Source organism: Brachybacterium equifaecis (assembly GCF_023509525.1).
Classification (GTDB): domain Bacteria; phylum Actinomycetota; class Actinomycetes; order Actinomycetales; family Dermabacteraceae; genus Brachybacterium; species Brachybacterium equifaecis.
Genome location: NZ_JAKNCJ010000002.1, coordinates 227780 through 282818, shown reverse-complemented (window position 1 = coordinate 282818; position 55039 = coordinate 227780). Strand labels below are relative to the sequence as shown.

The window sequence follows — 55039 nt, the reverse complement described above, 5'->3', positions numbered from 1 at the left end:
TACATCACGCGCGCGCAGATGCGCGCGACCTGGGGCGCCCCGCAGTTCTTCCCGGGCTCGCGCTTCCTCGATGAGATCCCCGACGCTGTGCTCGACGTCGCGCGCGCCGGCAGCTCCCTCTCGGGCGCCGGATACGGCGGCTCGAGCTATGGCGGATCCAGCTACGGCGGCTCGGGGTTCGGCGGCTCCGGCGGCGGGCGGGGCCCGTCCTTCAGCGGAGGCCGCGGAGGCGGACGGGCCGACGTCAACCGGCCGAGCTTCGGCTCCGGCAAGCCCGCGCGCGCGCTCGCGGACCTGCCCTCGCTCGCCGTCGGCGACCGCGTCACCCACGACTCCTTCGGCATGGGCACGGTCACCGAAGTCGCCGGCCAGGGCGAGAAGACGCAGGTCGAGGTGCAGTTCAAGGAGCCGCACGGGAAGAAGCGCCTGCTGCTGCGCTACGCACCGATCACGAAGCTGTAGCGACCACCTCGACCTCGATCCCCTCGGGGCTCTCCGCGTACCAGCCCACGTGGTCCTCGCCGCCGGCGTGGGGATAGCGTGCGGCGAACAGCTCGCTCCAGCCGTGCTCCGGTGCGGCAGAGCGCAGGGCGTCGAGCGCGCCGCGGTCCGAGATCGTGAGCGCCACATGGTTCATGCCGGGCGTGAGGCGATCGGCGCGCGCGCCGCGGACGTCGTCGGACTGCTCGAGCACGATGTACGAGCCGTCGGCGTGCCTCCAGATCCGGCCGAGCTCCCAGCCCTCCACGCGCTCGGCCCCCCAGCCGAGCGATCCCAGCAGCCAGCCCCAGGCCGGCTCGGACGTGGCGAGGTCAGCGGTCCAGAGCTCCAGATGGTGCAGGGCAGAGGCGCGAAGCGCGGGCGCCGCCGAGCGCAGCGACCGTTCCCAGATGGCCGTCGTGCTGTGCACGAGGCCGTCCTCGAACGGGGCGACCTGCCCAGTGGGGGCGTATCCGAGCGAGGCCCAGAACGGCTCCGCCCCCGCGGCATTCGCGCCGACGATTCCTGCGCGCAGGCGCTCGAGGGTGGGATCGGCGGCGAGCTGGGGGAGGAAGGAGTCGTGGAGGAGCCGCCCGAGCCCCTGCCTCGCACGGTCCTCCCGCACGAGCAGCAGCCCGATGTGCGCGGTGCCGGGGCGAGGCCAGTGGTGCAGCACGTCCAGGATCGCGAGCAGCGTTCCCTGAGCGTCCAGCAGACCGAGCACGGTCTTCGCTGATGGATCCAGATCGGGCGGGATGTCCGTGAGGACGCGCGCGCCGGCGTCGGGCGCGCTGTCGCGGCCGCTGACGCGTCGGGCATACCCGGGCGATGCCTCGAGCAGAGCCTGCACCGCAGGCGCATCGTCGGGGAAGCGCAGAGGACGGATCGTGAAGGCCATGCAGGAAGGCTACGGGCGCGCTCGGCATCTGTGCACGGCGGGAGCGGAGCTGCCGGGCGCGTCGGCGCTCAGTTCTCGCTGCGCGGCCCGCGCACCCCGTGCACGGCGAGCGTCCCGCCGACGACCACGAGCGCCGCGCCCAGCAGGAAGCCGCCGACGGTGATGAGCGCGCTCATGGCGTTCGGCTCGGTGGCGACGGGCGTCGAGGAGGAGAGGAAGAACCCGGCGGGCATGAGGACGGCGGAGGCGGGGATCGCCCAGCGGCCCATCTGCGCGGGGAGGCCTTTCAGTCCGGCGGCGTCGGTCAGCACGATCGAGGCGATGCCGAGCGTGGCGAGAGCGCCGGCGTGGCCGTGGCCGCTGCGGGCGTAGAGCAGCTGGAAGTCGGTGCGGGGGATCTCGCCGAGGCTGATGTCGAGCACGTACTTCCCGCCGAGCTCGATCCCGATGGTGGCGAGCAGCGTGAGCCCGGCGGCGAGGCGGCCGGGGCGGCTGAGGAGTGCGGGGCGGCTGGGAGCAGACATGGGGGTCCTGTTCGTGAGGGGAGGGGCGATCAGAGGGAGGCGGTGCCGAGCGCGACGCACACGAATCCCAGCAGCTGGAGCGTGCCGCGGATCGCCTGGAAGAGGTCCCAGCGTCGGCGCTTGCGCGCGAAGCCCTCGGGGACCTCGCCGGTGCGCACGCGGCCCTGCCAGATATTGATCGGCACGTTCCCGACGATCGTCACGATCAGCGCGATCGTGAGCACGATCGCCGCGAGCGTGAACCAGACGGGCTCGAAGCGTGCGGCTCCGAATCCGCCGAGGATCGCAGCGGCCGTCATGCCGATCGGCATCACGCGGCCGAAGGTCTTCAGCAGCCCGGACTCCATCACCGCCTGCGCCTCGAGCGGGAGGCGGCGGATCACGGGGTGCACGAGCGCGACCGAGGCGAACTCCGCGCAGCCGACGAATCCCGTCACCAGGAGGAGAGCGAGCAGGAGAACATCCATCGAGGGGCTCCGATCCACGGGGCGGCAGATGTGAACGGCGTTCACTTCCAGCAGGCTAGAGTGCCCATGTGAACGATGTCAACACCCCGGCCGACCGCGCCGCCCGCCCGTACCATCACGGCCACCTCCGCGAGGAGATGCTGCGCATCGCCGTCGAGCTCGCCGCCGAGGGCGGGCCGAGCGCGATCGCGCTGCGGGAGGTCGCCCGCCGTGCGGGCGTGACCCCGTCGGCCGCCTATCGGCACTTCTCCGGGCAGGAGGACCTCGTCGCCGCCGTGCGCGCAGAGACCCTCCGACAGCTCTCCGCGTCGATGGCCGCCGCGGTCGCCGCGGCGCAGGCGCTCCCCGGGCAGAGCGCGCTCGAGAGCAGGATCCTGGCCGCAGGGCGCGGCTACTTCGCCTTCGCGACCACGTCGCAGATGCTGTTCCGCTCGCTGAGCAGCGGATTCGCCCTCCCGGTGGAGGAGGTGGGGGAGAGCAGCGACGGTCCGTTCGACCTGCTCCTGGAGCTCGTCCAGCGCTGGCTCGCAGTCGAAAGCCCCGTTGATCCCGCGGGCGAGCCCGGCGCGGGCTATGGGGAGGCTGCGTTCGCGGACGCGGTCGCCCTGTGGTCTTCCGTCCACGGGCTCTCGGTCCTGTGCACCTCGGGAGCTCTCCTGGATCTGCCGCGGGCGCGCCAGCAGGAGCTCCTGGAGACGACCCTCGCGATCTCCGTGCGCGGTCTCAGCCGGTCACCGAGATGAGGGCCCGCGCGCCGCGCTCCATGTCCGCGAAGGCGTGGTTCACGGCCGTGTAGGTCCCGGGCTCGTCGAACACCGTCTCCACGAAACCGCCCTGCGCAGGGCCGAGGTGCAGCACCTGCGAGCCACCGCCGGTCGCGCTGTCGGGCCGCAGCAGGTACTCGCCCTCGCGGAAGACCGTGTCGAACACGGCCCCGACCACGTGGAAGGAGATCCCGCGGCTCGGCCCCGCGGCGAGCACCCAGATGCGCACGCGCTCGCCAACGCGCGCCTGCAGCGGGGCGTGGACGTACTGGTTCGCGTGACCGTTGAACACGGTGAAATCCGGTCGCTCCGCCGCGATCTTCGCAGGGGAGACGGGGTGCGCCGGTGCGGCGCCAGGCTCCATCGCCTCGTGGCCCTCGTGCCCGGTCATCGCCGTATCGAAGTCCTCGGCGCCGATGGGCACGAGGTAGTGATCGGACTGCACGAGCACGAACTCCCGATCCGCGACCGCGATCCCCTGCGGCGGCACGATCACCGCGCCGAGCATGCCGGAGGCGAGGTGGACGGTCATCGGCATCGTGGAGCAGTGGTAGAGCCACACGCCTGCGTACTCCGTGGTGATCGCGTACTCGAGACTCTCCCCGGGAGCGATCGTGCGCATCGGGCCGTCGGGTGCGATGCGGCCGGCGTGCAGATCCAGCGAATGTCCCATCGAGCCGCTGTTGATGAGATCGACCGTGAGGCGCTGCCCGATCTCGGAGCGGATCACCGGTCCGACGACGCGTCCGTTGTACGTCATCGCGTGCATCCGCACGCCGGGCGCGATCTCTGCGACGGCCTCTGTCACCTCGAGCCGGAGGCGCTGGCCCTCGGCCGATGCGACGGTCGACGCCGGCAGCGAGGCATCGCGCGGAGGAGCATCGGCGGCGGGGGCCTGCTGGAGGTCCGCGAGCACCCGTGCGAGGGGGTCGGCTGCGACGGCCGCAGCGGGGGCTGCGGGAGCGGCTGCACCGCCGATCGCGATAACCTGCAGCCTCATCCCCATCGCGCGATGGCCGACGATCGAGCACCAGCCCGCGACGTCATGCCCGATCACCCCGGCATCGACGCGCTCGGATGAGCCCGGCTGCAGACGACCGGACGCCGGGCCCGTCGCGAGGACGAGGTCGTGGACGTCGTGGGGATCCTCGTTCTTGAGCTCGATCACCAGCGCATCTCCCGCCGGCACCTCGATCACATCGGGGGTGAACCGCATCTCGGCCATCGAGACCGCGACCGTGGTGGTGCGTCCGGTCGCAGCGACGCGCGAACCAGGGCCGGTCGTGCTGGTCGCGGGATCGCCGAACGAGCCGTAGCTGCGATCCAGAGAGCCGCCGAGCGCGGTCACCCCGAGAACGGAACCGATGCCGACCAGCGCGCTCGTGAGACCCCGTCGGCCGACCGCGCCGCTTCTCGGACCGACCTCCTCGACTGGCCGCACGGGCATTCCGAGGTCCGTCGGCGCCGGGGGAGCCGGAGGGTGTTCGGGAGCCTCTGGGCCCCCGACTGGCGTCGATGCCGACGCACCGCTGGCCGCCATCGCCGCGCGTCGCTCGCGGACGCTCGCACGGACCGCCCGCAGCAGGAGGACGACGAACGCCAGCAGCACAGCGAAGCCGAAGCTGGAGAGCAGCACGCGCGTGAGCGAACCGGCGGATGCCGCATCTGCGGTGCCGAGGGAGAGCGCGGAGAAGAGGGCCGGGGCGATGGCGCCGCCGAGATCCATCAGCACGAACAGCGCGAGCGCGAGATTCAGGGCGACCACGCGCAGCACAGCGAGGCGCGACATCTCCCGCAGACCAGCGGCGGTGGCGCGCGGGCCCCCGCCCATCGTCACCGGGAGCAGGTGGCTCATCGCGCCCAGCAGCACCTGCAGCGCGAACCCGACGACGAGCGGCAGCGTGAGCGCCTGGAGATCGGCGGCCAGCAGGGTCGCCGACAGGTGCGCATCGGAGGAGCGCCGCCACATCACCGCGAGCGCTCCGAGGGTCACCGCGAACCAGCACGCGCCCGCGCCGATCGAGAGGACCGGGAACAGGGGCAGGGGCGTGCGGTGAGAGCCGCGCGCCGAGCGCACGGCCGCGGAGACCAGTCCCCCTGCGATGACGAGGAAGCAGGCGAGATAGCACAGCAGGAACGCGATCCCGCCGACGGTGAAGCCGGTGAGGGCGAACGCGGCCGCCCCGACGGCGCCGATGCCCATCCCGAGAAGCGCGCCGGGCGCGCGCCGGGCGACGCCCGCGTCCGCGCGGGTGCGCAGGACCGTCGGCCACAGCGTCAGGAGCGTGGCGGTGATCGTCAGCCCCACGAAGCCGAGCACGTTGATGAGCTGGTGGGCGAGCAGCAGGCGTCCGAGCCAGGGCTCCGGGGGGCTGAACGCGAGGACCGTGCCGATGAGGGCGCCGACAGGCAGCAGGCAGGCCGCGCCCTGGTAGGCGCGCACCACGAAAGCGAAGCGCGGGGCCAGGGCGACGCGGATCTGCGCACCGAGAGCGAGCGCGTACCAGAGCATCGCGGCGCTCACGAGCAGCGCTCCCGCGCTGGCGATCCACGGCCATGAGCCCACCATCCCCGTGCACGTCACGACGATGCCCGCGGTCAGGAGCTGGATGCGGCGCACCTGCCGGGCGCGCGTCTCCTCGCCGAGGCGGGTCTTCAGCAGCGCCTCTGCGAAGTGCTGGCCCCAGACCATGATCGAGGTGGTCACGAGGCCCAGGGTCACCATGTGCACGAGCAGCCAGCGTGACTGGGGGATCAGCGGGTGGATCAGCACCACCACGATCAGCGCCATCATCCACAGCGTCACCGGCCGGGAGGCGCGGCGGTGCCAGCTGCGCCGCGATGGCCGGACGGGCGGGGGAGCGGCTGCGCTCGCCTCGGCAGAGCCTGCGGCAGCGGGGGTCGGGCGAGCGTCGGGGCGTGGCATGGGTTCCTCGGTTCAGGCCGAGCGGCAGGGGCTCCGCCCGGTCCTCGTCCACGCTAGGCCCGGACTCTGCTCCGGGGGCGGGCCGTTCGGCCCGGTCGGATGCCGCCTCAGCGGTCCCGAGCGGTGCGCGTGCGGCGCACGGGCTCCTCGGCCCGAGCGTCGAAAGAGCGCTCGCCCGTGCCCTCCCGGAACTGCTCCTCGTCCGCCAGCTCCTCATCCTCGCCGCCGAGCCCTGCCCACAGCGCCCAGCCGAAGCGGAGCACCATCAGCAGCAGGATCACGACGAGGACCTCGCTGAACGGGATGGCGATGCCCGTGCGGGTGACCACGAACCAGATCACCGAGATCGACAGGCCCATCAGCACGGCATCGCGGAACGCGGCGAGCAGCCGCTCGCCGACGCGCGCCCGCTTGAGCGTGCGCCCGGTGACGGTCGCGTAGGCGGCCGCGCTGCGGCGCGCGGAATCGCGGGAGTCGCGCGTGCCCTCGTCGGCTGCGCGCACCGCGGCGCGCGTGTACTGACCGGCCCGGCGCGTGCTGCGCCGCGCGGACTCCTGCGCCTGGCGGGCGAGCTCGGGCGCCTGCTTGCGCGCCGTGCTGCGCGCGGCCTTCGCGTATGTTCTCCAGTCGGCCACCGCGCTCACCGATCCCGATCGTCGCGCCAGCGGATGTCGCCGTCGGGCCGACGGACGGGCCGGTCCGATTCCCGAGCGCGCCGCGCGCTGCTCTGCGACCAGTAGCTGAGTCCCACGTTGAGGGCGACCGTGATGAGGATCGAGAGCAGGAGGCCGGGCATGGTCGCCCGGAAGCCGAGCAGCCTCAGCAGGAGGAAGAGGGCGAGCACGGCCACCACGCTGAAGACCAGCTGGTCCTTGATGCGCGAGCCGAGGGAGCGGGAGCGGAGAGCCACGCCGCCACAGTAGACCCCGTGCCTGGGGGACAGCGCCGTCCGGTGGCTCGTGCGCAGGCCGCTTCCGCTGGGTCGCATGTCAGTGGAGGTCGCTACAGTGGGGCGCGTTCCAGAGGGGCGGTGAGAGGGCCGATGACGGCCCGCCGCCCGCTGCCGATCACACGGAAGGACATGAACTCGTGGACCTGTTCGAATACCAGGCCCGCGATCTCTTCGAGAAGCACGGCGTGCCCGTGCTCGCAGGGATCGTGGCGGAGGAGCCCGCTGAGGCCAAGGCTGCTGCCGAGAAGATCGGCACCCCGGTCGTCGTCGTCAAGGCGCAGGTGAAGGTCGGAGGCCGCGGCAAGGCCGGCGGCGTCAAGATCGCGAAGTCGCCCGAGGAGGCCGAGCAGCGCGCCTCGGAGATCCTGGGCATGGACATCAAGGGCCACACCGTGCACCGCGTGATGATCGCGGCCGGTGCGGACATCGCCGAGGAGTACTACTTCTCGCTGCTGCTGGACCGTGCGAACCGCAACTACCTGGCCATGTGCTCGGTCGAGGGCGGCATGGAGATCGAGCAGCTCGCGGTGGAGCGCCCCGAGGCGCTCGCCCGCGTGGCCGTGGATCCCAACGTCGGCATCGATGAGGCCAAGGCGAAGGAGATCGTCGAGGCCGCGAAGTTCGACGCCGAGACCGGCGCGAAGGTCGCCCCCGTGCTGCAGAAGCTGTGGGACGTCTACCGCGAGGAGGACGCCACCCTCGTCGAGGTGAACCCGCTCGTGAAGACCGGTGCGGGCGAGATCGTGGCGCTGGACGGCAAGGTCACCATCGACGAGAACGCCGAGTTCCGCCACGAGGACCACTCCGCGCTTGTCGACACCAAGGCCGAGGATCCGCTGGAGGCCAAGGCCAAGGCGCTCGACCTCAACTACGTGAAGCTCGACGGCGAGGTCGGGATCATCGGCAACGGCGCCGGACTGGTCATGTCGACCCTCGACGTCGTCGCGTACGCAGGCGAGAGCCACGGCGTGAAGCCGGCGAACTTCCTCGACATCGGCGGCGGCGCCTCGGCCGAGGTCATGGCAAACGGCCTCGACGTCATCCTCGGCGACGAGCAGGTGCGCGCCGTGTTCGTGAACGTCTTCGGCGGCATCACCGCGTGCGACGCCGTCGCCAACGGCATCGTCGGCGCCCTCGAGAAGCTCGGCGATGCGGCCACGAAGCCGCTGGTCGTGCGACTGGACGGCAACAACGTGGAGGAGGGTCGGAAGATCCTCGCCGATGCCAACCATCCCCTGGTCACCCTGGCCGACACCATGGACGGCGGCGCGGCGAAGGTCGCCGAGCTGGCCGCAAGCGGAAAGTGAGCTCCGAGCACCATGTCGATCTTCCTCAACTCTGACAGCAAGGTCATCGTCCAGGGCATGACCGGCTCGGAGGGCATGAAGCACTCCCAGCGCATGCTCGACTCCGGCACCGCCGTCGTCGGCGGCGTGAACCCCCGCAAGGCCGGCCAGAGCGTCGACTTCGAGGGCGGCGCCTCCGTGCCCGTCTTCGGCACCGTGGCCGACGCCATGAAGGAGACCGGGGCGAACGTCTCCGTCGCCTTCGTGCCGCCGAAGTTCGCCAAGGACGCCGCGATCGAGGCCATCGACGCGGGCATCGAGCTGCTCATCGTCATCACCGAGGGCATCCCCGTCAAGGACGCCGCGGAGTTCTTCAACTACGCGCAGTCCAAGGGCGGGAAGACCCGCATCATCGGGCCGAACTGCCCCGGCATCATCAGCCCCGGGCAGTCCAACGCCGGCATCATCCCCGCGAACATCACCGGCAAGGGCAAGCTGGGCCTGGTCTCCAAGTCCGGCACGCTCACCTACCAGATGATGTACGAGCTCTCCGACATCGGCTTCACCACGTGCATCGGCATCGGCGGCGACCCGGTCATCGGCACCACCCACATCGACGCCCTCAAGGCGTTCGAGGAGGATCCGGAGACCGAGGCCGTCGTGATGATCGGCGAGATCGGCGGCGACGCCGAGGAGCGCGCTGCGAAGTTCATCGCCGAGAACATGACCAAGCCGGTCGTCGGCTACGTCGCGGGCTTCACCGCTCCCGAGGGCAAGACGATGGGCCACGCCGGCGCGATCGTCTCCGGCTCCGCGGGCACGGCGCAGGCCAAGAAAGAGGCCCTCGAGGCCGCCGGCGTCAAGGTGGGCAAGACCCCCACCGAGACCGCCGACCTCATGCGCGAGATCATCGCCGCCAAGGCCTGATCCCGCACAGCACCACCTCGACGATGCCCCGGTGAGCGATCACCGGGGCATCGTCATCCCCGTCCCGGGCGGACGGGGTACTTTAGGGAGCCCGCAGGGCCGAGCCGCGCCGTCGCGCGCTCTGCCGCGACCCGCGGCTGACGCCCCGAGGCCCCGATGACAGCGAAGGACGGAGCAGCCAGGTGAGCAGCGACCTGATCGACACCACCGAGATGTACCTCAAGACCGTCTTCGAGCTCCACGAGGCCGGGGTGCCGCCGATGCGCGCCCGCATCGCGGAGCGTCTCGGGCATTCGGGGCCGACCGTCTCCCAGACCGTCGCGCGCATGGAGCGCGACGACCTGCTCCACCTGGATGAGGAGCGGCGCATCCACCTGACCGCCACGGGCCAGGCGATCGCCACCGATGTCATGCGCAAGCATCGCCTCGCCGAGCGCCACCTCATCGAGGCTCTCGGGCTGCCCTTCGAGCTCGTCCACGAGGAGGCGTGCCGCTGGGAGCACGTCATGAGCAAAGAGGTCGAGACGCGCATAGCCGCGCAGATCGCCCCGCCCTACGTGGACCCCTACGGCAACCCGATCCCGGGGCTCGCAGAGCTCGGTATCGAGGAGGCGGCGGTCACGGCCGAGGGTCAAGAGACGGCAACGTGGCTCGTGCCACTGGAGACGGCCGTGAACGCCGAAGGCCCCGTGCGCATGCTGCTGCGCCGCATCGGGGAGCCGGTGCAGACGGACGTCGACCTCCTGCGCGAACTCGCAGGCCAGGGCGTGCTTCCGGGTGCCATCATCACCGCGCAGCGTCGCGAGGGCGGGTATCTCCTGCGCGCCGGCGAGGGCGGGGGAGTAGCGATCGACTCCCTCACGGCCTCGCAGCTCTCCGTGGCCCCGGCTCCGAGCGAGTAAAGAGCGCGTCAAGGGCTCATCCAGACCTTGCTGGCAGGGGTGCCAGGCGGCCGAGCCCGCCATAGAGTCGAGAGTGCGCCGGGCGGGATGGCCGGGCGCGCTCCCCGCGGAGGGCACTCGCGCCGCGATCGGAGCCACAGTCTTTCTGCGCGAGGCTCCGCACTGCGGAGGGCCCACAGGAGCTCACGTGTCGAAGACCGCGAACAACACCCACCGCCGCCCGATGCGCGCCGTGACCCCGGCCGTGCGCGCAGGCCGCACCGCCGCCGGCGCTGCGATCGCCGCGACGATGCTGCTCGGCGGCGCTGCTGCGGCGACCGCTGACGGCCAGACCGACGCCGCCGGCGCCGGCGCTGCTCCTGCCGCGGCCCCCGCGGTCCTCCCGGCACCGGCAGCCCCGTCGGTCGAGATCCCCGTGACCGCCGCTCCCGAGACCGCCGAGCTCTCCGCAGACCTCGCGGTGACCGCCCCCGCGACGGCGATCTCCATCAAGGCCGCCCCGAAGCCCGAGCCCGTCGCGGCCGCACCCGCCGCAGCCGACTCGAACGACTCGAGCTCCAGCAGCTCCACCGGCCGCGCCGCAGCCACCTCCTCCTCCTCGAGCACCTCCTCCTCGCGCTCGAACACCGAGCAGTCGGAGACGTCCTCCTCCTCCTCGAGCGACTCCTCCTCGTCCTCCGCTTCGAGCGATTCCTCCACTTCCGAGGAGTCCTCCTCCTCGAAGTCCTCCAGCGCCTCGCAGGCCGTCGCCGGAAGCTCGATCGTCGACACCGCACGCAACGGCATCGGAACCCCCTACGTGTGGGGCGGCTCCAGCACGAGCGGCTGGGACTGCTCGGGCTTCATCGCGTGGGTCTACGCCCAGCACGGCATCAGCCTCCCGCACTCCGACTCCGGCCAGAAGTCCATGGGCCGCGTCATCTCCAAGTCCGAGGCTCGTCCCGGCGATCTGATCTGGAAGCCCGGCCACATCGGCATCTACGCGGGCGGCGACATGATGATCGACGCCGGCAACAAGCGCGTCGGCACCTCCGAGCGCCACATCTACTCCGGCAACTGGCAGTACATCCGGATCACCGGCTGATCGCGCCAGTCCAGCCCAGCGGCCCCGCACCCATCCCGGTGCGGGGCCGCTGGCATTCCCGGGAGCGGCGATCCGGCGGTACGGTGAGGCGATGCGAACCCTGCGCGATCTGCTCGCCGTCGTCCTGGTCCTCGTCGCGACCGCGCTCGCGGCCGTCTGGCTGCCGGGGGTGTGGCTGCAGCGCCACCTCGTGGAGCAGTCCGGCTTCCTCGCCATCGCGCAGCCGCTGAGCAGCGATGCCGCGACCCAGCAGACCCTCGTGGATTCCGCGGTGGACGAGATCCTCGCGAACGATGCGATCCCCGGCCGCATCGCGACCATGATCGGCCCGTTCGCGAAGGAGCAGGGAGCGAAGCTCACCGAGCTGCCCGCCTACGCGCAGATCTGGGACGAGACGATGGTCCAGGTCCACGAGGATCTCTTCGCACCGGGCGCTTCGGATCTCACGGTGGATCTGAGCCCGGCCGTCGACGCGCTGGTGGATCCGATCCAGGAGCGACTCCCGTTCGGCCTGGAGATCCCCGTCCCAGAGAATCCCACGGTGACGCTCGCTCAGATCCCTGATATCCCCGTGCTGCAGCAGGCGCAGGAGGTGCTCCCGCACGCCCGCTGGACCGGGCCCGCGGCGCTCGCCCTCGCGCTGCTGGCCGTCCTGATCGCAGGGAGGCGGCGCTTCGCACTCCTGCTCGCAGGGATCGGCACTGCGGCCGCCGGCGCGAGCACCTGGGTGCTGACCTCTCAGGTCGAGCAGATCGTCCCCGACACTCTCGACCAGGCCGACTTCATCGCCCCGCTCTTCCAGGCATTCGAGCGCCAGTTCGCGGCCGACCTCTCCGCGCCGTCCTTCATCCTGCTGGGCGCGGGCGCGGCGGTCATCGTTCTCGCGGCGCTCGCGATGCTGGTGCCGACGTCGCGAGAGCGCTGAGAGCGAGGCGATCTCCGCGCGCAGGGTTGGTCTTCTCCCGCGGTGCTCCATTGACCGTGAGAGCGCTCTCACGTAGTGTGAGCGGCACCGCACGCGACAAAGGAGTCCTCATGCGCCAGCCGTTGACGCCCCACCATGACCGTTTCCCCGCCATTGGACGCCGCACGCTCCTCCTCGGGGCGTTCTCGGCGACCACGCTCGCGTGCGCCGTCCCCGCGCAGGCGCTCCCGGGATCCCCGCAGCCCTCGCGCCGAGGGCGCCCCGGCCTGGCCAGCGCCCTCGACTTCCTGGAGACGATGACCACCGCAGGCAGGTCTGCGGAGGGCCCGACCCTGCCGCAGAGCTATGCAGATCAGCTCGGCCTGTTCTCGACCGCCTTCGTCTATGACGCGGCACTGGCACTCCTCGCCGCGCTGGCGTCGGGAGAGGAGCACCTCGCGCGCCGGATCGCCGATGGGCTGGTGTTCGCGCAGACGCACGACCCCGTCCATCGCGACGGGCGCCTCCGCCAGGGCTACAACGTCGCCCCGTTCACCTTCTACGACGGTGTGCGGAATGAGCATGGTCTCGAGCTGCCCGACGGCACCGCGAACATCGGCTGGCAGTTCGGCTTCCTCGGCACGGCCGTGGGAGACATGGCCTGGCCGGGGATCGCGCTCGTCCAGGCGTATCGGGCGACCGGCGACGCCGGCTACCGTGCGGCCGCGCAGCGCATCGGCGAGTGGATCCTGGCGCGCGCAGTCAATTCCGGGGCTCTGGGCGGATTCTCCTTCGGCGTCTCGGCCTCCGATCAGCCGATCCCCAACGTCTCGACCGAGCACAACATCGACTGCGTCTCGCTGTTCACGCTTCTCTCTGCGGTCGACCCCAGCCCCCGCTGGGACGCTGCCGCAGAACATGCGCGGACGTTCGTGGAGCGGATGTGGGAACCGGCAGGAGGATTCTTCTACACCGGATCGAACGACGGCATCGTCATCAACCGCGCGCCGTTGCCGCTGGATCCGCAGACGTGGAGCTGGCTTGCTCTGCAGGATCCGCGATATGCCGGCGCACTGGACTGGGCCGCGACGGCTCTTGCCGTGACGGACACCCCGCAGTCCCCGAACAGCCAGCTCCCCGCCGGCACCGCGTTCTCGGGAGTCACCTTCAGCTCCGCGAGCCTGACGTCCACCGCGGTGTACAACGGGCTGGCCGTGGATCCCAACGGCGTCTGGTTCGAAGGCAGCGCGCAGCTCGCGCTCGCCCTCGCAGACCGCGCGATGCCGCGCGATCGCGCTCGGGCCAATGCCCTTCTCCGGGAGATGCGCAGGGCGCAGACTGCGCTCGGGGCCGGTCAGACCGTCAGCGGGGTCGAGCTCGAGGCCGGCGGACTGGTCGCGGCCTCGAGCCCGATCGACAGCGGATTCGGCTTCGGGTACTTCCAGGTTCAGCACGTCGGAGCGACGGCGTGGTACGTGATGGCCGAGCGTGGAGCGAATCCCATGGTGCCGGGCGGTCTCGACTGAACAGCGCAGCGCCGGGGTCGAGGCGAAACGTGGAACAGTGCCCTCGGGCAGATTCGAACTGCCGACACCCGCTTTAGGAGAGCGGTGCTCTATCCCCTGAGCTACGAAGGCGGGGCCCGACCATCCTAGAGCACCCGCGCGGGGACGCTCCCGCCCCGGTGCGCTCGCATGGCAGGATCACAGCGTGACGATCTCCGAGTCCACCGCGCCCCGCTCCGCGGACCCCGGCGCTGCCGCCGACGCTGGTCACGGTGCCCCCGCTGACGCTCCATCCGGGCGCACTCTGACCCTCGCACTCGCGCAGATCCCCGTCAGCGAGGATGCGGAGGCGGTGCTCGCCGCGGTCGCCGCGGCCGCACAGGACGCCGCCGCCGCGGGCGCCCAGCTGCTCGTCCTCCCGGAGGCGACCCTCACCCCCTTCGGCACCGATCTGCGCGCGGCCGCGGTCGCCCATGCCGCGCAGTTCGAGGCGCACCTCGAGCGCCTCGGCGAGGAGCACGGGATCGTGCTGATCGCTGGGTCCTTCGCCCCGGCCGAGGGCGCTCGCGTGGTGAACCGGCTCCTCGTCCGGGGCCGCGCGGCCGACGGCGCCGCTGTGCGAGCGCACTACGACAAGATCCATCTCTTCGACGCCTTCGGCCAGGCCGAGTCCGAGACGGTCGCCCCCGGCTCCGCCCTCGTGACCTTCGACCTTCCGCTCGGCGACGGCAGCAGCGTGCGCCTCGGCCTCGCGACCTGCTACGACATCCGCTTCCCCGAGCAGTTCGTCGCTCTCGCGGGGCGGGGTGCCGAGGTCCTCGTGATCCCGACGTCCTGGGCCAGCGGCCCCGGCAAGGCCGAGCAGCTGCGCCTGCTTCAGCGCGCTCGCGCGCTCGATACGACCTGCGTGCTCGTGTGCTGCGACCAGGTGCCGGCGGCAGGGTACGAGGGCGGCGCCGCGCGCGGGGTCGGCGGCAGCGCCGTCGTCTCCCCGCTCGGCGAGGTGCTCGCGGCGGCGGGGGAGGGGCCCCAGCTGCTGCTCGCCCCCGTGGATCTGGACACCGTCGCCCGCGCCCGGGCCTCCCTGCCCGTGCTGGCAGGCCGCGGCCTCCCTACAGTGGAGGCATGACCTCACGCATCTCCCGGCTCTTCGCCGTCCTCGCCTCCGCTCTCGTCGGCGCCGCCCTGGTCCTGCTCGCGCCGACGGCCGCGCTCGCTCATGACACGCTGGTCTCCTCGGACCCGGCCGACGGCGCTGCGCTCGAGAGCTCGCCCGCCCAGCTCACTCTCGACTTCTCCGCCGACATCCTCGACGTCACCCCCGTGGTGAGGATCGTCGGGGCCGACGGACAGGCCGTCCAAGAGGTGACCCCGGCGGTGTCGGGCCGCTCGGCCGTCGCGACCCTCTCGGAGCCCCTCCCGGCGGGCGAGTACACCGTGCAGTGGCGCGTGGTCTCCTCCGACGGCCACCCGATCGAGGGGGACTTCGGCATCACCGTGCAGAACGATCCTGCGCCCACAGCGGATCCCGCCGCCGAGGCCACCCCGTCTGCCGAGGCCACCCCGTCTGCCGATGCATCGGCCGGCGCCGCCGCCCAGACTCCCGCGCCGAGCAGCGCCCCGGCCGGCGCCGAGCCCAGCGCGACCCCGTCGGCCGAGCCTGCCGTCGAGAACTCGCAGAGCTCCGCGATGATGCCGCTGCTGCTGGGCGTGGCAGCGGTCGCGCTGATCGCCGCGATCGCCGCAGTCCTCGTCTCCCGGCGCCGCGCCGCCGGCCGCATCGATCGCGAGACCAGTCGCGAGGATCCCCGCGTCGGCCGCTGACCGGAGCGGGGCATCGCGCCGCACTCCGGCGTCGCACCGCACCGCGCGCGAGCACCGGCACGCACCGCGGCTGCGCACACAGAGAGGGCCCCGACCTGACGGTCGGAGCCCTCTCCTGCTTCCGGGATCGACTGCGTCCCGGGCGCTCAGCGAGCGGAGGTCACTTCTCGGTGGTCTCCGCCGCATCGGCGTTGCCGCCGAGTGCGCCCTGGGCCTTGCCGGCAGCGCCGTCGATCGAGCTGTCGAACTGATCGGGGGCGGCATCCTGCGCCTTGGCGTTCGCACCGTCGATGGCCTGGTTGACCTGATCGGGGTGCTCGCCTGCGAGGTCCTTCGCCTTGTTCAGAGCATCATTGAGACCCATTGCAGAACTCCTCTCGTTCGGAAGAGCGCCCTGCTCCGCACGTCGCGGAGGGGGCTCCGCGAGCGACGGGGCGGAACCGGAGTCCCGCCGAGCGCCTGACCCGGATCACGCTAGGAGCGATTCCTGGGAGCTGCAAGAGAATTTCCCCGGCGTGCGCAGAGCAGGCGCGACTGCGCATGAGCGCGCACCTCGCGCGCAGAAGCGGGCATGATGGCTGGATGGAATCGATCAGCCCTGCCGCCCCAGACGCCCCGAAGGACAAGAGCGGGCGCTGGGACCGCGTCCTCGCGGCGCTCGCCCGTCACAAGAGCATCAGCGTCGGCGAGGTCGCCCGGCAGCTCGGGATCAGCGAGTCCACGGTGCGCCGCGACTTCGCCGAGATGGAGCGCGCGCAGCTCGCCCGGCGCACGCACGGGGGGATCGTCGCGATCGACGTCGCCTACTCCCTCGCCACCACTCCGCGCGACCGCGACGAGACCGGCGCCGCCCGCGAGCGGGTCGCGGCGGCGGGTGCGGCGCTCGTCGGCCCCCGGCAGATCGTGGGGTTCAACGGCGGGCGCACCACCACCTCCACCGCCCGCCGCACCGTCTCGCGCACGGATCTCGACGCGCACGACGGCAAGCCGGCGCTGACCGTGGTGTGCGCCGCGCTGAACATCGCGACGGAAGCGGTGCTGCGCCCTTCGGTGCGCACGGTCGTGCTCGGCGGGGTCGCGGAGCCCTACTCCTTCGAGCTCACGGGCCCGCTCGCCACCGCCACCATGCGGGATCTGTGGCTGGACACGATGTTCGTGGGGATGATCGGGCTGGACATCCAGGCCGGGCTCACCTGCAGCTCCGATGCGGAGGCGAGCGTGACCCGCACGATGATCGGGCACTCGCGCCGGGTCGTCGGCCTCGCGACGGCCGACAAGGTCGGCGTGCGCGCGCTCGCCGCCATCTGCCCCCTCGCCACGCTCACGGATCTGGTGATCGCGGGGGAGGTGCCGGACAGCCTGCGCGCACATCTGCAAGAGGAGCAGGTGCGTCTGCACGAGGTCTGACGCGGAGCCTGTGAACCTCGACCGGGTTGTGCGCGCCGGGCGCGGCGGAGATGGCCTCCTCTCACCCTCCCCGGGTAGCGTGGAGCCCCATGTGGAGACTTCGGCGAGGCACCAGGACCGACCGCGCGGCAGCGGACGGCAGCGCCCGAGCGGATCGTCCCGATGCGTCCGCGCCCGCCGAGGCGAGCGCGACAGCCCAGAGTCCCGACGTCGAAGGCCCCGCGCCCGACTCCGGTGCCGATCCTGCGGAAGGTCCTGCGGCAGGCGCCCCGTCATCCCCTGACGCAGACGCCCCGGCCGCGACGGCGCCCGCCCCTGGAGAGCCCGCCGCGCACTCCGGTGCGATCGACTTCTCGGTCGCCGCGACCGACGGCGGGGCCGCGCCCGACGAGGCGCCCCTGCAGGACGAGTCCCGCCTCCCGCGCCGCAAGCTGGACGATCGGCCCCTCGGCCGCGCCGATCGCGTCGGCGCGGCGCTGGACCGCTGGACCCAGCAGATCGCCGGCACCGCCGAGCGCCCCAGCTTCCTCACCCGCATGCGCTCCGACGCGGAGCACCTCGACCTCACGCACTCCCACCCCTCGGGGCTCGCGCAGCTGCTCGCCGGTCGCGGGCCGACCCGGCTGTCCTCGCTGGTGCGCGAAGTCGGAGCGCTCGCCGAGGCGCGCGCGCAGGCCCGCACGATCCGCGAGGTCGCCGAGCGCCAGGCCGACGAGGTCGGGCTCACCACCTGCCACCTCGCGATCGGTGAGGCGAGCTGGATCCCCGAGGGCGGCGGCGAGCCCTACCAGGCGCCGGTGCTGATCCGCCCCATCACCCTGCGCCTGCGGGGCAATGCGCGCGAGGACGTCGACCTCGACCTCGACGCGAGCGTCGACGTGAACCCGGTGCTGCTGCGCGCTCTGCGCGACGCCGGGATCGCGGTGGACGCACGCGCTCTGCTCGCCACCACGCAGGGCCCCTACGGCTTCGACCCGACCCCGGTCCTCGACGCGTTCAAGGCGCTAGGCCAGCCCCTCCCGGGGTTCCGGATCAGCCAGGCGCTGGTCGTCGGCAACCTGATGGACGCCGCCGGTCACCTGGTGGAGGACCTGCGGGCCGACCGCGAGGAGTGGGCGAGCAGCGAGCTGGTCGCCGCGCTCGCAGGCGACCCCGAGGCGCGCGCGGCAGTGCGGCCGTCGGCCCCCGTGGAGGAGGCGCCGCTGCCCCCGGAGACCGGCATGGTCACGGCCCTCTCGCCCGATCGGGCCGAGGCGCTCGCCGCGATCCTGCGCGGCGACCACCTCGCCCTCACGACTCCTCCCGGCACCGACCCGATCGATCTGGTGGTCGATCTCGCCCAGGAGCTGATCGGCCGCGGCCGCACGGTGCTCGTCCTCTCCCAGCGCTCCGGCCATCTCGCCGAGCTCGCCGAACGGGCAGGGGAGCGGGGGCTCGAGGATCTGCTGTTCGACCTCTCGCCAGATCCCGCGCTGCAGCGCAACGCCTCCGCCGCCCTCCTGCACAGCATGCGCCGCGCCGGATCGTTCAGCTCCCCGGTCACCACCGAGGAGCCGGTCGAGCTCGCCCGCACCCGCGACATCCTCGCCGGGCACGTCGAGGCCATGCACAGCGTGCAGCTGCCGTGGGAGGCGTCGGCCCACGACGCGATCTCCGCGCTCGCCGCACTCACCCGGATGCGGCCCTCCCCGCGCACCGAGGTGCGCCTGCGGCCCCAGGTCGCGGCCTCCATGATCGGGCCCGCGCGCGTGCGCTACGCCGAATCGCTGCGCGAGGCCGCACGCATCGGCGCCCTCCGCGTCGGCCCGGAGGAGACGGCCTGGTTCGGCGCCGCCATCAGCAGCGACACGCAGGCCTCGCGCGCGCTCGAGCTCGTCGGCCAGCTGCGCGAGACCCTGCTGCCCGCGCTCTCCCGCGCGATGGAGCGCACCGGCGGCGACATCGGCCTGAAGCCTGCGCAAACCCTCGCGCAGTTCGGAGCCCGCCTGGCGCTGCTCGATGACGTCGCCGCGATCCTCACCCAGATGCAGCCCGCGGTGCTCACCACGGAGCTGGACGACATGATCCGCGCGAACGGCGCGACGGCCGCGAGCATGAAGTGGAGCGAGCGCCGCACCCTGCGCAAGCAGGCCCAGGATCTCGTGCGACCGGGGCTGACCGGCGTGGATGTCCATGACGCCCTGCGCCGCGCGCATGCGATCGCCGAGCGCTGGTCGGCGCAGGCCGCCGCGACCCGTCGGGCGCCGAGCGTGCCCCCCACCCTCGAATCCCACCGTGCGCTCGCCGCGCGCCTGCAGGGCGCGTGCGATGAGCTCGCGGTGCTGCTGGATGGCACGCCTGCGGGCGGCGACCTCTCGTCCGCTCCGATCGACGAGCTCACCGCGCGCGTCGACGCCCTGCACCGGGACCGGGGCGACCTCGCCGAGGTGCCGCGCCGCACGGTGCTGCTGCGCTCACTCGCCTTCGACGGCCTCGGCGACTTGGTCGAGGACCTCCGCTCGCGCCGGGTGGAGGAGAAGGACGTCGCCGCTGAGCTCGACCTCGCCTGGTGGCAGACCGTCCTGGAGCTCATCGCCCGCGCCGAGCCGACGATCTCGCAGTACGACGGCACGAGCCTGTCCCAGGTCGCCGAGCGCTTCCGCCGCCTCGACGGGGAGCACCTCGAGCGCGCCTCCTTCCGCGTGCGCGGCGCGTGCGACGACCGCCTGGTGGAGCGGATGAAGGCCTTCCCCGACACCTCCCGCGCGGCGATCACCGAGCTCGCGCGCTCCTCGACCATCTCCGTGCGCGATCTGGCCGCGAAATACGAGGACATCCTGTTCGCGGTGCGCCCGGCGTGGCTCGCCTCCCCGTACCTCGTGCCGCAGGTGGTGCCGCGCGGGAAGCATTTCGACGTCGTGATCATCGCCGACGGCGGGCGCCTGCCGACGGCCGCCGCCCTGCCCGCGCTCGCCCGCGCCCGCCAGGCTGTCGTGATCGGCGACCCGCTCGCCTACGCCGACCTGCCGGGGGCGAGCGTCCTCGACGACATGCTCGCGATCGCAGGGCACGTGCCGCTGCGCCGGGACCCGCGGCCGACCGGATCGATCGTGCGCGCCTTCGCTCAGCGCCGCTCTCTCGCAGGCCCCGTGCTCGGCGTGCCGAACCCGGCTCCGCCGGAGAGCGACCGCCTGATCGTGGTGGAGAACGCGTTCGGCCCGGTCACCCCGGGGCTCGATTTCGTGGAGAGCACGGAGCTGGAGCTGCGGCGCGTCACCGATCTCGTGATCGAGCACGCCCGCACCCGCCCGGAGCGCTCGCTCGCGGTGCTCACCCTCACCCCGGCGCACGCGCGCAAGGTGCTCGAGCGCATCATGCACACCATCGCCGTGGTGCCGAGCCTGCGCGAGTTCTTCGATGCCCAGGCCGAGGAGTATTTCACCGTGGTCCCCGCCGCGCACGCGGCGAGCGTGGTGCGCGATGACGTGATCGTCTCCCTCGGCTTCGGCCGCACTCCGCACGGCCGGATGCTGCACCGCTTCGGCCCGCTCTCGGCCGACGGGGGCCGCAAGGCGCTCGCCACGGTGCTCACCCGCGCCCGCGGCCGCACCACCGTGGTCGCCGCGTTCGACGTCGAGGATCTGGACCCCTCGCGACTGCGCACCGAGGGCGCCCGCGACCTGCGCGCCCTGCTCGTCGTGCTGCGCGGCGGGGCCGACGACGACGTCGTGGTGCGGGAACCCGCATCAGCGCTCGCACAGGAGCTGGCCGACGTGGGGGCCGCACCCGCGGATGCCGATGCCGATGCCGAGGCGGAGGGCGACGCGAGGGGCGCGGAGACGGCGAGTCCTGAGGACGCGCCGGATGCTCACATGCAGACGGCTGCGCTCCCCGCAGAGGGGGCGGAGACGATCTCGATCGATGCCGCCATCGAGGCCGCGCTGGCGGCGGACGCCGAGGACGACGGCGAGGCCTCCGATGACGCGAGCGATGCGGATGATGCGGACGAGGTGGAGCCTGCCGAGGAGGGCGTCGAGGTCGACTCCGGTGCTGAGGACACCGAGAGCTCCGAGAGCGTCGAGGCGGATGCCGCGGAACCGTCGGCCGAGGCAGTCGAGACCGCCCCGGAGTCGGAGCCGTCAGCGCTCGCCGCGGACGGGCCCGACGAGGATGCTGAGCCGTCGGAGCCTGCGGAGGAGGACACGCCGTCGGAGGGCGAGGATTCCGCGGAGTCCTCGGCTCCCGAGGAGGGCGCTGCCGATTCCGAGGAGGAGCCTGCGAGCGGGACGACCGGCGAGTGGCGCCTGGAGACGAACGCGCTGGTCCACGACCTGGCGGATCGGCTCTGGCGTCGCGGTCTCGTGGTCGAGACGGACTTCGGCGACGGCGCGGAGCGCATCGAGCTGGCGCTCGGCCACCCGGAGCTGCCGGGTCGTGCTCTGCTGGCGGTGGACACCGACGGCGAGCGCTATGTCGCGACCGACAGCCAGCGCGAGCGCGACCGCCTGCGCGCGGAGCGGCTGGAGTCGTTCGGCTGGGCCACGGAGCGCGTGTGGTCGTGGGCGCTGTTCATCGACCCCGAGGGCGAGGCGGAGCGGATCCAGCGCGCCGTGGACCGGGCGCTGATGCTCTACCGCAGCGAGCTCGAGGAGGATGCGCTCGACGGCGCCACCGGCACGCGGCACCGGCTGCCGCGCCCGCAGATCCCCGCCGGCCACCAGCTGTCGTTCTACTCGAGCGAGGACTTCGACGCGGTCGTGGAGTACCTCGTCTCCGACGGTCGCGCGCGTATGGAGGATCAGCTGGCCACCGAGGTGCGCAGCTTCCTGGGGTTCACGCAGCGCTCGGTGCTGCTGGACGTCTCGGTCTCCAGCGCCATCCGCCGGTACCAGGAGCGCCAGTGAGCGAGCGGCCTGCGGCACCGGGCGAGCCTGCGCGCGGCTCCGCGGGCCAGCGGCGGAGCACACCAGGGCCGGGATCGAGCGCGCCGGTCGCCCCGGCCGCGTCGGGCCGGGTGGTGATCTCCTCGGTCACGGGCAAGCCGATCCCGTGGGAGGCCGAGGAGGCTGCGCCGCGGGGCACGAGCGCCCACGATGCCGAGCTCCTGCGCAACCTCCCGCCCCACTGGGGCCGCTGAGCGCGCCTGCGCCAGCGCGGTGCACGCCGCCACGAGCGGCCTGCACGGCCGCCCAGACTTCCGGCCCGCTGGCGTACCTTTCCGGCGCGCGAAAGGTACCTGAGTGGGTCGGAACTATGGAGTGCCAGTTCCACGGCGCGGCTCGGCCCGGTCGCCCAGACTTCCGGCCCGCTGACGTACCTTTGCGGCGCGCGAAAGGTACCGGAGCGGGCATTCGCGAGGCCGACCCGTCAGGCCCCCGGCGACTGCTCCCCGGACTCCTTCTCCAGCACCCTGCGCAGCACGCTGGCCTGGGTGCGGTGCAGGCGCTCCAGCGCGTCGTCGATGTTCAGCAGCGCGGCGTCCTGGATCTCGCGGGAGTCCAGTGCGTCCTTGTGCGGGGCCTCGTCGATGTCGACCTCGCCCACGAGCCACAGCTCGACGCGGTTCTCGGTCCCGGCCTCCACGTGCACCACGCGCAGGTTCTCCACCTCGAGCCCGCACTCCTCGCGCAGTTCCCGAGCCGCGGTCCGCTCCGGGGTCTCCGAGGGCTCCATGTGCCCCGAGGGCACGCCCCATTTCTGGCCCTCCCAGAAGCGGTGCTCGAGCAGCAGGATGCGGCCGTCGGGGGAGCGCAGCACCGAGCACACGCCCACCAGGAAGCGCGGCTGGGTGAGCCGCACGAACCACCACACGGCCTTGCGGCGCACGATCGCGGGCAGCAGCCGCACCGCGAGGCGTCCGGCGCGATCCAGCGCGCCGCCGAACCCGTCGCTGCGCACCCGGCGGCGGAGTGAGCGGCGGGCACGGGCGAGGCGGTCAGCGAGCATGGGCGGAAGTCTAGGCAGGCCGCCTGATGCAGGGTGCCCGCAGCGGCGCCGCTTCTGCCGGGCCGAAGGCCCCGTTGCCGCGCCCAGTCCCGACGACCCCACCGCTGCGCCCGGCCCCGTCGCCCCTCCGCCGCCGGTGCCGGTGTCGGTGCCGTCGGGCAGTCAGCGCTCTACCCTGGACCCATGAACGCTTCAGCGACCAGCGCCTCCTCGCCGTCCACTCCCGCCGACGCCTCCCAAGACGCCGACGCCCCCGATCTCTCGAGCCTGCGCGTCGCGGTGATCGGCGCCGGGAACATGGGCGGCCCCGTCGCGACCTGCATGATCCGGGCCGGAGTGCCGGGCGAGCAGGTGCTGATCGTGAACAGCACGCCCGAGTCCTCCCAGCGCGCCGCCGACGATCTCGGCGCCCGCGCCGCCGACTCGCGTGAGGAGGCGCTCGCGGGCGCCGACGTGATCGTGCTCGGCGTGAAGCCGTACCAGATCATCGATCTGCTCGGAGAGGTCGGCGACGCCGTCGGGCAGGACGCCGTGGTGCTCTCTCTCGCCGCGGGCGTGACCCTGGAGGCGATGGAGAACGCCCTGCCGAACGGCACGGCGGTCGTGCGCGCGATGCCGAACACCCCGATCGGGATCGGCGAGGGCGTCGTCGCGCTGATGAGCGGCAGCAGCGTCAGCGCTGAGCAGGAGACCCTGGTCCGCGCGCTGTTCGCCGAGGCGGGCGCGGTCGAGGAGATCACCGAGGCCCAGGTGCATGCGGTGATCGGCGCCGCCGGTTCGGCCCCCGCATTCGCCTACTACGCGATGGAGGCCATGATCGAGGAGGCCGTGCGTCAGGGCCTGAAGCGGCCCGTCGCGACGCGACTGGTCGCCCAGACGCTCCGCGGGGCGGCGACGATGGTGCTCGAGACCGGAGAGCATCCCGCCGTGCTGCGCTCGAACGTCTCGAGCCCCGGGGGCACGACGGTCCAGGGCATCGCGGCGCTGGACCGCGAGGGCGTGCGCACGGGCCTCGCCGCGGCGATGGAGGCAGCGGCCCGCTCCTCGAAGGAGCTCAGCGGGGAGTGATCGCAACTCGCTGTCGGCCTGGTATCACTAGTGATACCATTTCTCATGGCGCGGATAGAAAAACTCGTGACAGAGATGCGCAGATCGCCGGGCGGCGTTCGCTTTGTCGACCTCGTGCGGGTGTGCGACTACTACTTCGGTGAGTCGCGCCAGCGCGGGACTTCTCATCGCGTCTACCGCATGCCGTGGGTGGGCGACCCTCGGGTGAACATCCAAGACGATCACGGAATGGCGAAGGCCTACCAGGTCAAGCAGGTCCTCGCCGCACTGGCGAAGCTGGAAGGAGAGATCTCGTGAGCATGGTGAACGCAGAGCATTACACCTTCCGCGTGCGCTGGTCCGCGGAAGATGATGCCTACGTCGGCACGGTCGCCGAGATGCCCTCGCTGTCGTGGCTGGCTGGCACACAGCTCGACGCCTTCTCCGGAATCCGCGCGCTTGTGAACGATATCCTCGAGGACATGGCAGTCGGCGGCGAGACCCCTCCGCAGCCGATCGGAGATCGCGCGTACTCCGGAAACTTCATGGTCCGGCTCACCCCGGAGACCCATCGCAGGCTCGCCATCGAGGCGGCTGAGCAGCAGGTGTCTCTGAACCGACTCGTAGCGAGCCGGCTCGCCGGCGTCTGACGGGCTCCAAGACTCCGTCAGCCTGACGCCTCCAGCAGCCGCCCGAGCGTTATGCGGCCGAGCTCCGCCATCGGGGGATTCGTGCTCTCGTAGTACCAGACGAGCCCGATGGCCTGCGCGAACGCCCACGCCGCCCCGCGCTCCCACTCCAGCTCCGAGCAGTCCAGGCGCTCTCGCACGAGCGCCCGCCGGGGAGCATCGAGGAGATGCCAGGCGCCGACGAGGTCGAGCGCGGGATCCGCGGCCCGGAACCCGCCGGCGTCCAGCACTCCCGCGAGCCGCCCGCCTGTCGTGAGCAGATTCGCCGGGATCAGATCGCCGTGGGTCATCGCGTCGGCCTGCTCTCGCGGCAGCTGCCGCCACCGCGACCACAGGATGCGCAGGCGCGCTACCGGCAGCAGGTCCTCGCTGCGCTCCAGGCACTCGGCGATCCACGCGTCATGCGCGGAGAGCCTCCCGCCGCGGCCGCTCCCGGAGAACGTGCGTCCGCGCGTCGGCGCTTCCCGCAGCGAGGCGATCTGCGCCGCGAGATCCTCCGCGAAAGGGGCCGACGATTCGACGCCGCGCGGGGTCGCGATCTCGCCCTCCACCCAGGTCTGCAGCGTCCAGGGGAGCGGATGCTCGGCGGAGGCGGGAATGACCCCGCGTGGAGCCGGGCAGGGGAACGCGCTCGCCGACGCATGCTCCGCCATGGCCGCCTGCTCGGCCCGCAGCTGCTCCGCGAGGGCATAGGGCGAGGTCCCCTGCATCGGGAAGCGGGCCGCGAGCTCCTCGCCGATGCGGAAGATGTGGCTGGTGGTGGCGCTGGAGCGGATGCGGTGGATGGGGAGCTGCGCGGCCTCGGGGAGCGTGCGGCGGATGAGCAGAGCGGCCGTCGCATCCGCGATGTCGACCTGGTCGGAGTGCATGCGCATGGGGCCAGGGTACGGAGCCGCCAGCGCGGACCCATGCCCGAGAGCGTCGTTCAGTTAAGGTTTTATTCATAGCCTTAACTGAAGTGGAGAATGCGATGACCCTCGCGGGCAGCTGGCAGCGCGGAGTGCAGGAGCCGAACCTGCGCGGAGTGACCGCGTCCGAACGGCGCGGCGGAACCTTCTCGTACTTCCTCCCTGCGCGCATCGCGGGCCAGGATCCCGGTGGTCTGCTCGACCGTGATCTCCGCGAGGAGGCGCTCGAGATCTCCGCGCAGATCACGGCCTCCACGGCCGCCGTGGACGAGGCCACGCGCCGCGGGATCTTCCCGCTCCTGCTGCGATCGGAGTCCATCGCGTCTTCCCGGATCGAACGGATCGCAGCGAGCCCCCGCGACGTCGCCTACGCCCAGCTGGGGCCGGGCGATGCGCACCTGCGCAACCACGACGCCGGAATGGTGGCCCGCAACGTGGAGGCCACGCGGCTCGCCATCGCGCAGCTCTCCGGGAAGGCGGCCTGGTCGCTGGCGGACATCGAGGACGTCCACCGCGCCCTCGACGTCGTCGGCGTGAGGGCCGGGCTGCGCGAGGTCGACGTGTGGATCGGCGGCCGCGACCGGTTGCGAGCGCAGTATGTCGCTCCCCCCGCCGATGTGCTTCCGGACTTGATCACGGATCTGCTCGCGTACATCAATACCTCGGGGGAGCACCCTTTCCTGCTCGCGGCAATCTGCCACCTGCAGTTCGGGGCCATCCATCCGTTCGAGGACGGCAATGGGCGCGTCGGTCGCGCACTGATCCATGCCGTGCTGGAAAGAGGAGGCGTGGTCCGCTCGGGCCTGTTGCCGATCTCCACGGTCATCCGGCGCCGCGAGCGCGAGTACGTGGCGGCGCTCAGCGCATTCCGCACCGACGATGCGAGCGAGGCAACAGCTGCCCTGGAGGGTTGGGTCCGCTTCTTCATCTCGGCCGCTCAGGACGCAACGGACGAGATCCTTCGCGTCCAGTCCGAGGTGGGGGAGCTGGACCGCGTCCTGGAGGCCAAGGCATCGGGGCTCCGCGCAGATTCCTCGGCCCGGCGGATCCTGCCGCTCCTGCGCGAGCAGCCGGTCATCACGGCATCGTTCATCGCCGATTCGCTCGACGTCTCGGCTGTCGCGGCGCACAGCGCGGTGAAAACCTTGGTCGAGCGAGGGATCCTCACTCCCGGCACAGGTCGGTACCGCCGATCGGCGGTGTTCCAGGCGCCGGACGTGCTGGGGGTGCTGGACGGCAGCTGACGCGCGAGGCTTTCCTTTCGACGTGCAGTGCGAGAGTGGACCCATGGAATCCGCGCCCATGCAGCCCCGCATCAGCCTCATCACCCTCGGCGTCGACGACCTCGCCCGCGCCCGCGACTTCTACGCCGCGCTCGGCTGGAAGGGCCATGAGGTCGAGGAGACCGTGTTCATCCAGGCCGGAGCGCTCGTGCTGAGCCTGTGGAGCCGGGAGAAGCTCGCCGCCGATTCGGGCGTCCCCCTGGGATCGGCCGACGGCGCCTTCGGCGGGATCGCGCTGGCCCACAACGTGCGCGCGGAGGCGGAGGTCGACGCGATCCTCGCCGTCGCGGAGCAGGCGGGCGCCGCGATCACGCGCCCCGCCGCGCCGACGTTCTACGGCGGCTACGCGGGCTGCTTCACCGACCCCGACGGGCACGTCTGGGAGATCGCGCACAACCCCGGCTTCCCGCTCGACGAGGACGGGGCGATCCGCCTGCCGTTCTAGCGCCCGCCGGACTCGGGCTCAGTGCCCGCGGGCCTCAGCTTCAGCGCCCGGCAGCCTCAGCCACCCTCAGAGCCCGTCGGCCCCAGCGCCCGGCAGCAGCTGCGCGACCCATGGCGCCTCCTCCGGGATGAGCGCACGCGGGAAGGGGATCGGCGCGGGCCCCTTGCTGACGGGGATCGCGGTGATCGCCATCCAGTCCTCTGCGCTGCCGACGAGTCCCGGGATCTCGCGCATCATCTCGGCCTCGTGCTGCTCGGTGAGGTGGGAGTCGACCAGCAGCGATTCCCCGTCGGCACCGGAGCCGATGAGAGCCGCGAGGCAGGCCTCCTTGTCCGCGCGGCTGTGCGGCCCCACGTACGGGCGGGAGAGGAGGGTGACCTCGCGCCCGGTGAACTCCTCGTCGAAGGGCCACAGCAGCGCCGCAGCGCAGATCTCGCCCTCGCGCGCGAGCACGACGCTGCGCTGCGGATCGTAAGTCTCTTCGCTCGCAGGATCGTGGCTTTCTGCGAACAGCTCGCGCATGGCGCCGACGGGAGCAGACGGGCTCCAGGCGGCGTGCTGCGCGACGTAGTGCTCGGCCTCGAGGTCACGCACGCTCTCGCGGTCGTCTTCGCCGATCGCCCGCACCTCCGCAGGCGGCTCGGCCTGGTGGGCATCGGCCCACTCGCGCAGCTCCGGGCCGATGTCGTACCTCCACGGCGGGGTCACCTGCACAGCGATGCCGCCGTGGCGGATCGCGAGCTCCCGCTCCCGGTGCATGCCCGCATAGATCTTCATGCGCAGGGGCCGGCCAGAAGCCGCGATCTGAGCTCGGAGCAGGGCGTCTTCGACGTCAGCGAGGTCCACACCAGGCGGGAGGGCATCGACCGGCAGGATCTGGAGCTCCAGCAGACGGGAGCCCGGGTGATAGGCATTGTCATGGCCGCGGCAGTGGCCGAGAATCGTCCGCTTCCCGGGCTCGGGGCCAGTGTCCGCCCCGGCCCCGTCGGCCGTCACCGCGACGAACGCGCGCCGGTTCCCGCCCTCCCGCCAGCGGTCCGGCAGGAGATCGGGGAAGCGTGCTGCCGCCTGCTCCGCGTCGGCCGTCGTCGCGGGGCGGACGCACACGCCCGCCCTCGCGCTCCCGCTCGTCTCCGCATTCCCTCTCATACCCGCACCCCCGCTCACGGCCGGTTCGCGAAGCGCTCGATCAGCTCGGTGTGGCCGGAGACGATCAGCAGGTCGTGCTGGGAGACCTTCGTCGTCGGCCCCGCGTAGGTGAAGTCGCGACCGGGGGACTTCACGCCGACCACGGTCACGCCGTACTTCGCGCGGATGTCGGACTCGGTGAGGGTGAAGCCGACGATCTCGCGCGGCGGGTGCATCTTGACGATCGCGAAGCCGTCGTCGAACTCGATGAAGTCGATCAGTCGGCCGTTGACGAGGTGGGCGACGCGCTGGCCGGCGTCCTTCTCGGGGAAGACGACGTGGTGCGCGCCGATGCGCTCGAGGATCTTGCCGTGCGCGGTGCTGATGGCCTTCGCCCAGATCACGGGCTTGCCGAGGTCCACGAGGTTCGCGGTGATCAGCACGCTCGCCTCGAGGGACGTGCCGACGCCCACCACCGCGACGCCGAAGTCCGCGGCGCCCACCTGCGCGAGGGCGTCCATCTGGGTGCCGTCGGCCTGGACGACGTGGGTCAGTCGGCCGGAGAACTCCTGCACCAGGTCCGGGTTCGTATCCATGGCCAGCACGTTCGTGCCGAGATCCTCGAGGGTGAGGGCGAGCGCGGCGCCGAAGCGCCCGAGCCCCACCACGAGAGCGCCGCCGTTGCCGCGGGGTCGTGCCACGAGTCCTCCTGGGGTTCTGCGTCGAGGCCCGACCGGCCGGGCGGGGCCAGTCTAGGGGGCCGCGTCAGCCGACGATCGGGCGTTCCTGCGGCAGGCGGACGAATCGCGTGCCCGAACGCAGGGCGAGGGCCGCGCCGAGGGACATCGGCCCGATGCGGCCGAGGTACATGCACAGGGCGATCACGTAGGTGCCGGCGTCCCCGAGATGCGGGGTGATGCCCGTGGACAGCCCCACCGTGCCGAACGCAGACAGCACCTCGAACAGCACCTCGTCCAGGGTGAACGGGGTGAGGCTGAGCATCACGAACGTCGCGAGGAACACGACGGACGCGCTCATCACGAGCACGCCGATGGCCTGACGGATCGTCTCGTGGGGGATGCGCCGGCCGAACGTCTCCACGTCCCGGTCGCCGCGCGCCTCCGCGATGATCGAGAGCACGAGGAGGGCGAACGTGGTGACCTTGATGCCGCCGCCGGTGGAGCCCGAACCGCCGCCGATGAACATCAGCAGATCCGTGAACAGCCGCGTCTCGGGGTTCAGCGCCGCGATGTCGAGGGTCGCGAAGCCGCCGGAGCGCGGCATCACCGAGGCGAACCCCGAGGCCAGCACCTTGGTGACGAGGCTCTGCCCGCCGAGGGTGGAGGGATTGCTCCACTCCATCAGCAGGTATCCGAGGAACCCGGCGACGAACAGGATCGCGGAGGTCGACAGGGTCAGCTTCGCGTGCAGCGACCAGCGGCGGGGGGTGCGCCACTTCTTCACCAGCACGAGGACCACCGGGAAGCCCAGCGCGCCGATGAACACCGCGGTCGCGATCGGGACGGTGAAGAACGGATCGCCCAGGTACTGCGTGATCCCGCCGGGCTCGGGCACGAAGCCCGCGTTGTTGAAAGCGCTGACCGCGTAGAACGCCCCGAAGAACAGCGACTCGGCGATCCCGTGGTTCGTGATGAACATGTACGGCACGAGCGCGAGGAACGTGAGGACCTCGAGCGCCGTGGACGTGATGACCAGGACCCGCAGCACGCTGCCGACCTCGGCGAGCCGCTCGGCGCGGGTCTCGGAGGCGGTGATGATCCGCTGCGCGAGCCCCATCGACCGCATCACCGACAGGCCGAGGAGCGAGGCGAGGGTCAGCACCCCGAGCCCGCCGATCTTCATCGCGAGCATGATGATGATCAGTCCGGCGGTGGACCAGTGCGTCGCGGTGTCCACGGTCGTCAGCCCGGTCACGCAGATCGCGGAGACGGCCGTGAACAGGGCGTCGCGCAGCGAGGTGTGCTGGCCGTCGGCCGCGGAGAACGGCATCATCAGCAGGATCGTGACCAGGCCGATCATCGCCGTGAACACCGTCAGCGCGAGGCGCGCGGGGGAGGAGCGGGCAGCCTTGTCGAGCATCTTGCGGTACAGCGCGCGCAGATGCTGACCGGCGGTGCGGCGCCGCCGGCTCGCTGCGGACTCGCTCTCCTCGAGCTCGCGGCGCTCGGCGGCGCTCTCGCCCGCAGTGCTCATCTGGCCCCTCCACTGGTCCCTGCCGTGCCGCGGGTGCGCGGCGCCATGATCGGCCGCCGGCCGGTGCTCCGGCGCGAGTCTACGCCCGCGCGGGCCGACGGTCGGTGCGCGCTCGTCTCCGCGCGCGGCTACTCTCGCTCCATGACTCCGCGGTCCGAACTCGCAGCCCCGCACGCAGGCCCTGAGCCCGTGCCAGGAGGCTGCGCAGTGGTCTGGGAGGAGGCGCTGCTCAAGTACGACTTCGGCCCGTACCACCCGATGTCCCCCGTGCGTCTCGAGCTCACGCACCTGCTCGCGGACTCCTTCGGCCTGCTCGAGCGGCCTGGGGTGCGCGTGATCGGCGCTCCCGTCGCGAGCGATGCCGAGCTCGGCGCCGTCCACTCGAAGGAGTTCATCGCCGCCGTGCGCGCCGCCTCCGCCGCGCCGGATGCCCCGGGCGACCCCTATCTCCCCTTCGGCATCGGCCAGGACGACGTCCCCGCATTCCCCGCGATGCACGAGGCGAGCGCGAGGATCGCGGGCGGGAGCATCGCCGCGATGGAGGAGATCCTCTCGGGCAGATCCCGCCGCGCGGTGAGCTTCGCCGGCGGCATGCACCACGCCCGCGAGGCGCAGGCCGCAGGATTCTGCGTCTACAACGACGCCGCGATCGCGATCCGCCGCGCCCTCGCCGAGGGGGAGGAGCGCGTCCTCTACGTCGACCTCGACGTCCACCACGGCGACGGCGTCGAGCGGGCGCTGTGGAACGAGCCGCGGGCCGTCACCCTCTCGCTCCACGAGACGGGGGAGCGCCTGTTCCCCGGCACCGGCTTCGTGCAGGACACTGGCGGCGAGGGCGCCCGCGGCTGCGCGATCAACGTCCCCCTGCCGCCGCGCACCGGGACGGGCGGCTGGCTGCGCGCGATCACCGCGACGGTGCCCGCGCTCGCCCGCGCGATCCGGCCGACGCTCCTGGTCACCCAGCACGGCGCCGACACCCACCGCTCGGATCCCCTCGCCGACCTCTCGATCACCCTCGAGGGCCAGCGGGAGGCGATGCTGCTGATGCGGGCGCTGGCCGACGAGATCTGCGGGGGCCGCTGGCTGGCTCTCGGCGGGGGCGGTTACGCCGTGGCCGACGTCGTCCCGCGCTCCTGGACGCACCTGATCGCGATCGCCACCGGCGAGCCGATCCCTGCCGGCGCCCCCGTTCCCGATGCCTACCGCGCGCAGTCGATCCAGGCGCTCGGACGGCGCGGACTGCTCGAGGAGTCCCCCCGCTTCCCCGGCATGGGCGACGGCGAGGCGCCGGAGGTGCGCGACTGGGCGGAGGGCTTCGATCCCGACGACGCGCTGGACCGGGCGATCCAGTCGGCCCGGCGCGCGGCGTTCCCCGAGTGGGGGCTGGACCCGTACTTCGACTGAGCCGCGCTCAGCGTCCGGAGAGCACACGGCGCGCCCCTGCGACAATGTGCCCATGCCCGAACCTCTCGCCGGCTCATCCGCCGCAGACACCCCCGCCCAGCGCGTGCCCCAGACCGCTGCGCCCCAGACCGCTGTGCCCCAGACCTCCGCGGCTCAGACGCCGCTGCCGCCGATCGCCTCGGGCGCGCTCGCCGATCTCGCCGAGCATCTGCGCGGAGTCTCCCTGCCGCTGCCCGCGCCCGGCGCCGCCCGCGCCCGCGACGGCGTGGTCGCAGCGCGCGACCAGCTCGCCGACCACCTGATCCCGCGTCTCGAAGCGGTGGACGCGCCCCTCCTGGTCGTCGTCGGCGGCTCCACGGGCGCCGGGAAGTCCACGATCGTGAACGCCTTCGTCGGCCATCCCGTCACGCGCGCCGGGGCGATCCGGCCCACCACCCGCCGCCCGGTGCTGCTGCACAACCCGGCCGACGCCGCCTGGTTCGAGGGCTCGCGGATCCTGCCCGGCCTCTCCCGCGTCCGCGGCGGCGGCCTCGAGGCGAGCGCCCACGCGCCGATCCCCGCGCAGTCGGGCCCGTCGGCCCCAGGCGCCCCCGCCGCCGAGGCGGCGTCGACGAGCGTCGAGCTGCTGGGGCCGGAGGCGATCCCGCAGGGCCTCGCGCTGCTGGATGCCCCCGATATCGACTCGGTCTCGCAGGGCAACCGCGAGCTCGCCCGCCAGCTGCTGCGCGCCGCCGACCTCTGGCTCTTCGTCACCACCGCGAACCGCTACGCCGACGCAGTCCCGTGGGAGGTGCTGCGCAGCGCCGCCGAGCGCGACGTCACGGTCGCGGTCGTCATGAACCGCATCCCCCCGCGCGAGGGCATCAAGGACGAGCTCGCCGGGGACCTCCGCGCGATGCTCGAGCGCAACGCGCTGGACCCTGCGCACCTGTTCCTCATCGAGGAGTCGCCGCTCAGCGAGGACGGCATGCTGCCCGACGGCGCCGTTGCGCTGATCCGCGACTACTTCCAGTCCCTCGCGGCCGACGCCGCCGCGCGCGGCGCGATCGCCCGCCGCACCCTCGCCGGCGCCATCGAGGGACTCGGCGGCAGCGTCGAGACCATCGCCGCGAGCGTCGAGGAGCAGGAGGAGATCCGCGAGCGCCTCGAGGGCGAGATCGCCGAGGCCTTCTCCGAGGTCGAGGCGCGCATCGAGCAGGCCCTCGGCGACGGCTCGCTGCTGCGCGGAGAGGTGCTCGCGCGCTGGCAGGACGTCGTCGGCACCGGCGAGTTCTTCCGCAGCGTCGAGACGTTCGTGGGCCGCGTGCGCGACCGCATCGGGCGTGCCCTCAGCGGGCAGGCGGCCCCGGCCGTCGCCGCGCAGGACGCCCTCGAGACGGGCCTCGTGCACGTGGTGGTCGACGAGACCGCTTCCGGCGCCGAGCGCGTCGAGCAGGCCTGGCGCGCCGACCCCGCAGGCCGCGTGCTCGTCGAGGGCCAGGACCTCGCCCGCATGCCCGACGGCTACGCCCAGGAGGTCGCCTCCGCGGTGCGCGCTTGGCAGGGCGACGTGCTCGAGCTCGTGCGCGTCGAGGGCGCCGACCGCCGCACGAAGGCGCGCGTGCTCTCCCTCGGCGTGAACGCCGTGGGCGTCGCGCTGATGATCGCGGTCTTCGCCTCCACCGCCTTCATCCCCACCGGCCTCGAGGTCGGCACCGGCGCGGCTGCGGCGGTCGTCGGCCAGAAGCTGCTGGAGACCGTCTTCGGCGAGGAGGCCGTGCGCCGCCTCACCCGGATCGCCCGCGAGCAGCTCGCCCAGCGCCTCACCGCGCTCGTCGACAGCCGCACCGCTCCCTTCCGCGAGCGCCTGGACGCCCTGCCTGCAGGGACCGACGCCGAGGTGCTGCGCGAGGACGCCGATGCGCTCCTCGCGCTCGCCGCCGACATCCGCGCGCAGGCGCAGGGTGCGGCCCGAGCGGTGGCCTCGGATGACACGGTCGAAGGGGAGCGCGCGTGAGCCCGCGCCGCAGCGCCGTCGTCCCCCTCGCCGAGCGCATCGAGGCCCTGGACGCGGCCCGGGACGCGCTCGCCGAGGTCGCCCCCGCCGAGCAGCTCGAGCAGGCCGACGCCGTCCTCGAGCGGATCGACGCCCGCCAGGCGCTCTCCGCCGAGCACACCGTCGTCGGATTCTTCGGCGCGACCGGATCGGGGAAGTCCTCGCTGGTCAACGCGCTCGTCGGCCAGGCTGTGACGCGAGCGGCCGTGCAGCGCCCGACGACCTCCCAGCCCGTCGCCGCGATCGCCGGGCCGCTCGGGGCCGACGCCCTGCTGGACTGGCTCGAGGTCGCTGAGCGCCATGAGCTCGATGCGGACGGCCCGCTCCAGCAGGCCGCCGCTCCCGCTCCGCGCCGGGGGGTCCTCGGCCGACGCGCCCGCGAGAGCGACGCCGAGGCGGGCGCCATGCCGGGCCTCGTGATCCTCGACCTCCCCGACCTCGACTCGATCGAGCTGTCGAACCGCCGCGTCGCCGAGCGCCTCACCGCGCTCGTGGACGTGATCGTGTGGGTCACCGACCCGCAGAAGTACGCCGATGACGTGCTCCACCACGACTTCGTGGTGCCGTTCGCCTCGCACGACGCGGTCACCCTCGCGGTCCTCAACCAGATCGACCTGATCCGCCCCCACGAGCGTCAGGGGGTGCTCGACTCCCTCCAGGGCCTCCTGCGCCGCGACGGGCTGGAGAGCGCTCCGGTGTTCGGAGTCTCCGCGATGACGGGGGAGGGGCTCGACGTGCTCCGCACCCGCCTGGTGGAGATCGCGCGCGGCCACGAGGCCGTCGCCGAGCGCCACCGGGCCGACGTCCGCGTCGCCGCGGGCGCGCTGCGTGAGGCCGCCGATCCCGCCGGCCTTCCCCGCAGCATCAGCCCGGAGGCGCAGCGGAGGCTCGAGGACTCGCTCGCGGCCGCCGCGCGCATCGAGCCGGTGGCCGACGCCGTCGGCCGCGCCTACCGCCACCGCGCGGGCGGCGAGGTTGGCTGGCCGCTGCTGCGCTGGATCGGCCGTATGCGTCCCGATCCCCTCGCACGCCTGCACCTGGGCGGGCCTGTCGGCGGTCGGAAGGGACGGGAGGACGAGGCGGCGCTCCCGGGCGCCCGCACCTCGCTCCCCGAGGCCGACGCCGCGACCGCCGCCCGCAGCTCGCAGGGGCTGCGCGGATTCGCCGACGCGGTCTCCGCGGGCGGCTCCGACCCCTGGCGCGCCGAGGTGCGCCGCGCGGCCCGCTCCCGCGACGCCGACCTGCCCGACGCCCTCGACCAGGTCGTCGCACGGGCAGGGCTGTCCGAGCGCACCCGCTCGTGGTGGTGGCCCGTGCTGAACGTCCTCCAGTGGCTCGCGCTCGCCACCTGGGTGGTCGGGCTCGGCTGGCTCGCGCTGAACGCGATCCTCGCCTACTTCCAGCTCCCGCCCACCCCGATGCCGATCATCCGCGACCTCTGGATCCCCGTGCCCCTGCCGACAGCCCTGGTCGCGATCGGCATCGGTGCCGGGGTCCTGCTCGCGGTCCTCGGCGGGGTGATCAGCGCGTTCGCCTCCCGCTGGCATCGCCGCCGGGCGCTGCGCCTGCTGCGGAGCAGAGTGGCCGTGGTCGCGCGCACGCACGTGCTCGAGCCCGTGCAGGAGACCCTCGATCGGGCCGACCGTGCTGCGACGGATCTCGCAACCGCCGCCGGGGCCGCGCCCAGCAGGCGCGTGTAGACTCGCATGTCGACTGTGGCACGGGCCTGGACTCGTGGTGCTGCACCAGCGCGTGCGAGCATCGGGAGCCCTGCGCTCCACTCCGTGACGGAGGGCTTCCCGCTTGGGAGCACCGCCGGTGGACCGGGCCGCGTGCAGGAAACCGTCCGCGAATACGCAGACCTCGCGTCTGCAGAACAGGGGTCCCCATGGGTTCCGTGATCAAGAAGCGCCGCAAGCGCATGTCGAAGAAGAAGCACCGCAAGCAGCTTCGCAAGACGCGCCACCAGCGCCGCAACAAGAAGTGAGCCGCGCGGGCACCAGCCCGCACCCGGCTCCACCAGCACGGCCCCCGTCGGATTCCGACGGGGGCCGTGCTGCGTGCGGGGGTGCGTGCAGCATCCTTGCCGGCTGTCCCGTGCCCCGCGGTGGCGGATCGAGGTGTACCTGACCGTCGGAATGGTGCCGGTGCCGGGATCGAGGTGTACCTGACCGTCGGAATCGCGGGCGCGGGTTCCAGGGGTCGTTGCAACACCTGAGCTGAGGAGAGTGTTGTGGAACGTGTTGGAAGCTCCGCATTCCGTGACCGGCCGCGTGCAGAGATCGAAGCCTTCTGGGATGCTCGCGCCATGGGAGCATCGGCCAGTCAACTCGGGGTCCAGTTCGATACCAACCACGCCACAATCGGGCGGTTTCTCGCGCGTTCAGGCGGGATCAGACCCGAAAAGTGGAAAATCTCGACCGACTTCTTACATTGGAAGAGCGGTTCCAAATCAAGGAAATGCTAATCGAGGGTGCTTCGATCCGAAGTATCGCTGCAACAATCGGTCGCGCGCCCTCGACGATATCTCGTGAGATCAAGCGAGGCTCACCTCTTGGGCATCGCGCCGGTTATCAGGCTCTGAAGAGTCATCGGATTGCGGTTGCGAACCGTGAGCGCCCCAAACCTTTGAAGATCACTTCGGACCCCGCCCTTCTCGCCGCCGTGCAGAAAGGTCTCAATGAGAAGCTCTCTCCCGAGCAGATTGTGGGACGCTTGCGGTATGAGCATCCTGATGATCCGGCCTGGCGCGTGAGCCACGAGACTATCTACAAGACCATCTATCTGCAGGCCCGAGGCGGTCTCAAGCGTGAGCTGCAGGCACTGACACGCACGGGCCGCACGATCCGCCATACGAAGCGGCGCCGCGGGTTCTAGGGGTCGGTGCAACACCTGAGCTGAGGAGGGTGTTGTGGGAAGTGTTCGTGGAGTGGGTCTTCGTGATCGGTCGAGGACGCAGATCGAGGCGTTCTGGGATGCTCGGGGGATGGGAGCGACGAGCAGGCAACTGGCGGAGCAGTTCGGAACGAGTCACGTCTCGGTCGGAAGGTTCCTTGAACACACCGGAGGCATGAAGCCTCGGAAGTGGAAGGACCCTGATCGTCTCCTCACACTGGAGGAGCGATTCAAGATCAAGGAGATGCTGATCGAGGGCGCTTCTATGCGTTCGATAGCCAGCGCAATCGGGCGGGCGCCGTCGACGGTCTCCCGCGAAATCGCGCGAGGTTCCGCGCGTGGAACTCGCAGTCGCTATAGCCCCCTGAGAGGGCAGCGAGCCTCGGCAGAGAAGCGACGGCGCCCGAAGCCGTTGAAGATCTCGTCCGATCCTGGACTGCTCGCCGCGGTGCAGGCCGGAATCGACGAGAAGCTCTCTCCGGAGCAGATCGTGGGACGCTTGCGTCGTGAGCATCCTGACGATCCGGCCTGGCACGTGAGCCACGAGACGATCTACAAGACGATCTATCTGCAGGCCCGAGGCGGCCTTAAGAGAGACCTGCAGGCCCTGACGCGCACGGGCCGGACGATCCGCTGGTCCCAGCGCCGGCCTGACGAGCGGCGCGGACGGATCCGCGACATGGTCTCGATCTGGGATCGCCCGGAAGAGGCCCTGGACCGCAGCATTCCCGGGCACTGGGAAGGAGATCTGATCGTCGGGAAAGACGGCGCATCCGCGATCGCGACGATCGTGGAGCGCCACTCGAACTACTTGATCCTCGTCTGGCCCGATCCGGAGAAGAACAGAATCGAAGCCACTCGCGACGGCCTCATCACCAAGCTCGCGGGCCTCCCGGAGACACTGAAGGGGACACTGACCTGGGACCAGGGAAGAGAAATGGCGCAGCACAAGGCAGTCAGCGTGGCGACGGGAATCGACGTGTTCTTCGCCGATCCGCATTCACCCTGGCAACGCGCGACCAACGAGAACACCAACGGTCTTCTGCGGCAGTACTTCCCCAAAGGGACTGATCTGAAGGGCTTCACGCAGACCGATCTGGACTTCGTCGCCGACCAGATGAACCGCCGTCCGCGCAAGCGTCTGGAATTCGCCACTCCCCATGAAGTACTCTCCGAGCATCTGTTGCGATGACTCATTGAATCCGCCCGCCCAGATGAGCGCCGCGGGAGGCTTCGCGACGTGGTCTCGATCTGGGACCGGCCCGTGGAAGCCCTGGACCGCGGCATACCGGGGCACTGGGAAGGGGATCTGATCGTAGGGAGGAATGGCGGTTCAGCAATAGGGACTGTTGTGGAGCGACACTCGACCTATCTGGTTCTCGTCTGGCTGGACCCCGAAAAGAGCCGTGTCGAAGCGACCCGTGACGGACTGATCGCCAAACTGACAGAGCTCCCGGAAACGCTCGAGCAGACGCTAACATGGGATCGGGGGACAGAGATGGCGCAACATAGAGCGGTGAGTATTGCGACGGGGCTCGATGTGTTCTTCGCCGATCCACATTCTCCATGGCAGCGCGCCACGAATGAAAACACCAATGGTTTGCTGCGGCAGTACTTCCCGAAAGGGACGAGTCTCGATGGCTTCGCGCAGGCGGACCTAGATTTCGTTGCTGACCAGATGAACCGTCGGCCGCGGAAGCGCCTGGGGTTCCGGACTCCCTACGAGGTACTCTCGGAGCACCTGTTGCAGTGACCCCTTGAATCCGCCGGGTCCTTTCCGACGGCCACGTACACCTCGATCTGACGGTGGCTGCGGGATCCGCCCGGAGAGCGTGCGCACCGATCGGGGTGCGCTTAAGTGTCGGAATGCGGCTGCGCACCGGATCGAGGCGCGTCTGGACGCCGGTATGGGGGCATCGATCCGACGTCTGCACGCACCTCGATCAGCGGTAGCCCGAGGGCGGTGCGCGAGGGATGCTGCACGGAGCGACGCGTACCTGCGCGTGGGTATCGGCCCCCCGCACGCATCGAGGCGTACGTGGCCGTCGGTATTCGACCCACGCGTGCATCGACGCGTACGGGACCGTCGGTATCCGGCATCTATCCGACGGTCAGGTACGCCTCGATCGACGCCCCGACGCCCCGACGCCCCGACGCATCGCCGCATCGCCGCCGGCAGTGTCGGCCGGCGGACTGATCTGCCGCCGCAGCACCCGTCGGGCCGACGGCGGCCGCGCCGCTAGCTGTACTGACCGGAGACGTTGGTCGAATTGCTGCCCGCGGTGAAGGAGCGGCGATAAGCCTGGGGCGTTCGTCCGACGCAGCGGGTGAAGTGGGTTCGTAGGTTGCTGGCCGTGCCGAGGCCCACCAGCTCGGCGATGCGCTCGACGGGCAGGTCTGTGGACTCGAGCAGTTCTTTGGCTCGCTGGATACGTGCAGCTGTCAGCCACTGTCCGGGGCTTGTGCCGTGCTCTCGGCGAAAGCGCCGTTCAAAGGTGCGGGTGCTCATGTGCCCCCGGTGGGCGATGTCTTCCAGCGTGTGGCGCTGGTCGAGTGTCTCCAGCAACCAGTGGACCAAGTCGTTCATCGAGGGGTCCGCAGAGCGGGGCACTGGTGTTTGGACATACTGTGCCTGCCCGCCCTCTCTGAAGGGCGCCACCACACAACTGCGGGCGACGTTGTTGGAGATCCGGACTCCGTAGTCCTGTCGGATCATGTGTAGGCACAGGTCTATGCCCGCAGCCACTCCACCCGAGGTCAAAACTCCGTCGTCCTCGATGTAGAGCGACTCCGTTTGCAGATGGGTGGAAGGGAACAGCTTGGCGAGCTGGTCAGCCAGTCGCCAGTGGGTCGTGGCCGTGCGATGGTCAAGCAGGCCCAGCTCCCCCAGAAGGAACGCTCCCGAACAGACCGCAGCGACACGGACGCCAGGTCGCACGGCTTGCCCCTGTAGCAGGAAGGGGGCCAGCGCGGATGCCATGTCGCGACGGACCAGCGGGTCGAGCAGTGCGTCGCTCGAGGCGACCACGACAGTGTCAGTCTCCTTGATCTGGTCCACACCTGGCAGGTCGACCGACACGCCGTCCTTGGTCAGGAGCGGTCCGGCGCCAGTCGGTGACGCGATCGTGACGTCGTACGCCGGCTCATCGTCTGCGGTGCGGGCCGCGCCGAATACTCGTGACGGGATCCCCACGTCGAACAGCGCGGTGCCAGGGCAGGCGATCGTGACCACATGACGCATGACGTGATCCTTGCACAATGTGTCGTTCACGCCACTCGTCTGTGGGGGCGTCCACCGACAGGCTGGTGGTCATGCACCCGTCACTTCCGCGCACCATGCTTGCCGCGATCATCCCTGCGCCCGGCGGGCGGCCTGAGTTGCGTCAATGTCCGGTTCCAGAACCCGGACCGGGCGAGGTTCTGGTCCGAGTCATGGCGTCCTCGGTCAACCCCACTGACGTCATGACTTGGCGCAGGGGCGTGTTCGTCACAGGGCAGACAGTCCCGTTCGTGGGCGGCTACGACATGTCGGGCATCGTGGTGAAGCTTGGACGCGGAGTCACGGCGCTCGACGTCGGTGATGCGGTGACCGGCATGCCTCGTTTCCCCGCACCAGCCGCAGCGTTCGCCCAGTACTCCGCTGTCCCTGCCCGCCACCTTGCACGGATCCCAACAGGCACAGAAGACCTGTCTGCAGGCGCCTGGGGGCGCTGGGCCGGACTCCCGCTCGCCGGCTTGACCGCCTATCAAGCACTGGTGGACACGGCGCACCTGCAGTCGGGGCAAACCGTCCTCGTCCATGCTGCATCCGGCGGGGTCGGGTCCCTGGCCTGTCAGCTCGCCGTGAACCTCGGTGCGCAGGTGACGGCAGTGACCAGTGATCGCGGTAGGACGTTGATCGAGGTGCTCGGGACGCGACATGTCGTTGATCGCGCGACCGTGGACTGGCAGAGGTTCGCTGGTTGTTTCGACGTCGTCCTCGACACAGTCGGCGGTGACACGACACCACGGTCCTTGGCCATGGCCTCGCCTAATGGCGTCGTGGTCGCACTCCACCCCTATGCCCACGACGACTTGGCCCAACGAGATCCACGACTTCGCCGGATGCTCGTCGAGCCTGACCATCACGCCCTGGAACTGCTCATCGAGCAGGCCGCGCGAGGGCGGCTCACCGTCCAGGTCGGCGCTGGCTACCCGCTGAGTGACCTCGGCGACGCGCTACTGCACGTCGAGACCAACAAGACCCCAGGCAAGACCATCATCCACATCCAAGGAGACAACGCATGAGCACCCGCACCACCCAGCAGACCGTCGAAGACTTCTTCTCGGCCTTCGGTGCCGGCGACCTCGACACGGTCAAGAACCTGTTCGCACCCACCATCAACTTCACCGTGCACGGGAGCCCCGCCGTCCCGTGGGCCGGCACTCGCCACACCCGCGACGAACTCGACACGTTCTTCCCCGCATTCGCCGCCCTCGGACCCGCCACCGAATACACGATCCACCAGATCGTCGTCGACGGCGACCATGCCGTCGCACTCGGCCACAACGAGTTCCCCGTCCTGGCCACCGGCAAGAGATTCTCCAACGACTTCGCCCTCCACTTCACAGTTCAGGACGGTCAGATCACCGGGTACCAGATGTACGAGGACACTTACGCGGTCGATCAGGCTTTCACCCCCACCAACTGACCCCCAAGACCCCCAGAGCCCGGCAGCTACCAGCTGCCGGGCTCTCACCATGTCGGAGAACGATGTCTCATCCCAACGCAGCACTCACACCCCGCCATCGCCTGCTCGTCGGTCGTCTCGTCGTAGACGACGGCTGGCCGATCAGCGAAGTCGCCGCCCGCTTCCAGGTCTCCTGGCCGACCGTGAAGCGTTGGGCCGACCGCTACCGGACCGGCCAGCCGATGCAGGACCGCTCCTCACGACCACACCACTCGCCCAACAAGACCAGCGCGAAGACCACCAGACGCTGCATCCAGCTCCGTCTCCGACTGCGGGAAGGACCCGTGCAGCTCGCGTGCAGGCTGGGGATCGCCCCGTCGACGGTCCACCGGATCTTGACCGACGCCCACCTGAACCGGCTTTCCCACGTCGACCGCGCTACCGGTGAGCCCGTCCGACGCTATGAGCACGACCATCCCGGCGCGATGCTCCACGTCGACGTGAAGAAGCTCGGCAACATCCCCGACGGCGGCGGCTGGCGCTATGTCGGCCGCCGGCAAGGAGAGAAGAACCGGGCAGCCACGCCGGGCAAGCCTAGGAACAAGTACCGGGACCCGTTAATGGGCAAGGCCTACGTCCACACCGTCATCGACGACCACTCCCGCGTCGCCTACGCCGAGATCCACGACGACGAAACCGCGATCACCGCCACCGCGGTCCTGGTGAGGGCTGTCGAGTGGTTCAACGCCCGCAGCGTCACCGTCGAACGGGTCCTCTCAGACAATGGCGGCGCCTACAAGTCGCACCTGTGGCGAGACACCTGCGTTGAGCTCGGGATCAAGCACAAGCGCACCCGTCCGTATCGGCCGCAGACCAACGGGAAGATCGAACGCTTCCACCGCACTCTGGCCGACGGTTGGGCCTACGCCCGCTGCTACACCTCCGAGGACGAACGCCGGGGCGAGCTGGAGGGCTGGCTGCACTACTACAACCACCACCGACCCCACACGGCCTGCGGGGACCAGCCGCCCTTCTCACGATTGACCAACGTCCCCGGTCAGTACAGCTAGCGCCGCAGCAGCCGCCCGAGCCACGTGGCGGGCCGGGCGCCGCCGCGCCCGCGGACCGCGCCTCGGGCGAGCGCACGGCGGAGCTCGTCGGCGTCGACCTCGTAGCGGGAGAGAACCGCGCCGTCCACGGCGATCACGGGCACGTGGTCGTTCCAGTCCTCGCGCAGCGCGGGCTCGGCGTCGATGTCGCGCACCTCCACGACGGTGCCGGCGCGGTCGGCCTCGGCGCGGACCGTCGGCAGGGCGACGTCGCAGAGGTGGCAGCCCTCGCGCGTGAGGTACACGATGCGGGCATCGGGGTCGCGGGGCTGCGGGGGAGCGGGGAGATCAGCGGGAGTGGTCACGCCGACCAGGGTATGCGGCCGGTGTGGACGCGGCGGGCCGCGCCGTCCCGCTCGGGGGCTTCGGGAGCGCGGAACGGGCCGCCCACCCGGAGGTGGACGGCCCGTTCAGTGCGGCAGGAGCGGCAGCCGCGCGGGGCGCTCCTGCGCTCGTGCGGCACGTGGCCGCGGGGGAGGTGTCAGGCCGCGGCCGGAGCCACGAACTCTGCCTCGATGGTGATGGTCACGGCGTCGGCCACGAGCACGCCGCCGGCCTCGAGGGCGGCGTTCCAGGTGAGGCCGAAGTCCTTGCGGGAGATCTTCGTGCTCGCGGAGAAGCCCGCGCGGTAGGTGCCGAAGGGATCGGTGGCCGCGCCCTCGTACTCCCAGTCGAGCTCGACGGGCTTGGTCACGCCGTGCAGGGTGAGGTCGCCCGTGATGGTGTCCTTGCTCACCGCGGTGGTGGTGAAGCGGATCTCGGGGTTGTTCGCGGCGTCGAAGAAGTCGGCCGAGCGCAGGTGGTTGTCGCGGTCCTCGTTGCCGGTGGTGATCGAGGCGGTCTGCAGGGTCGCGTCGAAGCGGAGATCCTCGAGCGACTGGCCGACGTTCAGCGTGCCCTCGAGCTCGGAGAAGTGGCCGCGCGCCTTGGAGATTCCGGCGTGACGGACGGTGAAGGCTGCGCTGGAGTGCGCGGCGTCCAGGTTCCAGGTGCCAGGGGTGAGGCCCTCGGGAAGGTTTGTCATGATGTGTCTCCTAGGTGTCGTCGTGCCCGGTCAGGGGCTGTTCCTCGGGTCGCGGACCATGTCGTGCGAACCTCGTGATTAAAAGTTAAACTACGATGGAGGCTGGTCGCAAGCCCCCTGCGGCCCCGAGAGGAGAATGTGATGCAGACGACCGACGAGGCGGAGGCCGCCGCCACCCCGAAGGCGGCGGAGACCACGGCAGGCGCCGTCGCCGCGGAGCCCCCGGCCGCCGCCCCCGCCACCGAGTGGCTCACCCCCGCAGAGCAGCAGGCGTGGCGCCGCTTCCTGTTCGGCGTGAACTTCCTGATGGAGAACGTCTCCGCGGCGCTCGAGCAGGACCCGGAGATCGACCTCTCGCTCGACGAGTACGAGATCCTCGTGCGGCTGTCGGAGTCCGAGGGCGGGCGCATCCGCATGTCGGGGCTCGCCGACCAGGTCGTCCACTCCCGCTCCCGCCTCACGCATACGATCGCGCGCCTCGAGAAGCGAGGGATCGTCGAGCGCGTGCGCTGCAGCGCCGACGGCCGCGGGCGCGAGGCCGTCCTCACCGCGGCCGGCATCGATCTGCTGCGCCGCGCGGCACCTGTGCACGTGCAGTCCGTGCGCGATCTGCTCCTGGACGTGATCGGCTCCGCGGACCTCCTCGAGCTCGGCCGGATCCTCGGCGCGACCCTGCCCGAGGACGCCCCCGTGACCCTCGGCACCTCAGGGCCTCATTCGGAGGTTTGATTGGTAGGTTGCTGGGGTTCATCCGGCCCTCGAACCGGCCCTCGACGTGCGGAGGTCTCGCACCCATGAGCTCCACCATCGTCCACCTGGTGCGCCACGGCGAGGTGCAGAACCCCGAGAAGATCCTCTACGGCCGCCTGCCGGGGTACCACCTCAGCGAGCGCGGCCGCGCCATGGCGCAGCTCGCGGCAGACCACCTCGCCCCGCGCGACATCGCGCTCGTTCGCTGCTCGCCGCTGCTGCGCGCCGAGGAGACCGCCGCCCCGATCGCCGCGGCCCATGACCTCCCCATCAGCACCGACGAGCGCCTGATCGAGTCCCGCAACCACTTCGAGGGCCAGCGCATGGGCCACGGCTCCGCGCGCTTCACCGATCCGCGCAACTGGCGCTACTTCGCGAACCCCTTCCGCCCCTCCTGGGGCGAGCCCTACCGCGAGCAGGTCGCCCGCGTGATCAGCGCCGTGCACGACGCGCGCGCCGAGGCCGAGGGCCGCGAGGCCGTGCTCGTGCTGCACCAGCTCCCGATCTGGCTGACGCGCCTCTCCGCCGAGGGCCGCCCGCTGGTGCACGACCCGCGCCGCCGCCAGTGCCGGCTGTGCTCGGTGACGAGCCTGCGGTTCGTCGGCGACCGGATCGTCGGCCTGGACTATGCCGAGCCCGCCGCCGCCCTGTATGCCGAGGCGACCGACGCGACGGGCGGGAAGCTCGTATGACGGCCGCGCTCCCGCCCGCCGCGCGCGGCCCTCTCTCGCACAGCCCCTTCTCGCGCCGCGGGCTCCTCGGGGCCGGCGCCGCGACCGCCGCGGCCCTCGCCCTCGCCGCCTGCGGCACCGACACCTCGGACCGCTACGACTCGGGCTTCGTGGCCGGCGACGGCGTCACCACCGAGATCCCCGCAGCCGACCGCTCCGAGCCCCTCGACTTCTCCGGCACGACCTACGACGGCACCGAGTTCAGCTCCGCGGACGCCCGCGGGAACGTGCTCGTGGTGAACGTCTGGTACGCCGCCTGCGCGCCCTGCCGCAAGGAGGCTCCGGACCTGAAGGCCATCGCCGAGGACTACGCCGACGAGGGCGTGCAGCTCATCGGCGTCAACGTGCGCGACGAGGCCGGCCCCGCCCAGGCCTTCGAGCAGAACTACGGCATCCCCTATCCGTCGCTGCCGGATCCGGATGCGCAGATCATGTACGCGATGCGCGGGCAGGTCGCGCCGAACGCGGTGCCCTCCACCCTCGTGCTCGACCGCGAGGGCCGCGTGGCGGCGCGCGTCTCCGGCGCGGCCGACCCCTCGATCCTGCGCGCCATGATCGACACGGTCCTGGCGGAGTGAACGGCGTGGACATCGGGCAGATCTTCTCGGCCACCGTGCTCTCGGGCTCGCTGTGGGTCGCGATCGCCGTGGCCGCCGCCGCGGGGATCGTCGCCTTCGTCTCGCCCTGCGTGCTGCCCGTCGTGCCCGGATACCTCGGCTACGTGTCCGGCCTCGCGGGCGGGGACGGGCAGGGCGCATCCACGCGCGCCGTCGGCCCCCTCGCCGGAGGCGGCGGGAAGGGCAAGGGCGGCGCGAAGGCCGACCGGGCCGCGCTGTCCACCGCGCGCCGCGTCGCCGGCAGCGGGCGCATGGCGCTCGGGGCGGTGCTGTTCGTCGCGGGCCTCGCCGCGGTGTTCGTCGTGCTCGGCGGGTTCGTCGGCGCCTTCGGCCATCTGCTGCAGGCCCACGCCGTGTGGGTGAACCGCATCTCCGGGGCGCTCGTGATCGCGATGGGCCTGATCTTCCTCGGCGTCATCCCGGGCCTCAGCGGCGAGAAGCGCATCCGCACGCTCCCCGACGCGGGACTGTGGGGCGCTCCGCTCATGGGCATGGTGTTCGGGTTCTCCTGGACTCCCTGCATCGGGCCGACGTATGCCGCGGTCCTCGCCCTCTCGCTCGACGGCGCCTCGCCCCTGCGCGGCGCGATCCTCGCGCTCGCCTACTCCCTCGGACTGGGCATCCCGTTCGTCCTGTTCGCGCTGCTGTTCCAGAAGGCGCTGGGCGCGAGCCGCTTCCTCGCCCGGCACCGCCGCACGATCTCCGTGCTCAGCGGTGCCCTGCTGATCGTGATCGGGGTGCTGCTGCTGACGGGCCAGTGGAGCGCCTGGATGATGCAGATCCAGTCGAGCCTCGGCACGTTCGAGACGGTGGTGTGATGGCGCGAGAGGACTCCCGCAAGAGCCGGCGCAGCGAGCAGGGGCGGGGCGAGACCGGCTCTCAGAGCCTGAGCTCGGCCGACGATCGCCAGGCCCCGCAGCGCTCCTCCGCGACCCTGCCCGCGCTCGGCGCAAAGGGGATGGCGCTGTTCCTGTGGCGGCAGCTGACGAGCATGCAGACCGCCCTGCTGCTGCTGATGCTGCTCGCGATCGCCGCGATCCCCGGCTCGGTGTACCCGCAGCGCAATGTGAACGCGCAGATCACCGAGGCGTACATCGCAGAGCACGGCCGCACCGCCGAGATCATGGACGCCGTCGGCCTGTTCGACGTGTTCTCCTCGCCGTGGTTCTCGGCGATCTACCTGCTGCTGTTCGTCTCGCTCGTGGGCTGCGTGATCCCGCGCCTGCTGGTGCACCTGCGCCAGATCCGCTCGCGCCCCCCGCGCACCCCCGCGCGGCTCACCCGCTTCACCGGGTACACGCGCGTCGAGCTGCCGTCGGCCGACGCCGACGCGATCGCCGAGCAGGCCCGGCGCACCCTGCGCCGCGGCAGGTACCGCACCGACGCCCTGGAGGAAGGGGCGGGCGCGCGCTCGGTCACGGCGGAGCGCGGCTACCTGCGCGAGACCGGCAACCTGATCTTCCACGTCGCCCTGCTCGGGGTGCTCGTGGGCGTCGCCGGCGGCGGGCTCACGCAGTACCGCGGGCAGATCACGGTCATCGAGGGCGCCGGGTTCTCGAACTCCCTGACGCAGTACGACTCCTTCGAGTCGGGCGCCTGGTACAAGCCGGGGGAGCTGCCCCCGTTCCAGTTCACCCTGGACGAGTTCCGCGCCGAGTTCGACACGACGCCCAACGAGCACCGCTTCGGCCAGCCCCTGCTCTTCGAGGCCGACGTCACCGCCACCTCCCCCGAGACCGGCACCTTCGCGCAGACCCTCCGGGTCAACGAGCCCCTGCACATCGGCGGCCAGTCGATGTTCCTGCTCGGCAACGGCTACGCCCCCGAGATCACCGTGCGCGACCCCGAGGGGAACGTCGTCGCGCAGGGCCCGATCATCACGATCCCCTCGGGCGACATGGGCTACACCTCCGCCCTCGTCCTCAAGGCGCCCGACGCGAAGCCGCAGCAGATGGCCGTGGTCGGCTTCTTCCTGCCGACGGGCGTGATCGACGAGAAGGGCCCGCACTCGCAGTTCCCGGCCCTGATCGACCCGCAGCTCGCGCTCACCGTCTACACCGGCGACCTCGGACTCGACGAGGGGATCCCGCAGAACGCCTACCAGATCGACGTCAGCTCGCTGACGCCCGTCACCGACGCGAGCGGCACGCAGTCGCTGCTGCGCCTCGCCCCCGGCCAGCAGGCGGATCTGCCCGACGGCTCCTCCGTGAGCTTCGACGGGGTGCGCCGCTACGCCGCCTTCGACATCAAGCACGACCCGTTCCAGGTGTTCACGCTGATCTCGGCGCTCTCCGCCGCGGGCGGCCTCATCCTGTCGCTGTTCATCCCGCGGCGCCGGGTCTGGGTGCGCGCGACGCCCCTGGCCGGCGGCGGCGCGGTCCTGGAGGTGGCAGGTCTCGCCCGCAGCGACGATGATGCTCTCGAGGGCGATGTGCGCGCTCTCGCCGAGAAGCTCGGCGCGCCGCCCGCCGCGCCGCCGACCGCCCGGCCGGAAGCGCCCTCGGAGGCGTCCGCGCAGGTGCCCTCGACGCCGTCTCGCCCTGCAGATCCCGCTCCTCCCGCCGCTCCCGGCACGACTCGTGAAGGACCCACCCAGTGATCAACCAGCAGCTCGCGGAGTTCTCGAACCTCCTGATCATCCTGACGGTCGTGCTGTACGTCCTCGCGCTGATCGGCTTCGGGGCCGACCTCTCCGGGGTCTCCCAGCGCCGCAGCGACGCTCGCCTGCGCTCGCGCGAGGCAGCGCGCGTGCCCGTCGGCGCGGGTGCTCCGGCGATCGGGGCCGGGGGCGGGGCGGAGGCCGGGGCGGGAGGCGGCTCCTTCGCGGCCGACGACGACGAGCGCGCGTCGGCGCTCGAGAGCCGCGACAGCGGCCCTGCGGCCGACGGGATCGCGGACGGACGCGGCGCCGAGGGAGATGCCCGCCCGGCGGGCGCTCTGACCGCGCGCGGCTTCGGCTTCGTGATGGCCGCGATCGGCGCGGTGCTCCACGTAGGCGCGATGGTGCTGCGCGGCATCGCGACCCAGCGCGTGCCGTGGGGCAACATGTACGAGTTCTCGATGACGTCGAGCGCGATGATCGTCGTGGTGTTCCTGCTGTTCGCGATCCGCCGGAAGGACCTGCGCCTGCTCGGCACGTTCGTGATCCTGCCGGTGCTCGTGCTGATGCTGATCGCGCAGACGGCCTGGATCCTGCCGGCTGCCGAGCTCACCCCCAGCCTTCAGAACTCGTACTGGGTCGTGATCCACGTGGGCATCGCGATCATCGCCACGGCCCTCTCGGGGCTCGGCGCGCTGATCGCCGTGCTCCAGCTCGTCCAGGCGCGCCACGAGCGCACCCTCGCCGCCCAGCACGCTGCAGGCGAGACCCGCCCCCAGGCCTGGGGCCGCGCGGGCGCGGTGCTCTCCCGCCTCCCCGGTGCCACGGCGCTGGAGGCCCTCTGCTTCCGCATCCACGCGCTCGCCTTCGTGTGCTGGACGTTCACGCTGATCTTCGGCGCCGTCTGGGCGAACGACGCCTGGGGCCGCTACTGGAACTGGGACCCCAAAGAGGTGTGGACCTTCGTGATCTGGGTCGTCTACGCCTGCTACCTGCACGCCCGCGCGACCCGCGGCTTCCGCGGCAGCAAGGCCGCCTGGTTCGCCCTCGCCGGCTTCGCGTGCGTGGTCATCAACTACACCGTGGTGAACCTCTGGATCAACGGGCTGCACTCCTACTCGGGGCTGTGAGCCGCTGAGGAGGTCCGGCTGGTCGGCACCCGCCGGCTGCACCCCGGGCGCGGCTGCCCACCTTCCACTGAGTCGGCGCACTCACGTTCCACCAGTGGAACGTGAGTGCGCCGACTTCTCAGGCCGAGTCTCCTCCGCCCCTGGCCCAACCTGGCGCGCCAGGTCCAACCAGACGCGCCTGGCCGGTCGGCGCGCCCCGGTCGGCCAGGCGCGCCTCGCCGGCCAGCCGGCCGGCAAAGTCCTCGGTGTGAGGGCCGGTCACGTGGACCAGTCCACGTCACCGGCTCTCACACCGAGCTTTCTGCTGGAGCCGCCGCCAGAGTTCAGCACGCGGGACGGGCGCCCTGCGGGAGGGAGGCACGTGGGACGGGCGCCGCCGCGCGAGGCACGTGGGACGGGTGCCCTGCGGGAGGGAGGCACGTGGGACGGGTGCCAGCCTCAGCCTCGGAGCGTCTCCCGCAGGAACGCGGTCGCATCGGCCCAGGCCTCGCGCGAGGCGACCGGGTGGTGGAGGCCGGGGTGCGGGTTGTCGAAGGCGTGACCCGCTCCCTCGTAGAGCTCGAAGCGCACCTGTTCGCGCTTCCCACCGGCGGTGACGGCCTCGCGGATCTGCTCCACCTGCTCCAGCGGGATGAATGCGTCGGCGGTGCCGAAGGCGTGGAAGCTCGGCACCTCGACCTCGGGGGCGAGCTCCAGCAGCCCCGGCAGCGCCGAGCCGTAGAAGCTGACGAGCGCCCGGGGCGCCCGGCCCTCGCGCGCGGCGCGGACGGCCGCTGAGAAGGCGAGACCGCCGCCGTAGCAGAAGCCCATCAGCGCGACCCGCTCCGCATCGACCTGCCCCAGCTCGCGCAGGGCCTCCAGGGCCGCGAGGGCATCGGCCTCCGCGCGGCCCCAGGGGAGCTGGGAGGTGAGGTCCATTCCGTCCTGCAGCCAGTCCTGGAAGGCCTCGTCATCCTCCCCGGTGAGGTCTCCCGGGGCCGAAGCGGGGCTGGTCTCCGGGTCGAGGATTCCGACGACCGGAGGCTCCAGCCGCGCGAAGAGCTGCGGGGCGAGGACGGCGTACCCGAGATCCGCGAGGTCCTGGCAGCGCTGCTGCACGTAGTCCGACAGCCCGAAGATCTCCTGCAGGACCACGATCCCGGGCAGATCGCCGCTCTCCTGGGCCGCGGGTGCATCCGCGGGCAGCCAGAGCAGTCCCGGGAGGTCGCCGGAATCGGTGGGGATGGTGTGCGAGGTGGCCGTCATGAGGGGAGCGTACCGGGGCAGGTCTGGCGGAGTCGGAGTTCCGGCGGAGCGCTCGGATCAGGTGGGCCGGGACTGCGCCCGAGCCGGGGACTCAGCCGCGAGGCCCCGCCGGGAAGCGGCTGGCCCGCTGGTCAGTGCCGGGGCGGCCCCGGGGGAGCGGGATTCAGCCGCGGGGCGCCGACGGGGGAGCGGCGTCCGGGTCCTCGGGCCGCGGGTGCTCGCCGACGCCCGGAACCTCGGGCCGCAGGTCCTCGCCCGTGGCCGGATCCTCGGAGGCGCCGGTCGCGCCGTCGGCGGTGTCCGCCGAGTCCGCTGCCTCCTGGGCTGCCTTCGCGCGGCGCTCGCGGCGGATGTCCTCGTCGAGCTTGCGCAGGAACTCGGGGTCCTCGTCGGGCGCGAGCGGGCCCTGTCGGCGCGAGCGGGCGGATCCGCCGGAGCGGCCGCCCCGGCGCAGCGGACCTCCCGAAGCGCTCTGGCCGGGGCGCATCCCGGCCGCGCCGTAGGGGGAGTCGTACGAGCCCCCGGCGCCGGCCTCCCGATCCTTGCCGATCAGCAGCCAGGTGATCGGCCCGATCCAGGGCACGAGCACGATGAGGATGATCCAGGCCCACTTGGGGATCCCGCGCACCTGCTCGTCGCGGCTCTGGATGCAGTCGGCCAGGGCGAAGATCGTCAGGGCGATGGAGGCGATGGCGAGGACGGCGCGCAGCATGGCCGGAGTCTACGGACGGCGCGTGGGAGCGCGCTGATGCGCGCGCGGCCGTCGGCCCTCCGTGCGGCATGCTCACCCCGCGCGCGGACGAGCCGCCCCGCTCAGGTCAGCAGCACGCGCCGCAGCTCGGACATCTGGTCGTCCAGCGCGCAGGCCGTCTCGGCGATCTCGACCATGATGCGGGAGTGCTCCTCCGGCACGCGGCCGTCGAACTTGTAGCGCAGCTCGTGCTCGGCGCTCGCCCAGAAGTCCATGGCGATCGTGCGGATCTGGATCTCCACCGGCACCTGCACGGTGCGGTCGGCGAGGAACACTGGCACCTCGACGATCAGGTGCAGGGAGCGGTAGCCGTTGGGCTTGGGAGAGGCGATGTAGTCCTTGACCTCGAGCACAGTGAGATCGCCCTGGCGCTCGAGGGCCGCGGCGACCAGCCGCACGTCGGCGACGTACGGGCAGGTGATGCGCACTCCGGCGATGTCCCGCACCTGCGCGCGGATCTGGTCGAGATCACCGGGGAGCCCGCGGGCGGCCACCTTGCGGCTCAGGGACTCCGGGGACTTCACGCGGGTCTTCACGTGCTCGATGGGGGAGATGGCGGCGGTGGCGTCGAACTGCTCGCGCAGGATGCCGACCTTCGTGGCGACCTCATCGAGGCCGAACTTGTACTCCAGGAGGAAATCCCGCACCTGGCGCTGCAGGCGCCGCATGACGTCGGCCGCGCTCTCACCCTCGGCCCCGGGGCCGGCGAGCGCGCGCAGGAACTCCTGCACCTCGGCGCTCGGGCGCCGCTCCACCAGGGCGGAGAGGTCCAGCGGCGGGGTGGCGGGGAGACGGTGGGCTGACATGCCCGGCAGTATTCCCCGCCCGCCTGGGACCGTCAGCCGCGCCCACTACGCTGGAGCGATGCGAGACCTCCTCCTCTACTCCCTGCTGCGCGTCGTGATCCTGCTGGCACTGTGGTGGGTGCTGATGCAGCTGGGATTCGGGATGCTGCTGGGCGGGGTGCTCGCGGTGCTGATCGCGATGATGCTCTCGTTCCTGCTGCTGGATCGCCCGCGCCGCCGCGCTGCGCTGCGTCTGCAGGAGGCCGACGAGGCCCGCCGCGCGCGCCGCGGCCCCGTGCGCGATGAGGACGCCGACGAGGAGGATTCCCTCCTGGACGAGCCCCGGGGCTGAGCCCGGAAGAACCTCTCAGACCGTCAGGCCGATCAGCAAGAGCAGCGAGTACACCAGCTCGAGGCGCCCGGTCGCGCCGAGCACCGGGATCAGCTCGAGGCCCTGCGCGCCGCCCCGCACGATCCGCAGCGGGATGATGGCGAGCGGCAGGGCGAGCAGCACGATGAGCACCGGCCACTGGACGACCGCGATCACGAGCGCGAGCACGAACGGCACCAGCACGCACGCCGCATACAGCAGCCGCGTGCCGCGATCCCCGAGACGCACGGGCAGGGTGTTCTTGCCGACCAGAGCGTCCTTGGGGAGGTCGCGCAGGTTGTTCGTCAGCATGATCGCGACCGCCAGCAGGCCGATCGCGAGCGACGCGAGCACCGAGACCCAGGTGATGCGCCCGGTGATCGCGTAGGCCGTGCCGTTCACGGCGACCAGGCCGAAGAACACCAGCACCATCAGCTCACCGAGGCCGAGGTAGCCGTAGGGCTTCTTCCCGCCGGTGTAGAACCAGGCGGCGGCGATCGCCGCGGCGCCGACGATCAGGGTCCACCAGATCCCGGCGATCGCGATGAGGATCAGCCCGAGCAGCCCGCCGACCGCGAGGGAGCCGATCGCGGCGCGCTTCACCGCAGCAGGGGATGCGGCTTTCGACCCGGTGAGGCGGAAGGGGCCGACGCGGTCGTCGTCCGTGCCGCGGATGCCGTCGGAGTAGTCGTTGGCGAAGTTGACGCCGATCTGCAGGGCCAGGGACACGCCGAGGGCGAGCAGGGCCCGGGGGATCACGATCCCGGCATCGAACCCGGCGTCCCAGATCGCGGCGCCCGTGCCGGCGGCGACGGGAGCGATGGCGGCGGGCAGGGTGCGGGGACGGGCGCCCTGGACCCATTGGGACAGCGTGGCCACGGTGGAGCCTTTCGACAGCAGGGAGCGGGCAGGCGCCGCCGGAATCGGCTCGCGGGAGCCGGAGGCGGGCATCCCGCTCGCAGGATCAGTCTCGCGCAGGGCCGGAGCGCTCGGAGGCGATCCGGGTGGCGGCGGACCGATCCACCTTACCGATCCCCAGCCGCGGCAGCTCCTCGACCACGTGCACGGCGCGCGGGATCTCGTGGGCGGGCACCTGCGTGGTGCGCAGCGCCGCGCGCACGAGCGCTGGGACCTCCACCGCGAGGGCCGACGGGTCCGCGACGACGAGCGCCTCGATGCGCTCGCCCCACTCGGCGTCCGGCACGCCGACGACCACCGCGTCGGTGACGACGCCGCGCAGCATGAGGGAGCGCTCGATCGCCCGCTCGACGTCCTGGGGGACGATCTTCTTCCCGCCGCTGACGATCACGTCATCGGCCCGGCCGATCACCCGCAGCGTGCCGTCGGCCGAGATCTCCGCGAGGTCGGAGGTGAGGAGGGTGCCCGCACTGCCCCCGCTTCCATCCGCACTGCCGCTCTCGCAGTCCAGCGGCGCCGCGGACCCGTCCGGCAGCAGGTACCCGGTGGCGAGGCTCGGGGCGCTGATCTGCAGGCGGCCCTCGCCGCTGGGCATCGGGAGCCGGGTCATCGCGTCGATCACCGACAGCTCCACGCCCGTCAGCGCCTGCCCGTCGTAGACGCAGCCGCCCGCGGTCTCGGAAGAGCCGTAGGTGGTGCGCACACGCGCGCGAGCGGCGCGGGCACGGCCCAGCACGTCCGGAGCGGTCGCGGCGCCGCCGACGAGCACGGCGGCGAAGCGGGAGAGCAGGCGGCGGGCCCTCAGCCCGTCGGCCGAGGCGTCGGCGACGATGCGCTGCAGCTGGGTGGGCACGAGCGACGTGAGAGCGGGCAGGCCCAGCGCCGAGGCCTCCTCGAGCGCGGGGACCGCCACGCGCACGAAAGCGGCGGAGTCGAAGTGCGCGGACAGGTTCGGCAGCAGCTCCGGCAGGGGAGCGCGCGGCAGCCCGAGCACCTGCGCCGCGCGGTGCGCGCGAGCGATGACCTGCACGCCGGCGATGTGCGTCGGCGGCAGGAAGGGGAGCCAGAAGCCGTGCCCTGCGGAATCCGGAGCGGTGCCGTCGGCCGCGAAGAGCGCGGCGGTCGCATCCTGCGAGGCGAGCAGCGTGCGCAGCAGATGGGCGACGGCCTTCGCGCGACCGGTGGAGCCGGACGTCGGCACCACCAGCGCAGTCCCCTCGAAGCCGTGCGGGAGCTCAGCCGGCGGGTCGAACGGCCCGAGCCACACGCGGCCGCGGCCCGCCATCATGTGGCCGATCGCCTCGATGTGGGAGGCGAGAGACGCGGGGGAGCCGTCCCAGGGCTGCGGCCGCAGCCAGTTCCCGTCCATCTCGGCGGGGCCGCTCATCCCTGCGGGTGCGGGAAGGCGGACCAGTCGGGGTCGCGCTTGCCGAGGAAGGCATCGCGGCCCTCGACGGCCTCGTCGGTCATGTAGGCCAGGCGCGTCGCCTCCCCGGCGAAGACCTGCTGGCCCATGA

General features: G+C 71.7%; 54 protein-coding genes, 1 tRNA gene and 2 pseudogenes (2 of these 57 cut by a window edge). 35 read left to right on the top strand and 22 right to left on the bottom strand.

Annotation, left to right across the window (positions count from 1 at the left end; translation table 11 throughout):
- Nucleotides 1-462, top strand: the 3' end of a protein-coding gene (locus Bequi_RS05785; RefSeq protein ID WP_249737011.1) for a UvrD-helicase domain-containing protein. Its footprint begins 2391 nt before the window's first position; only the last 462 of its 2853 coding nucleotides appear in the window; the start codon falls outside the window, past its left edge; the stop codon is at nucleotides 460-462.
- On the opposite strand, the gene Bequi_RS05780 is transcribed toward Bequi_RS05785, so the two are convergent.
- The 3 genes from Bequi_RS05780 to Bequi_RS05770 all read right to left on the bottom strand — a co-directional run bounded on the left by Bequi_RS05780 (nucleotide 449) and on the right by Bequi_RS05770 (nucleotide 2414).
- Nucleotides 449-1378: a GNAT family N-acetyltransferase gene (locus Bequi_RS05780; protein WP_249737010.1), complete on the bottom strand. Its 930-nt coding sequence runs from the start codon at nucleotides 1376-1378 to the stop codon at nucleotides 449-451. The genes Bequi_RS05785 and Bequi_RS05780 overlap by 14 nt on opposite strands.
- Before the next feature lie 68 nt (nucleotides 1379-1446).
- On the bottom strand, nucleotides 1447-1902 hold the full coding sequence (locus Bequi_RS05775; RefSeq protein WP_249737009.1) for a hypothetical protein: 456 nt from the start codon (nucleotides 1900-1902) through the stop codon (nucleotides 1447-1449).
- 29 nt (nucleotides 1903-1931) lie between these two features.
- Complete coding sequence (locus Bequi_RS05770; protein ID WP_249737008.1) at nucleotides 1932-2414, bottom strand: anthrone oxygenase family protein; 483 nt, start codon at nucleotides 2412-2414, stop codon at nucleotides 1932-1934.
- Between the two features lie 23 nt (nucleotides 2415-2437).
- Between Bequi_RS05770 and Bequi_RS05765 the strand changes: the two genes are divergently transcribed.
- Nucleotides 2438-3112, top strand: a complete 675-nt coding sequence (locus Bequi_RS05765) for a TetR/AcrR family transcriptional regulator (RefSeq protein WP_249737007.1) — start codon at nucleotides 2438-2440, stop codon at nucleotides 3110-3112.
- Here Bequi_RS05765 and Bequi_RS05760 read toward each other — a convergent pair.
- From Bequi_RS05760 to Bequi_RS05750, 3 genes are all read right to left on the bottom strand, one after another.
- Nucleotides 3093-6059, bottom strand: coding sequence for a multicopper oxidase domain-containing protein (locus Bequi_RS05760; protein ID WP_347271974.1), 2967 nt, complete (start codon nucleotides 6057-6059; stop codon nucleotides 3093-3095). The two genes, Bequi_RS05765 and Bequi_RS05760, sit on opposite strands and share 20 nt — an antisense overlap.
- Nucleotides 6060-6166: 107 nt before the next feature.
- Nucleotides 6167-6703 carry a hypothetical protein gene (locus Bequi_RS05755; protein ID WP_249737006.1) on the bottom strand — a complete coding sequence of 179 codons (537 nt, stop codon included), beginning with the start codon at nucleotides 6701-6703 and terminating at the stop codon, nucleotides 6167-6169.
- On the bottom strand, nucleotides 6700-6969 hold the full coding sequence (locus Bequi_RS05750) for a hypothetical protein (RefSeq protein ID WP_249737005.1): 270 nt from the start codon (nucleotides 6967-6969) through the stop codon (nucleotides 6700-6702). The genes Bequi_RS05755 and Bequi_RS05750 overlap by 4 nt, the downstream gene beginning before the upstream one ends.
- A 179-nt stretch (nucleotides 6970-7148) precedes the next feature.
- On the opposite strand from Bequi_RS05750, the gene sucC reads away from it, so the two are divergent.
- The 6 genes from sucC to Bequi_RS05720 all read left to right on the top strand — a co-directional run bounded on the left by sucC (nucleotide 7149) and on the right by Bequi_RS05720 (nucleotide 13640).
- Nucleotides 7149-8318, top strand: coding sequence for an ADP-forming succinate--CoA ligase subunit beta (gene sucC / locus Bequi_RS05745; protein WP_249737004.1), 1170 nt, complete (start codon nucleotides 7149-7151; stop codon nucleotides 8316-8318).
- A 12-nt stretch (nucleotides 8319-8330) separates the two neighbouring features.
- Nucleotides 8331-9224, top strand: coding sequence for a succinate--CoA ligase subunit alpha (sucD, locus tag Bequi_RS05740; protein ID WP_249737003.1), 894 nt, complete (start codon nucleotides 8331-8333; stop codon nucleotides 9222-9224).
- Between the two features lie 182 nt (nucleotides 9225-9406).
- Complete coding sequence (locus Bequi_RS05735) at nucleotides 9407-10126, top strand: metal-dependent transcriptional regulator (protein ID WP_249737002.1); 720 nt, start codon at nucleotides 9407-9409, stop codon at nucleotides 10124-10126.
- A 187-nt stretch (nucleotides 10127-10313) separates the two neighbouring features.
- Nucleotides 10314-11210, top strand: coding sequence for a C40 family peptidase (locus Bequi_RS05730; RefSeq protein WP_249737001.1), 897 nt, complete (start codon nucleotides 10314-10316; stop codon nucleotides 11208-11210).
- 91 nt (nucleotides 11211-11301) lie between these two features.
- Complete coding sequence (locus Bequi_RS05725; protein WP_249737000.1) at nucleotides 11302-12135, top strand: hypothetical protein; 834 nt, start codon at nucleotides 11302-11304, stop codon at nucleotides 12133-12135.
- Between the two features lie 110 nt (nucleotides 12136-12245).
- Complete coding sequence (locus Bequi_RS05720) at nucleotides 12246-13640, top strand: AGE family epimerase/isomerase (RefSeq protein ID WP_249736999.1); 1395 nt, start codon at nucleotides 12246-12248, stop codon at nucleotides 13638-13640.
- Between the two features lie 38 nt (nucleotides 13641-13678).
- On the opposite strand, the gene Bequi_RS05715 is transcribed toward Bequi_RS05720, so the two are convergent.
- A tRNA-Arg gene (locus tag Bequi_RS05715) sits at nucleotides 13679-13751 on the bottom strand.
- 73 nt (nucleotides 13752-13824) lie between these two features.
- On the opposite strand from Bequi_RS05715, the gene Bequi_RS05710 reads away from it, so the two are divergent.
- On the top strand, nucleotides 13825-14748 hold the full coding sequence (locus tag Bequi_RS05710) for a nitrilase-related carbon-nitrogen hydrolase (RefSeq protein ID WP_249736998.1): 924 nt from the start codon (nucleotides 13825-13827) through the stop codon (nucleotides 14746-14748).
- Nucleotides 14745-15443, top strand: coding sequence for a copper resistance CopC family protein (locus Bequi_RS05705; protein WP_249736997.1), 699 nt, complete (start codon nucleotides 14745-14747; stop codon nucleotides 15441-15443). The genes Bequi_RS05710 and Bequi_RS05705 overlap by 4 nt, the downstream gene beginning before the upstream one ends.
- A 160-nt stretch (nucleotides 15444-15603) precedes the next feature.
- On the opposite strand, the gene Bequi_RS05700 is transcribed toward Bequi_RS05705, so the two are convergent.
- Entirely contained in the window at nucleotides 15604-15807 is a 204-nt protein-coding gene (locus Bequi_RS05700; RefSeq protein ID WP_249736996.1) for an antitoxin, read from the bottom strand.
- Nucleotides 15808-16025: 218 nt separating this feature from the next.
- On the opposite strand from Bequi_RS05700, the gene Bequi_RS05695 reads away from it, so the two are divergent.
- From Bequi_RS05695 to Bequi_RS05685, 3 genes are all read left to right on the top strand, one after another.
- Nucleotides 16026-16850: a DeoR/GlpR family DNA-binding transcription regulator gene (locus tag Bequi_RS05695; RefSeq protein ID WP_249736995.1), complete on the top strand. Its 825-nt coding sequence runs from the start codon at nucleotides 16026-16028 to the stop codon at nucleotides 16848-16850.
- Between the two features lie 89 nt (nucleotides 16851-16939).
- Nucleotides 16940-21733 (top strand): hypothetical protein, encoded by a 4794-nt coding sequence (locus Bequi_RS05690; protein WP_249736994.1) that lies wholly within the window; start codon nucleotides 16940-16942, stop codon nucleotides 21731-21733.
- Nucleotides 21730-21966 carry a hypothetical protein gene (locus Bequi_RS05685; RefSeq protein WP_249736993.1) on the top strand — a complete coding sequence of 79 codons (237 nt, stop codon included), beginning with the start codon at nucleotides 21730-21732 and terminating at the stop codon, nucleotides 21964-21966. The genes Bequi_RS05690 and Bequi_RS05685 overlap by 4 nt, the downstream gene beginning before the upstream one ends.
- 230 nt (nucleotides 21967-22196) lie before the next feature.
- Here Bequi_RS05685 and Bequi_RS05680 read toward each other — a convergent pair whose 3' ends face one another.
- On the bottom strand, nucleotides 22197-22775 hold the full coding sequence (locus tag Bequi_RS05680; protein ID WP_249736992.1) for an NUDIX domain-containing protein: 579 nt from the start codon (nucleotides 22773-22775) through the stop codon (nucleotides 22197-22199).
- 183 nt (nucleotides 22776-22958) lie between these two features.
- Here Bequi_RS05680 and proC point away from each other — a divergent pair, with 183 nt between their 5' ends.
- The 3 genes from proC to Bequi_RS05665 all read left to right on the top strand — a co-directional run bounded on the left by proC (nucleotide 22959) and on the right by Bequi_RS05665 (nucleotide 24472).
- Nucleotides 22959-23843 (top strand): pyrroline-5-carboxylate reductase, encoded by an 885-nt coding sequence (proC, locus tag Bequi_RS05675; RefSeq protein ID WP_249736991.1) that lies wholly within the window; start codon nucleotides 22959-22961, stop codon nucleotides 23841-23843.
- Nucleotides 23844-23918: 75 nt separating this feature from the next.
- The gene (locus Bequi_RS05670) at nucleotides 23919-24140 is read left to right on the top strand and encodes a toxin HicA (protein ID WP_249737395.1); all 222 of its coding nucleotides are present in this window, start codon (nucleotides 23919-23921) and stop codon (nucleotides 24138-24140) included.
- A 2-nt stretch (nucleotides 24141-24142) separates the two neighbouring features.
- Entirely contained in the window at nucleotides 24143-24472 is a 330-nt protein-coding gene (locus Bequi_RS05665; RefSeq protein WP_249737394.1) for a type II toxin-antitoxin system HicB family antitoxin, read from the top strand.
- Between the two features lie 17 nt (nucleotides 24473-24489).
- On the opposite strand, the gene Bequi_RS05660 is transcribed toward Bequi_RS05665, so the two are convergent.
- Entirely contained in the window at nucleotides 24490-25386 is an 897-nt protein-coding gene (locus Bequi_RS05660; protein WP_249736990.1) for a phosphotransferase, read from the bottom strand.
- Between the two features lie 95 nt (nucleotides 25387-25481).
- On the opposite strand from Bequi_RS05660, the gene Bequi_RS05655 reads away from it, so the two are divergent.
- Both Bequi_RS05655 and Bequi_RS05650 read left to right on the top strand, forming a co-directional pair.
- Entirely contained in the window at nucleotides 25482-26663 is a 1182-nt protein-coding gene (locus tag Bequi_RS05655) for a Fic family protein (protein WP_249736989.1), read from the top strand.
- A gap of 43 nt (nucleotides 26664-26706) precedes the next feature.
- Nucleotides 26707-27147 (top strand): VOC family protein, encoded by a 441-nt coding sequence (locus tag Bequi_RS05650; protein WP_249736988.1) that lies wholly within the window; start codon nucleotides 26707-26709, stop codon nucleotides 27145-27147.
- Nucleotides 27148-27213: 66 nt separating this feature from the next.
- Here the strand turns inward: Bequi_RS05650 and Bequi_RS05645 are convergent, their stop codons facing one another.
- The 3 genes from Bequi_RS05645 to Bequi_RS05635 all read right to left on the bottom strand — a co-directional run bounded on the left by Bequi_RS05645 (nucleotide 27214) and on the right by Bequi_RS05635 (nucleotide 30489).
- Entirely contained in the window at nucleotides 27214-28254 is a 1041-nt protein-coding gene (locus tag Bequi_RS05645; RefSeq protein WP_249736987.1) for a hypothetical protein, read from the bottom strand.
- 56 nt (nucleotides 28255-28310) lie between these two features.
- Nucleotides 28311-28976, bottom strand: a complete 666-nt coding sequence (locus Bequi_RS05640; RefSeq protein ID WP_249736986.1) for a potassium channel family protein — start codon at nucleotides 28974-28976, stop codon at nucleotides 28311-28313.
- 64 nt (nucleotides 28977-29040) lie between these two features.
- On the bottom strand, nucleotides 29041-30489 hold the full coding sequence (locus tag Bequi_RS05635) for a TrkH family potassium uptake protein (RefSeq protein ID WP_430623096.1): 1449 nt from the start codon (nucleotides 30487-30489) through the stop codon (nucleotides 29041-29043).
- 141 nt (nucleotides 30490-30630) lie between these two features.
- On the opposite strand from Bequi_RS05635, the gene Bequi_RS05630 reads away from it, so the two are divergent.
- The 7 genes and pseudogenes from Bequi_RS05630 to Bequi_RS05600 form a co-directional block, all read left to right on the top strand.
- Nucleotides 30631-31893: an acetoin utilization protein AcuC gene (locus Bequi_RS05630; protein ID WP_249736985.1), complete on the top strand. Its 1263-nt coding sequence runs from the start codon at nucleotides 30631-30633 to the stop codon at nucleotides 31891-31893.
- Nucleotides 31894-31945: 52 nt separating this feature from the next.
- The gene (locus tag Bequi_RS05625) at nucleotides 31946-33889 is read left to right on the top strand and encodes a dynamin family protein (protein WP_249736984.1); all 1944 of its coding nucleotides are present in this window, start codon (nucleotides 31946-31948) and stop codon (nucleotides 33887-33889) included.
- Complete coding sequence (locus tag Bequi_RS05620) at nucleotides 33886-35628, top strand: GTPase (protein WP_249736983.1); 1743 nt, start codon at nucleotides 33886-33888, stop codon at nucleotides 35626-35628. Before Bequi_RS05625 ends, Bequi_RS05620 begins: the two co-directional genes overlap by 4 nt.
- Nucleotides 35629-35816: 188 nt before the next feature.
- Nucleotides 35817-35915, top strand: a complete 99-nt coding sequence (locus tag Bequi_RS05615) for a 30S ribosomal protein bS22 (RefSeq protein ID WP_009882927.1) — start codon at nucleotides 35817-35819, stop codon at nucleotides 35913-35915.
- A 321-nt stretch (nucleotides 35916-36236) separates the two neighbouring features.
- Nucleotides 36237-36796, top strand: a pseudogene (locus Bequi_RS05610) (transposase); the annotation flags it as partial.
- A 118-nt stretch (nucleotides 36797-36914) separates the two neighbouring features.
- Complete coding sequence (locus Bequi_RS05605) at nucleotides 36915-38015, top strand: IS30 family transposase (protein ID WP_249736981.1); 1101 nt, start codon at nucleotides 36915-36917, stop codon at nucleotides 38013-38015.
- Nucleotides 38016-38042: 27 nt separating this feature from the next.
- Nucleotides 38043-38576: pseudogene (locus Bequi_RS05600) on the top strand (IS30 family transposase); the annotation flags it as partial.
- Between the two features lie 486 nt (nucleotides 38577-39062).
- Here the strand turns inward: Bequi_RS05600 and Bequi_RS05595 are convergent.
- Entirely contained in the window at nucleotides 39063-40094 is a 1032-nt protein-coding gene (locus tag Bequi_RS05595; protein ID WP_249736979.1) for a GlxA family transcriptional regulator, read from the bottom strand.
- On the opposite strand from Bequi_RS05595, the gene Bequi_RS05590 reads away from it, so the two are divergent.
- From Bequi_RS05590 to Bequi_RS05580, 3 genes are all read left to right on the top strand, one after another.
- Nucleotides 40082-41110 (top strand): NADP-dependent oxidoreductase, encoded by a 1029-nt coding sequence (locus Bequi_RS05590; RefSeq protein WP_347271973.1) that lies wholly within the window; start codon nucleotides 40082-40084, stop codon nucleotides 41108-41110. The genes Bequi_RS05595 and Bequi_RS05590 overlap by 13 nt on opposite strands.
- The gene (locus tag Bequi_RS05585) at nucleotides 41107-41514 is read left to right on the top strand and encodes a nuclear transport factor 2 family protein (RefSeq protein ID WP_249736977.1); all 408 of its coding nucleotides are present in this window, start codon (nucleotides 41107-41109) and stop codon (nucleotides 41512-41514) included. Before Bequi_RS05590 ends, Bequi_RS05585 begins: the two co-directional genes overlap by 4 nt.
- 62 nt (nucleotides 41515-41576) lie before the next feature.
- Nucleotides 41577-42563 (top strand): IS481 family transposase, encoded by a 987-nt coding sequence (locus Bequi_RS05580; protein ID WP_249736976.1) that lies wholly within the window; start codon nucleotides 41577-41579, stop codon nucleotides 42561-42563.
- Here the strand turns inward: Bequi_RS05580 and Bequi_RS05575 are convergent.
- Entirely contained in the window at nucleotides 42560-42907 is a 348-nt protein-coding gene (locus Bequi_RS05575; RefSeq protein ID WP_249736975.1) for a glutaredoxin family protein, read from the bottom strand. The two genes, Bequi_RS05580 and Bequi_RS05575, sit on opposite strands and share 4 nt — an antisense overlap.
- Nucleotides 42908-43083: 176 nt before the next feature.
- Entirely contained in the window at nucleotides 43084-43626 is a 543-nt protein-coding gene (locus Bequi_RS05570) for a YceI family protein (protein ID WP_249736974.1), read from the bottom strand.
- Nucleotides 43627-43767: 141 nt separating this feature from the next.
- Here Bequi_RS05570 and Bequi_RS05565 point away from each other — a divergent pair, with 141 nt between their 5' ends.
- From Bequi_RS05565 to ccsB, 6 genes are all read left to right on the top strand, one after another.
- The gene (locus Bequi_RS05565) at nucleotides 43768-44355 is read left to right on the top strand and encodes a MarR family winged helix-turn-helix transcriptional regulator (RefSeq protein ID WP_249736973.1); all 588 of its coding nucleotides are present in this window, start codon (nucleotides 43768-43770) and stop codon (nucleotides 44353-44355) included.
- Nucleotides 44356-44420: 65 nt separating this feature from the next.
- Nucleotides 44421-45068, top strand: a complete 648-nt coding sequence (locus Bequi_RS05560; RefSeq protein ID WP_249736972.1) for a histidine phosphatase family protein — start codon at nucleotides 44421-44423, stop codon at nucleotides 45066-45068.
- Nucleotides 45065-45685, top strand: a complete 621-nt coding sequence (locus Bequi_RS05555; RefSeq protein ID WP_249736971.1) for a TlpA family protein disulfide reductase — start codon at nucleotides 45065-45067, stop codon at nucleotides 45683-45685. The genes Bequi_RS05560 and Bequi_RS05555 overlap by 4 nt, the downstream gene beginning before the upstream one ends.
- Before the next feature lie 11 nt (nucleotides 45686-45696).
- Nucleotides 45697-46542, top strand: coding sequence for a cytochrome c biogenesis CcdA family protein (locus Bequi_RS05550; protein WP_430623100.1), 846 nt, complete (start codon nucleotides 45697-45699; stop codon nucleotides 46540-46542).
- The gene (resB, locus tag Bequi_RS05545) at nucleotides 46542-48323 is read left to right on the top strand and encodes a cytochrome c biogenesis protein ResB (RefSeq protein ID WP_249736969.1); all 1782 of its coding nucleotides are present in this window, start codon (nucleotides 46542-46544) and stop codon (nucleotides 48321-48323) included. The genes Bequi_RS05550 and resB overlap by 1 nt, the downstream gene beginning before the upstream one ends.
- On the top strand, nucleotides 48320-49453 hold the full coding sequence (gene ccsB / locus Bequi_RS05540; RefSeq protein ID WP_249736968.1) for a c-type cytochrome biogenesis protein CcsB: 1134 nt from the start codon (nucleotides 48320-48322) through the stop codon (nucleotides 49451-49453). Before resB ends, ccsB begins: the two co-directional genes overlap by 4 nt.
- A 438-nt stretch (nucleotides 49454-49891) precedes the next feature.
- Here the strand turns inward: ccsB and Bequi_RS05535 are convergent, their stop codons facing one another.
- From Bequi_RS05535 to Bequi_RS05525, 3 genes are all read right to left on the bottom strand, one after another.
- Nucleotides 49892-50698: a dienelactone hydrolase family protein gene (locus Bequi_RS05535; RefSeq protein WP_249736967.1), complete on the bottom strand. Its 807-nt coding sequence runs from the start codon at nucleotides 50696-50698 to the stop codon at nucleotides 49892-49894.
- 163 nt (nucleotides 50699-50861) lie between these two features.
- Complete coding sequence (locus tag Bequi_RS05530; protein ID WP_249736966.1) at nucleotides 50862-51410, bottom strand: PLD nuclease N-terminal domain-containing protein; 549 nt, start codon at nucleotides 51408-51410, stop codon at nucleotides 50862-50864.
- Between the two features lie 101 nt (nucleotides 51411-51511).
- Nucleotides 51512-52255, bottom strand: coding sequence for a GTP pyrophosphokinase (locus tag Bequi_RS05525; RefSeq protein WP_249736965.1), 744 nt, complete (start codon nucleotides 52253-52255; stop codon nucleotides 51512-51514).
- 58 nt (nucleotides 52256-52313) lie between these two features.
- Between Bequi_RS05525 and Bequi_RS05520 the strand changes: the two genes are divergently transcribed.
- The gene (locus tag Bequi_RS05520; RefSeq protein ID WP_249736964.1) at nucleotides 52314-52586 is read left to right on the top strand and encodes a DUF4229 domain-containing protein; all 273 of its coding nucleotides are present in this window, start codon (nucleotides 52314-52316) and stop codon (nucleotides 52584-52586) included.
- Between the two features lie 15 nt (nucleotides 52587-52601).
- Here the strand turns inward: Bequi_RS05520 and Bequi_RS05515 are convergent, their stop codons facing one another.
- The 3 genes from Bequi_RS05515 to Bequi_RS05505 form a co-directional block, all read right to left on the bottom strand.
- Nucleotides 52602-53483 carry a 1,4-dihydroxy-2-naphthoate polyprenyltransferase gene (locus tag Bequi_RS05515; protein WP_249736963.1) on the bottom strand — a complete coding sequence of 294 codons (882 nt, stop codon included), beginning with the start codon at nucleotides 53481-53483 and terminating at the stop codon, nucleotides 52602-52604.
- Nucleotides 53484-53568: 85 nt separating this feature from the next.
- Nucleotides 53569-54909 (bottom strand): AMP-binding protein, encoded by a 1341-nt coding sequence (locus tag Bequi_RS05510; RefSeq protein WP_249736962.1) that lies wholly within the window; start codon nucleotides 54907-54909, stop codon nucleotides 53569-53571.
- Nucleotides 54906-55039: the end of a 1,4-dihydroxy-2-naphthoyl-CoA synthase gene (locus Bequi_RS05505; RefSeq protein WP_249736961.1), read on the bottom strand. It continues 850 nt past the right edge of the window; only the last 134 of its 984 coding nucleotides appear in the window; the start codon falls outside the window, past its right edge; the stop codon is at nucleotides 54906-54908. The genes Bequi_RS05510 and Bequi_RS05505 overlap by 4 nt, the downstream gene beginning before the upstream one ends.

What these genes read in the sequence shown, in the direction of transcription:
- Bequi_RS05530 (WP_249736966.1), bottom strand. Translation starts at nt 51,410, where the DNA reads ATGCTGCGCGCCGTCCTCGCCATCGCCTCCATCGCCCTGACGATCTTC.
- Bequi_RS05580 (WP_249736976.1), top strand. Translation starts at nt 41,577, where the DNA reads ATGTCTCATCCCAACGCAGCACTCACACCCCGCCATCGCCTGCTCGTC.
- Bequi_RS05605 (WP_249736981.1), top strand. Translation starts at nt 36,915, where the DNA reads ATGGGAGCGACGAGCAGGCAACTGGCGGAGCAGTTCGGAACGAGTCAC.
- Bequi_RS05660 (WP_249736990.1), bottom strand. Translation starts at nt 25,386, where the DNA reads ATGCGCATGCACTCCGACCAGGTCGACATCGCGGATGCGACGGCCGCT.
- Bequi_RS05690 (WP_249736994.1), top strand. Translation starts at nt 16,940, where the DNA reads ATGTGGAGACTTCGGCGAGGCACCAGGACCGACCGCGCGGCAGCGGAC.
- proC (WP_249736991.1), top strand. Translation starts at nt 22,959, where the DNA reads ATGAACGCTTCAGCGACCAGCGCCTCCTCGCCGTCCACTCCCGCCGAC.
- Bequi_RS05670 (WP_249737395.1), top strand. Translation starts at nt 23,919, where the DNA reads ATGCGCAGATCGCCGGGCGGCGTTCGCTTTGTCGACCTCGTGCGGGTG.
- Bequi_RS05525 (WP_249736965.1), bottom strand. Translation starts at nt 52,255, where the DNA reads ATGTCAGCCCACCGTCTCCCCGCCACCCCGCCGCTGGACCTCTCCGCC.
- Bequi_RS05560 (WP_249736972.1), top strand. Translation starts at nt 44,421, where the DNA reads ATGAGCTCCACCATCGTCCACCTGGTGCGCCACGGCGAGGTGCAGAAC.
- resB (WP_249736969.1), top strand. Translation starts at nt 46,542, where the DNA reads ATGGCGCGAGAGGACTCCCGCAAGAGCCGGCGCAGCGAGCAGGGGCGG.
- Bequi_RS05555 (WP_249736971.1), top strand. Translation starts at nt 45,065, where the DNA reads ATGACGGCCGCGCTCCCGCCCGCCGCGCGCGGCCCTCTCTCGCACAGC.
- Bequi_RS05665 (WP_249737394.1), top strand. Translation starts at nt 24,143, where the DNA reads ATGGTGAACGCAGAGCATTACACCTTCCGCGTGCGCTGGTCCGCGGAA.
- Bequi_RS05615 (WP_009882927.1), top strand. Translation starts at nt 35,817, where the DNA reads ATGGGTTCCGTGATCAAGAAGCGCCGCAAGCGCATGTCGAAGAAGAAG.
- Bequi_RS05680 (WP_249736992.1), bottom strand. Translation starts at nt 22,775, where the DNA reads ATGCTCGCTGACCGCCTCGCCCGTGCCCGCCGCTCACTCCGCCGCCGG.
- Bequi_RS05510 (WP_249736962.1), bottom strand. Translation starts at nt 54,909, where the DNA reads ATGAGCGGCCCCGCCGAGATGGACGGGAACTGGCTGCGGCCGCAGCCC.
- Bequi_RS05655 (WP_249736989.1), top strand. Translation starts at nt 25,482, where the DNA reads ATGACCCTCGCGGGCAGCTGGCAGCGCGGAGTGCAGGAGCCGAACCTG.
- Bequi_RS05780 (WP_249737010.1), bottom strand. Translation starts at nt 1,378, where the DNA reads ATGGCCTTCACGATCCGTCCTCTGCGCTTCCCCGACGATGCGCCTGCG.
- Bequi_RS05635 (WP_430623096.1), bottom strand. Translation starts at nt 30,489, where the DNA reads ATGAGCACTGCGGGCGAGAGCGCCGCCGAGCGCCGCGAGCTCGAGGAG.
- Bequi_RS05705 (WP_249736997.1), top strand. Translation starts at nt 14,745, where the DNA reads ATGACCTCACGCATCTCCCGGCTCTTCGCCGTCCTCGCCTCCGCTCTC.
- Bequi_RS05695 (WP_249736995.1), top strand. Translation starts at nt 16,026, where the DNA reads ATGGAATCGATCAGCCCTGCCGCCCCAGACGCCCCGAAGGACAAGAGC.
- Bequi_RS05585 (WP_249736977.1), top strand. Translation starts at nt 41,107, where the DNA reads ATGAGCACCCGCACCACCCAGCAGACCGTCGAAGACTTCTTCTCGGCC.
- sucD (WP_249737003.1), top strand. Translation starts at nt 8,331, where the DNA reads ATGTCGATCTTCCTCAACTCTGACAGCAAGGTCATCGTCCAGGGCATG.
- Bequi_RS05650 (WP_249736988.1), top strand. Translation starts at nt 26,707, where the DNA reads ATGGAATCCGCGCCCATGCAGCCCCGCATCAGCCTCATCACCCTCGGC.
- Bequi_RS05775 (WP_249737009.1), bottom strand. Translation starts at nt 1,902, where the DNA reads ATGTCTGCTCCCAGCCGCCCCGCACTCCTCAGCCGCCCCGGCCGCCTC.
- Bequi_RS05630 (WP_249736985.1), top strand. Translation starts at nt 30,631, where the DNA reads ATGACTCCGCGGTCCGAACTCGCAGCCCCGCACGCAGGCCCTGAGCCC.
- Bequi_RS05520 (WP_249736964.1), top strand. Translation starts at nt 52,314, where the DNA reads ATGCGAGACCTCCTCCTCTACTCCCTGCTGCGCGTCGTGATCCTGCTG.
- Bequi_RS05590 (WP_347271973.1), top strand. Translation starts at nt 40,082, where the DNA reads ATGTGTCGTTCACGCCACTCGTCTGTGGGGGCGTCCACCGACAGGCTG.
- Bequi_RS05760 (WP_347271974.1), bottom strand. Translation starts at nt 6,059, where the DNA reads ATGCCACGCCCCGACGCTCGCCCGACCCCCGCTGCCGCAGGCTCTGCC.
- Bequi_RS05535 (WP_249736967.1), bottom strand. Translation starts at nt 50,698, where the DNA reads ATGACGGCCACCTCGCACACCATCCCCACCGATTCCGGCGACCTCCCG.
- Bequi_RS05725 (WP_249737000.1), top strand. Translation starts at nt 11,302, where the DNA reads ATGCGAACCCTGCGCGATCTGCTCGCCGTCGTCCTGGTCCTCGTCGCG.
- Bequi_RS05570 (WP_249736974.1), bottom strand. Translation starts at nt 43,626, where the DNA reads ATGACAAACCTTCCCGAGGGCCTCACCCCTGGCACCTGGAACCTGGAC.
- Bequi_RS05565 (WP_249736973.1), top strand. Translation starts at nt 43,768, where the DNA reads ATGCAGACGACCGACGAGGCGGAGGCCGCCGCCACCCCGAAGGCGGCG.
- Bequi_RS05625 (WP_249736984.1), top strand. Translation starts at nt 31,946, where the DNA reads ATGCCCGAACCTCTCGCCGGCTCATCCGCCGCAGACACCCCCGCCCAG.
- Bequi_RS05720 (WP_249736999.1), top strand. Translation starts at nt 12,246, where the DNA reads ATGCGCCAGCCGTTGACGCCCCACCATGACCGTTTCCCCGCCATTGGA.
- Bequi_RS05700 (WP_249736996.1), bottom strand. Translation starts at nt 15,807, where the DNA reads ATGGGTCTCAATGATGCTCTGAACAAGGCGAAGGACCTCGCAGGCGAG.